56 protein-coding genes, 1 tRNA gene and 7 pseudogenes (1 of these 64 running past the window's edge) are annotated in these 55,559 nt (G+C 70.3%); 29 read left to right on the top strand and 35 right to left on the bottom strand.

What is annotated here, in order from left to right; genetic code table 11:
- The 14 genes from GGE06_RS37795 to GGE06_RS37730 form a co-directional block, all read right to left on the bottom strand.
- Positions 1–587, bottom strand: partial view of a putative baseplate assembly protein gene (locus GGE06_RS37795; RefSeq protein ID WP_184932932.1) — the 5' portion only. 2,008 nt of this gene lie to the left of the window's left edge; only the first 587 of its 2,595 coding nucleotides appear in the window; the start codon lies at positions 585–587; the stop codon falls past the left edge of the window.
- Complete coding sequence (locus tag GGE06_RS37790) at positions 584–3,328, bottom strand: putative baseplate assembly protein (protein WP_116164937.1); 2,745 nt, start codon at positions 3,326–3,328, stop codon at positions 584–586. Before GGE06_RS37790 ends, GGE06_RS37795 begins: the two co-directional genes overlap by 4 nt.
- Complete coding sequence (locus tag GGE06_RS37785; protein WP_116164939.1) at positions 3,325–3,690, bottom strand: GPW/gp25 family protein; 366 nt, start codon at positions 3,688–3,690, stop codon at positions 3,325–3,327. Before GGE06_RS37785 ends, GGE06_RS37790 begins: the two co-directional genes overlap by 4 nt.
- 10 nt (positions 3,691–3,700) lie before the next feature.
- Positions 3,701–4,018 carry a hypothetical protein gene (locus GGE06_RS37780; RefSeq protein WP_116164941.1) on the bottom strand — a complete coding sequence of 106 codons (318 nt, stop codon included), beginning with the start codon at positions 4,016–4,018 and terminating at the stop codon, positions 3,701–3,703.
- Positions 4,019–4,021: 3 nt separating this feature from the next.
- Entirely contained in the window at positions 4,022–4,549 is a 528-nt protein-coding gene (locus tag GGE06_RS37775) for a phage baseplate assembly protein V (protein WP_116164943.1), read from the bottom strand.
- The gene (locus GGE06_RS37770; protein ID WP_116164945.1) at positions 4,546–5,673 is read right to left on the bottom strand and encodes a hypothetical protein; all 1,128 of its coding nucleotides are present in this window, start codon (positions 5,671–5,673) and stop codon (positions 4,546–4,548) included. The genes GGE06_RS37775 and GGE06_RS37770 overlap by 4 nt, the downstream gene beginning before the upstream one ends.
- Positions 5,666–6,046, bottom strand: a complete 381-nt coding sequence (locus GGE06_RS37765; protein ID WP_116164947.1) for a LysM domain-containing protein — start codon at positions 6,044–6,046, stop codon at positions 5,666–5,668. Before GGE06_RS37765 ends, GGE06_RS37770 begins: the two co-directional genes overlap by 8 nt.
- A 1-nt stretch (position 6,047) precedes the next feature.
- Positions 6,048–6,683, bottom strand: coding sequence for a hypothetical protein (locus GGE06_RS37760; RefSeq protein ID WP_116164949.1), 636 nt, complete (start codon positions 6,681–6,683; stop codon positions 6,048–6,050).
- Entirely contained in the window at positions 6,680–6,943 is a 264-nt protein-coding gene (locus GGE06_RS37755) for a hypothetical protein (RefSeq protein WP_184932931.1), read from the bottom strand. The genes GGE06_RS37760 and GGE06_RS37755 overlap by 4 nt, the downstream gene beginning before the upstream one ends.
- A complete protein-coding gene (locus GGE06_RS37750; RefSeq protein WP_184932930.1) occupies positions 6,940–7,422 on the bottom strand; it encodes a hypothetical protein in 483 nt (160 codons plus the stop codon). The genes GGE06_RS37755 and GGE06_RS37750 overlap by 4 nt, the downstream gene beginning before the upstream one ends.
- A 368-nt stretch (positions 7,423–7,790) precedes the next feature.
- Complete coding sequence (locus GGE06_RS37745; RefSeq protein WP_184932929.1) at positions 7,791–8,549, bottom strand: hypothetical protein; 759 nt, start codon at positions 8,547–8,549, stop codon at positions 7,791–7,793.
- A 17-nt stretch (positions 8,550–8,566) separates the two neighbouring features.
- A complete protein-coding gene (locus tag GGE06_RS37740; protein WP_116164957.1) occupies positions 8,567–9,088 on the bottom strand; it encodes a phage tail protein in 522 nt (173 codons plus the stop codon).
- A gap of 11 nt (positions 9,089–9,099) precedes the next feature.
- A complete protein-coding gene (locus GGE06_RS37735; RefSeq protein WP_116164959.1) occupies positions 9,100–10,647 on the bottom strand; it encodes a phage tail sheath family protein in 1,548 nt (515 codons plus the stop codon).
- Positions 10,648–10,698: 51 nt separating this feature from the next.
- Entirely contained in the window at positions 10,699–11,472 is a 774-nt protein-coding gene (locus GGE06_RS37730) for an AfsR/SARP family transcriptional regulator (protein ID WP_184932928.1), read from the bottom strand.
- A gap of 235 nt (positions 11,473–11,707) precedes the next feature.
- Between GGE06_RS37730 and GGE06_RS43095 the strand changes: the two are divergent.
- The 4 genes and pseudogenes from GGE06_RS43095 to GGE06_RS44150 form a co-directional block, all read left to right on the top strand.
- Positions 11,708–11,973, top strand: a pseudogene (locus GGE06_RS43095) (arginine deiminase family protein); the annotation flags it as partial.
- 145 nt (positions 11,974–12,118) lie between these two features.
- Positions 12,119–12,538, top strand: a complete 420-nt coding sequence (locus tag GGE06_RS37720) for a DUF7144 family membrane protein (protein ID WP_246532999.1) — start codon at positions 12,119–12,121, stop codon at positions 12,536–12,538.
- A gap of 311 nt (positions 12,539–12,849) precedes the next feature.
- Positions 12,850–13,260, top strand: a complete 411-nt coding sequence (locus tag GGE06_RS44155) for a transposase (RefSeq protein WP_376773639.1) — start codon at positions 12,850–12,852, stop codon at positions 13,258–13,260.
- Positions 13,261–13,278: 18 nt separating this feature from the next.
- Positions 13,279–13,665: pseudogene (locus GGE06_RS44150) on the top strand (IS5 family transposase); the annotation flags it as partial.
- Between the two features lie 586 nt (positions 13,666–14,251).
- Here GGE06_RS44150 and GGE06_RS44270 read toward each other — a convergent pair.
- From GGE06_RS44270 to GGE06_RS37695, 3 genes are all read right to left on the bottom strand, one after another.
- A protein-coding gene (locus GGE06_RS44270; protein WP_446696917.1) for an IS630 family transposase occupies positions 14,252–15,324 on the bottom strand; the annotation gives its coding sequence in 2 pieces (ribosomal slippage) (positions 14,252–14,875 and positions 14,878–15,324; 1,071 coding nt in all).
- A gap of 323 nt (positions 15,325–15,647) precedes the next feature.
- A complete protein-coding gene (locus GGE06_RS37700; RefSeq protein ID WP_116164966.1) occupies positions 15,648–16,433 on the bottom strand; it encodes a hypothetical protein in 786 nt (261 codons plus the stop codon).
- 74 nt (positions 16,434–16,507) lie between these two features.
- The gene (locus GGE06_RS37695) at positions 16,508–17,785 is read right to left on the bottom strand and encodes an eCIS core domain-containing protein (RefSeq protein WP_116164968.1); all 1,278 of its coding nucleotides are present in this window, start codon (positions 17,783–17,785) and stop codon (positions 16,508–16,510) included.
- An 803-nt stretch (positions 17,786–18,588) separates the two neighbouring features.
- Between GGE06_RS37695 and GGE06_RS42165 the strand changes: the two genes are divergently transcribed.
- Positions 18,589–18,756: a DUF732 domain-containing protein gene (locus GGE06_RS42165; protein WP_220378569.1), complete on the top strand. Its 168-nt coding sequence runs from the start codon at positions 18,589–18,591 to the stop codon at positions 18,754–18,756.
- Between the two features lie 10 nt (positions 18,757–18,766).
- Here GGE06_RS42165 and GGE06_RS37690 read toward each other — a convergent pair whose 3' ends face one another.
- Positions 18,767–18,970: a hypothetical protein gene (locus GGE06_RS37690; protein WP_116164970.1), complete on the bottom strand. Its 204-nt coding sequence runs from the start codon at positions 18,968–18,970 to the stop codon at positions 18,767–18,769.
- Positions 18,971–19,204: 234 nt separating this feature from the next.
- Positions 19,205–19,510, bottom strand: coding sequence for a hypothetical protein (locus tag GGE06_RS37685; protein WP_116164972.1), 306 nt, complete (start codon positions 19,508–19,510; stop codon positions 19,205–19,207).
- 312 nt (positions 19,511–19,822) lie between these two features.
- Here GGE06_RS37685 and GGE06_RS37680 point away from each other — a divergent pair, with 312 nt between their 5' ends.
- Positions 19,823–21,922, top strand: coding sequence for a SpoIIE family protein phosphatase (locus GGE06_RS37680; protein ID WP_184932926.1), 2,100 nt, complete (start codon positions 19,823–19,825; stop codon positions 21,920–21,922).
- Between the two features lie 230 nt (positions 21,923–22,152).
- Here GGE06_RS37680 and GGE06_RS37675 read toward each other — a convergent pair whose 3' ends face one another.
- Positions 22,153–22,338: a hypothetical protein gene (locus GGE06_RS37675; protein ID WP_184932925.1), complete on the bottom strand. Its 186-nt coding sequence runs from the start codon at positions 22,336–22,338 to the stop codon at positions 22,153–22,155.
- Positions 22,339–22,724: 386 nt separating this feature from the next.
- On the opposite strand from GGE06_RS37675, the gene GGE06_RS37670 reads away from it, so the two are divergent.
- From GGE06_RS37670 to GGE06_RS37655, 4 genes and pseudogenes are all read left to right on the top strand, one after another.
- Positions 22,725–23,420 carry a hypothetical protein gene (locus tag GGE06_RS37670; RefSeq protein ID WP_184932924.1) on the top strand — a complete coding sequence of 232 codons (696 nt, stop codon included), beginning with the start codon at positions 22,725–22,727 and terminating at the stop codon, positions 23,418–23,420.
- Positions 23,421–23,461: 41 nt separating this feature from the next.
- Complete coding sequence (locus GGE06_RS37665) at positions 23,462–23,695, top strand: hypothetical protein (protein ID WP_184932923.1); 234 nt, start codon at positions 23,462–23,464, stop codon at positions 23,693–23,695.
- Positions 23,696–23,715: 20 nt separating this feature from the next.
- Entirely contained in the window at positions 23,716–24,009 is a 294-nt protein-coding gene (locus GGE06_RS37660; protein WP_184932922.1) for a hypothetical protein, read from the top strand.
- Between the two features lie 90 nt (positions 24,010–24,099).
- Positions 24,100–25,126: pseudogene (locus tag GGE06_RS37655) on the top strand (IS630 family transposase).
- A gap of 941 nt (positions 25,127–26,067) precedes the next feature.
- Here GGE06_RS37655 and GGE06_RS37650 read toward each other — a convergent pair.
- Positions 26,068–26,139, bottom strand: a tRNA-Ala gene (locus tag GGE06_RS37650).
- 111 nt (positions 26,140–26,250) lie between these two features.
- On the opposite strand from GGE06_RS37650, the gene GGE06_RS37645 reads away from it, so the two are divergent.
- On the top strand, positions 26,251–26,409 hold the full coding sequence (locus GGE06_RS37645) for a hypothetical protein (RefSeq protein WP_181924814.1): 159 nt from the start codon (positions 26,251–26,253) through the stop codon (positions 26,407–26,409).
- Between the two features lie 133 nt (positions 26,410–26,542).
- Here GGE06_RS37645 and GGE06_RS37640 read toward each other — a convergent pair whose 3' ends face one another.
- The 5 genes from GGE06_RS37640 to GGE06_RS42145 form a co-directional block, all read right to left on the bottom strand.
- On the bottom strand, positions 26,543–28,393 hold the full coding sequence (locus tag GGE06_RS37640; RefSeq protein WP_116164988.1) for an IPT/TIG domain-containing protein: 1,851 nt from the start codon (positions 28,391–28,393) through the stop codon (positions 26,543–26,545).
- Positions 28,394–28,663: 270 nt separating this feature from the next.
- Entirely contained in the window at positions 28,664–29,203 is a 540-nt protein-coding gene (locus GGE06_RS42160; protein ID WP_221518974.1) for a DUF7617 domain-containing protein, read from the bottom strand.
- Between the two features lie 78 nt (positions 29,204–29,281).
- Positions 29,282–29,836, bottom strand: a complete 555-nt coding sequence (locus GGE06_RS42155; protein ID WP_221518973.1) for a hypothetical protein — start codon at positions 29,834–29,836, stop codon at positions 29,282–29,284.
- 59 nt (positions 29,837–29,895) lie between these two features.
- The gene (locus GGE06_RS42150) at positions 29,896–30,462 is read right to left on the bottom strand and encodes a hypothetical protein (protein ID WP_221518972.1); all 567 of its coding nucleotides are present in this window, start codon (positions 30,460–30,462) and stop codon (positions 29,896–29,898) included.
- Between the two features lie 493 nt (positions 30,463–30,955).
- Positions 30,956–31,183: a hypothetical protein gene (locus tag GGE06_RS42145; protein ID WP_220378574.1), complete on the bottom strand. Its 228-nt coding sequence runs from the start codon at positions 31,181–31,183 to the stop codon at positions 30,956–30,958.
- A gap of 501 nt (positions 31,184–31,684) precedes the next feature.
- Between GGE06_RS42145 and GGE06_RS37630 the strand changes: the two genes are divergently transcribed.
- From GGE06_RS37630 to GGE06_RS37620, 3 genes are all read left to right on the top strand, one after another.
- The gene (locus GGE06_RS37630; protein WP_116165814.1) at positions 31,685–32,092 is read left to right on the top strand and encodes a VOC family protein; all 408 of its coding nucleotides are present in this window, start codon (positions 31,685–31,687) and stop codon (positions 32,090–32,092) included.
- A 908-nt stretch (positions 32,093–33,000) separates the two neighbouring features.
- Positions 33,001–33,201: a hypothetical protein gene (locus GGE06_RS37625; RefSeq protein ID WP_116164990.1), complete on the top strand. Its 201-nt coding sequence runs from the start codon at positions 33,001–33,003 to the stop codon at positions 33,199–33,201.
- 104 nt (positions 33,202–33,305) lie between these two features.
- The gene (locus GGE06_RS37620) at positions 33,306–33,851 is read left to right on the top strand and encodes an MOSC domain-containing protein (RefSeq protein ID WP_184932976.1); all 546 of its coding nucleotides are present in this window, start codon (positions 33,306–33,308) and stop codon (positions 33,849–33,851) included.
- Between the two features lie 193 nt (positions 33,852–34,044).
- Here GGE06_RS37620 and GGE06_RS37615 read toward each other — a convergent pair whose 3' ends face one another.
- The 3 genes from GGE06_RS37615 to GGE06_RS37605 form a co-directional block, all read right to left on the bottom strand.
- The gene (locus GGE06_RS37615) at positions 34,045–34,533 is read right to left on the bottom strand and encodes a hypothetical protein (protein WP_184932921.1); all 489 of its coding nucleotides are present in this window, start codon (positions 34,531–34,533) and stop codon (positions 34,045–34,047) included.
- Between the two features lie 239 nt (positions 34,534–34,772).
- The gene (locus GGE06_RS37610) at positions 34,773–35,462 is read right to left on the bottom strand and encodes an alpha/beta fold hydrolase (protein ID WP_184932920.1); all 690 of its coding nucleotides are present in this window, start codon (positions 35,460–35,462) and stop codon (positions 34,773–34,775) included.
- A gap of 640 nt (positions 35,463–36,102) precedes the next feature.
- A complete protein-coding gene (locus tag GGE06_RS37605; RefSeq protein ID WP_116164993.1) occupies positions 36,103–36,501 on the bottom strand; it encodes a YybH family protein in 399 nt (132 codons plus the stop codon).
- 558 nt (positions 36,502–37,059) lie between these two features.
- On the opposite strand from GGE06_RS37605, the gene GGE06_RS37600 reads away from it, so the two are divergent.
- Together GGE06_RS37600 and GGE06_RS37595 are read left to right on the top strand one after the other, a co-directional pair.
- Positions 37,060–37,332 (top strand): hypothetical protein, encoded by a 273-nt coding sequence (locus GGE06_RS37600; protein WP_184932919.1) that lies wholly within the window; start codon positions 37,060–37,062, stop codon positions 37,330–37,332.
- A gap of 280 nt (positions 37,333–37,612) precedes the next feature.
- Entirely contained in the window at positions 37,613–37,834 is a 222-nt protein-coding gene (locus GGE06_RS37595; RefSeq protein ID WP_116164997.1) for a hypothetical protein, read from the top strand.
- Positions 37,835–37,954: 120 nt separating this feature from the next.
- Here GGE06_RS37595 and GGE06_RS37590 read toward each other — a convergent pair whose 3' ends face one another.
- Positions 37,955–38,305, bottom strand: a complete 351-nt coding sequence (locus tag GGE06_RS37590; RefSeq protein ID WP_184932918.1) for a DUF6003 family protein — start codon at positions 38,303–38,305, stop codon at positions 37,955–37,957.
- Between the two features lie 557 nt (positions 38,306–38,862).
- Here GGE06_RS37590 and GGE06_RS37585 point away from each other — a divergent pair.
- The gene (locus GGE06_RS37585) at positions 38,863–39,624 is read left to right on the top strand and encodes an isocitrate lyase/PEP mutase family protein (RefSeq protein WP_116165001.1); all 762 of its coding nucleotides are present in this window, start codon (positions 38,863–38,865) and stop codon (positions 39,622–39,624) included.
- Between the two features lie 219 nt (positions 39,625–39,843).
- Positions 39,844–39,954: pseudogene (locus tag GGE06_RS43085) on the top strand (ATP-binding protein); the annotation flags it as partial.
- A 222-nt stretch (positions 39,955–40,176) separates the two neighbouring features.
- Here the strand turns inward: GGE06_RS43085 and GGE06_RS43080 are convergent.
- Positions 40,177–40,896 (bottom strand): annotated as a pseudogene (locus GGE06_RS43080) (IS110 family transposase); the annotation flags it as partial.
- A gap of 287 nt (positions 40,897–41,183) precedes the next feature.
- Here GGE06_RS43080 and GGE06_RS37570 point away from each other — a divergent pair.
- Positions 41,184–41,459, top strand: a complete 276-nt coding sequence (locus tag GGE06_RS37570) for a hypothetical protein (protein ID WP_184932984.1) — start codon at positions 41,184–41,186, stop codon at positions 41,457–41,459.
- A gap of 71 nt (positions 41,460–41,530) precedes the next feature.
- Here GGE06_RS37570 and GGE06_RS37565 read toward each other — a convergent pair.
- Positions 41,531–42,739 (bottom strand): annotated as a pseudogene (locus tag GGE06_RS37565) (IS110 family RNA-guided transposase); the annotation flags it as partial.
- A gap of 557 nt (positions 42,740–43,296) precedes the next feature.
- On the opposite strand from GGE06_RS37565, the gene GGE06_RS37560 reads away from it, so the two are divergent.
- Positions 43,297–43,632 carry a hypothetical protein gene (locus GGE06_RS37560; RefSeq protein WP_184932916.1) on the top strand — a complete coding sequence of 112 codons (336 nt, stop codon included), beginning with the start codon at positions 43,297–43,299 and terminating at the stop codon, positions 43,630–43,632.
- Positions 43,539–43,925: pseudogene (locus tag GGE06_RS44145) on the top strand (phosphatase PAP2 family protein); the annotation flags it as partial. The gene GGE06_RS37560 and the pseudogene GGE06_RS44145, both read left to right, overlap by 94 nt.
- A gap of 374 nt (positions 43,926–44,299) precedes the next feature.
- Here the strand turns inward: GGE06_RS44145 and arr are convergent.
- Positions 44,300–44,728 (bottom strand): NAD(+)--rifampin ADP-ribosyltransferase, encoded by a 429-nt coding sequence (gene arr, locus GGE06_RS37555; protein ID WP_116165007.1) that lies wholly within the window; start codon positions 44,726–44,728, stop codon positions 44,300–44,302.
- A gap of 420 nt (positions 44,729–45,148) precedes the next feature.
- Between arr and GGE06_RS37550 the strand changes: the two genes are divergently transcribed.
- The 4 genes from GGE06_RS37550 to GGE06_RS37535 all read left to right on the top strand — a co-directional run bounded on the left by GGE06_RS37550 (position 45,149) and on the right by GGE06_RS37535 (position 48,529).
- Positions 45,149–45,850, top strand: coding sequence for a bleomycin resistance protein (locus GGE06_RS37550; protein WP_184932915.1), 702 nt, complete (start codon positions 45,149–45,151; stop codon positions 45,848–45,850).
- A gap of 143 nt (positions 45,851–45,993) precedes the next feature.
- Positions 45,994–47,400, top strand: a complete 1,407-nt coding sequence (locus GGE06_RS37545) for a mycothione reductase (RefSeq protein ID WP_184932914.1) — start codon at positions 45,994–45,996, stop codon at positions 47,398–47,400.
- A gap of 319 nt (positions 47,401–47,719) precedes the next feature.
- Entirely contained in the window at positions 47,720–48,112 is a 393-nt protein-coding gene (locus tag GGE06_RS37540) for an esterase-like activity of phytase family protein (RefSeq protein ID WP_116165015.1), read from the top strand.
- Positions 48,113–48,250: 138 nt separating this feature from the next.
- A complete protein-coding gene (locus GGE06_RS37535) occupies positions 48,251–48,529 on the top strand; it encodes a DUF1214 domain-containing protein (RefSeq protein WP_312883445.1) in 279 nt (92 codons plus the stop codon).
- 259 nt (positions 48,530–48,788) lie between these two features.
- On the opposite strand, the gene GGE06_RS37530 is transcribed toward GGE06_RS37535, so the two are convergent.
- Positions 48,789–49,790, bottom strand: a complete 1,002-nt coding sequence (locus GGE06_RS37530; protein WP_184932913.1) for a TIGR00341 family protein — start codon at positions 49,788–49,790, stop codon at positions 48,789–48,791.
- A gap of 949 nt (positions 49,791–50,739) precedes the next feature.
- Positions 50,740–52,407 (bottom strand): carboxylesterase/lipase family protein, encoded by a 1,668-nt coding sequence (locus GGE06_RS37525; RefSeq protein ID WP_246532996.1) that lies wholly within the window; start codon positions 52,405–52,407, stop codon positions 50,740–50,742.
- A 129-nt stretch (positions 52,408–52,536) separates the two neighbouring features.
- Between GGE06_RS37525 and GGE06_RS37520 the strand changes: the two genes are divergently transcribed.
- The 4 genes from GGE06_RS37520 (at position 52,537) to GGE06_RS37505 (ending at position 55,436) form a co-directional block, all read left to right on the top strand.
- On the top strand, positions 52,537–53,460 hold the full coding sequence (locus GGE06_RS37520; RefSeq protein ID WP_181924815.1) for a helix-turn-helix domain-containing protein: 924 nt from the start codon (positions 52,537–52,539) through the stop codon (positions 53,458–53,460).
- Between the two features lie 58 nt (positions 53,461–53,518).
- Positions 53,519–54,454: a transposase family protein gene (locus GGE06_RS37515; RefSeq protein WP_184932911.1), complete on the top strand. Its 936-nt coding sequence runs from the start codon at positions 53,519–53,521 to the stop codon at positions 54,452–54,454.
- Positions 54,455–54,644: 190 nt separating this feature from the next.
- Complete coding sequence (locus GGE06_RS37510) at positions 54,645–55,088, top strand: VOC family protein (RefSeq protein WP_116165023.1); 444 nt, start codon at positions 54,645–54,647, stop codon at positions 55,086–55,088.
- A gap of 9 nt (positions 55,089–55,097) precedes the next feature.
- Entirely contained in the window at positions 55,098–55,436 is a 339-nt protein-coding gene (locus GGE06_RS37505) for a YciI family protein (protein WP_184932910.1), read from the top strand.
- Positions 55,437–55,559: the final 123 nt, after the last annotated feature.

Raw genomic sequence — 55,559 nt, 5'->3', positions numbered from 1 at the left:
TTCCACTCGGCGCGCGCGGGGAGCTCCTCCACCGTCTCGAACAGCTGGGGGAGCTCGCCGGGCCCCGGCACGCTCTGGACCCTGATCCCGCTGGGCAGTTCGACGGCCGTGGGCGGCGCAGGGGGGAGCAGGCCGGGGTCCGGGGGAAGCCCGGTCGGCTGCCCGGCCTGCGGAGGCTTCTCCAGGGAGAAGGCGAGATGGGTCTCGGCCGCCACGCCGGGCGAGAGGCGGTACGCCACGAGCCGGCCGAGCTCCTGGAGCGAGACGCGTTCGGTGGCGGTGCGCAGGTACGACTCGTGGGCGAGACGCTCGTTGTAGAAGGTCAGGACGTCGCAGACGACCGCCCAGGCGTCGATGAGCGCGATCGTCGGATCGCCGGGGTCGCGGGTGAGCAGCCGGGACAGCCGGGGGCGGCGCGCGTCCGAGAGGGCGGTGACCATGCTCGACCGGAAGTCGCCGTGCACACCGCTCCGGTAGGCGATCTCCGTCAGCCCGGGCCGGTTGCCGAGGGTGCCGGGGGTGCGCGCGGAGGTGCCCGAGCAGCAGCCGCAGCTCCCTTCGGTTCCGGTGGGGATCGTCCCGGTCATCGTCCGCCTCCCAGGGTGAGGTCGAGCATGCCGCGCTCGGGGAAGTTCGGGTCGTTGTCCAGACGGGCGATCTCCAGGCGCCCCATCTCCAGGACGCCGCTCTCCAGGCCGTTGGTCTCCGGGAGGCGCTGCCGCTGGAAGGTGTGGACGTCCACCGACTCCACACCGGGCACGGCGTGCACCTCGGCGAGGACCGTGGACAGGTGCACGGGCCGGCCGAAGGTGAGGCGGTCCGGGTGGAACAGGCCGCGCCCGCCGCCCGGCAGCGTGGAGTCGCCGAGCCGGGCGAGCACGGCCGCCGCGACGTCGGACCGCAGATGGGTGCGCTCCACGCACACCCGAAGCCCGATCTCCAGCGGTACGAACACGGGACCGTCCACCTCCAGGTCGTAGCCGGCCGGCCGGTACCTTTCGAGCCGGGCGCGCAGGTCCCGCTCGTAGTCCGCGTCCACGGGCTTGCCGCCGCGCCGGTCGGCGGTGACGAACACGGTGTGCCAGGAGCCCGTCCACCGGAAGGTCGCCGCCGCGCGCTGCACGGCGCCGACGCGTTCGGTGACCTCGGCCCAGTCGGCCTCGGTGACCGCGCGCTCCTGGACGGCGAAGGCCTGCGGCGCGTCGCGGCGGATCTCCCCGGCGGACTCGGGATCGGTCCCGCCGGCGGCGGGCAGCGGATTGGACACGGATTCGACGCCGTCGTCGGCCGTCACCGCGTGGGTGATCGACTCCGCGCCCACGTTGCCCGCGCGGCCGTTGCCCACGCGATACCGGGCGAAGAACCGCGTGCCCTCCTTGGGGCGCATCCCGTGTTCGTCGTCCCCGAAGCGCAGCCGTACGGTGCCGTCGTGCTCGGCCTCGACGGTGAAGTCGACGGCCGCCGCCGCGCTGTCCAGCAGGTCGGGCCGGACCTGCCAGTCCCGGTGGTCGCCGCCCAGATCGCCGACGAGGTCGATGGCCGGCCGTGCCGTGCGGGGCTCGGCGGCGGGGACGGCGGACGCGGACCGGGCCTGCTCCGACACGAGCAGCTCGTCCCCGGCGAGGGCGACGCGCAGGACGGTCGTACCGTCGCTGATCGACCAGAGGGGGGCGGCGCCGCGGACGGTGACCGTCCTGCCCGCCGGCTGCCGTCCGTGGGAAACCAGCAGCGTCTGCAGTTCCTGCTCGTACGTGAGATCGGTCAGCTCGGCGAGGAGGGCCGGGGTGGCGGCCTGCCGGAACAGGGTCGGGGCCGGATGGGCGTTGGCGTGCGTCAACGGGCCCCTGGCGAGCGTGGGGCGGTAGCGGGCCGGTACCGCGCCCGGCGGCATGGCGCCAGCCTGGCCCGGCCGGGGCACCCGCACCAGACGGGGCGCCGGAACCTCGCCGAGCGGTTCGCCGGTCCCGCCCGGGCCGGAGACGCTCTGCCCGTGGTCGGCGAGGACGATGTTCCCCCAGGCACGCGCGGTCTCCAGGGCTCCCTCGACGACGCCGAGGCAGAGCGGGAACGGCAGGGCGTCCTCCTCGTGCCAGGCGATCTCGGTCACCGGCAGCGGACCGGAGGTCGGCGGATTCTCGAAGAGACCGCCCGCCGGGTCCTCCGAGCTCCGGACGTCGACGAGGCGGACGGCCCACCGCCGGGTCGGGTCGGCGTCGACGGCCCGACGGGTGGTCGGCGACACGGTCTCGGCGAGCACCAGGACGTCTCCGGCCCTCAGCTGCGGATGGTCGCCTCGCAGCGTCGCGGACGTCGCTCCCGTGGGCAGGCAGCAGCCCTGGTCGCCCCAGGTGTGGAAGCGCATCGCGGCCAGATCGGAGTGCAGGAGGGCCGCTTCGACGGTCTCGAACACAACGGGCCGGGCGGCGAGGGCTGCCCGGAGTTCCGGCGAGCCGGGCCCCACCCGCGCCGGCACGTCCCGCACCGTCGTGAGGAGCGGGGTGCCGGCGGGCAGCTCCACCGCCGTGCCGGCCTTGACGCCGATCCGCACCCAGACGCGGGCGTTGCATCCCTCGTGGACGCGGTAGTCCACGAGCCGGGCGTGCCGGCGCATCGAGATCCGGCTCCGGGCGGTCCCGAGGTAGGCCTCGGTCGCGATGGCGTCCTGGCGGTAGGACAGCTCGTCGGCCGCATAGGCGAGCAGCTCCACGAGGGCGGTCCCGACGTCCGCCGGGTTGCGCTCGGTCCACTCGGGTGCGAGCAGCGAGATGCGGTCCAGCATCAGCCGCCGGAAGCCCTGGTAGTCCTTGGCGAGGTAGTCGATCGCGGGGGTGGCGGGCGGCTCGGGCACGCACGTGTCGGCCGGGGCGCAGTCGAAGTCGCTCGGGCATTCGACCTTGAACGCGAACTCGGCCCCGGCGAGCTGTGGGTCGAAGCCGGCCGGCGGGAGGTCCGATGCCGGGTCGGCGACGAGCCGCAGTCGGTAGGTCGAGAAGTCCCCGCGCTCCGCGGTGCGGACGACGAGGACGTGGTCGGGTTCGTCGATGCCGACGACCAGTTCGGGCGGCGTGTCGGGGTGGTTGCCCGCCGCGGCCCAGTCGACGGTCACGGTCGGGACGCGCTCGCCGCCGTCGATGACGACGTTGTTCCGGTCGAGTCCGGCGGGCACGGGCCGCACGAGGCGGACGTACAGGACCCGTTGGCGCAGCTCCTGGTGGGGCGCGGCGGTGTCGAGCACCTCGATGTACTCGATGGCGTTGAGGCTGCTGAGGGCCCCGGCCTGCTGGAGGGCGAGCAGGCGGTGCGGCTTGGCACACGGGAAGCGGGTCACTGGCGGCCGTCCGGGATGTGGAAGGTGGCGACGGCGGGGGTGCGGGTGCGCAGGACGACGTACGAGACGGTGATCAGCAGGGCGGAGTCGACGGCCTCCACCTCGACCCGGTCGGCGGTCAGGACGTGGCCCAGGTGCCGCTCCAGGGCGCTCTGCACGAGGTACTGGGTGGTGGCAGCCGCTTCGGGGCCGCCCGGTTCGAAGACCAGTTGCAGCAGACCCGCCCCGAAGTCGGGCCGCATGACCCGCTCTCCGGGTGAGGTGAGCAGCAGTTGCTCGATCATGTCGCGCACGTGGTCGTCCGGACCGGTGGTCGCCGTGCGTCCGCTGCCGCCGATGTCGTAGGGGTGATCGATGGTCATGCCGGCTCCCTCATGAGGCGATCGCCCGGGTCTGGGCGGCCAGCGGGGTGAGTGGGGTCCCGGTGGGGGTGCACATCGAGGTGCCGGACTGCAGCGCGACGGGTGTGCCTCCCGCGAGGACGCGTACGGCTCCGGCGAGCCACTGGGCGGTGACGCACGGCGGGGTGGGGGTGCCGGTCAGCCCGCACCCGGCCACCACGTAGGGGGTGGCGAGGGTGACGACGGGCTGCCCGGAGACCGTCACCCGGGGGAAGGGCGTGGTGGGCGTGGCCTGTCCGGCATGGGTGCACAGGACGGTGGCGCCGAGGTGGAGGATCGGTCCGGGCATCGGTCACACCACCGTCAGGGCGCCGAGGTTGATGTCGGTGGTCGGTCCGGTCATGGAGATCGTCGCGCCCTTGCCGTTGCTGATGACGATGCCGACGTCGCTGACCGAGATCATGGCCCCGGTCGCGGTGGTGATCAGGATCCCGCCGGTCGGTCCGGGCGCGTCGCTGATCACCAGACCGTTCTTGAGGGTGGTCTGCAGGGTGATGCCGGCGACGCCGGGCGGCACCGCGTGGGACAGCAGGGGGACTTCGGCCGGGCTTCCCCAGTAGCCGCCGACCCAGACGGGGTGGTCGGCGTCACCGTGCTCGTACTCGATCCAGACCCCGGAGCCGATGGGCGGCACGGTGAAGACGCCGGTGTTGATCCCGGCGAGGGGAAGGCAGGGCATGGCCCAGGAGGAGACGCTCGGGGACACGTCGGGGACGAGGGCCTGGATACGGCCCATCTGGAGGGGGTCGACGTTGTTGGCGACGGTGCCGCGGTACTTGCCGAGGTAGCCGGTGACGGCGGAGGTCTGGGTCTGGGTCATACGGGCACCGCCGGGACGGTCGAGACGACGCCGTTGCGGGCGAGCGAGAAGGTCTGGGTGTAGGAGCCGCGCCGGATGTCGTGCGTGACGCGGGTGACGTAGTAGAGGCCGTCGAAGGCGGTTCCCGCCCCGCGCACCCCGACCAGCCTGCGGGGGCGCAGGACGTGGCCGTACTTCGCGACGTCGAGGGTGCCGGTGCCGAACACGGCGTCGGAGTGCTGGGCGGCGTACGCGACGCCCTTCATCACGGCGGCGAGCGGGCTGAGGTTCGCGGTGTCCGTCATGCGGTGCAGCTTCGGCGGGATCGGGGGGACGAGGCCGAGCGGAGGCCGGATGGGGGCGATGTCGGGGACGGGCAGGTTGAGCGGGGCCTTGGTCGTGCGTTCCTGGATCGCGACGATGGGGATCTCCCTCTTCTCCTTGTCGAAGGTGAAGTTGAGGGTGGCGACGTTGTCGTGGGCTGCGTCGAGGCCGACGTTGAGCGCGGGCTGCGGCGCTCCGAGCCGGATCTCCGGTCCCCAGTACGCCTTGCTCACCCCCGGCACCGGTCCGGGCTCGATGTAGAAGACGTGGCCGACCTCGTTGGCGAGGGCCGTGAGGTACTCGTAGTCGGTGCCCTGGTGGACGGGGATGCGGTCCACCGGGATCGGCACGTCCTCCAGGAGGCTCGGGATCACGAGGGGGGCGCAGCCCAGGGCCGCGTACTTCGCGAGGACCGTCAGGGCGCGCACCGCCGGCGACATCGCCGGGTAGGGCAGGCCGTCGAAGGGCACCAGGTTCATGACGTAGCTGAGGTCCTTGCCCTTGACGTGGAGCACCGACGTGGGCCCGGCCGCCGTCATGTCCTGGTGGGTCACCACGCCGTCGACGAGGACCTCGGTGACACCGCGCACGGTGACCGCGACGACGCACCGGAACACCGGCACGGTGACCGGGAAGAACGCCTGGACAGGGGAGTCCTTGGGGATCGAGAAGGTCAGCTCGAACCCGCTCTGCGCGTCCCCGGTGCCGCTCTCGACCTTGAGACCGGTGAGCGCGTCGAGTACGAAGCGGGGCGCGGGCACCGGGACGGCCGGGCCGAGGAACAGCTGCAGCCGGACGGGCCCCGGGGGCAGGTCACGCATCGGCGGCTCCCGGCACGCCCTCGGCCAGGGTGACGCGCAGCCGGCGCCCCGGCGGCAGCGTCATCCGGGCCGGGTCGATGACGCCGTTGGCATCGGCGAGCCGCCACCACAGCTCCGGGTCGCCGAGGAGACCGGAGGCGAGCAGGTCCCGTCGGTCGCCCGCCGTCGTCGCGTACTCGTGGAGCAGTGCGAAGCGCTCAGGGGACGGACACAACCGGCGGCGGAAGTACGGGACGGGCGGCGCGGGTTCCTCGCCGGGGTCGGGCGGACGGACGTGAGCGGTGACGCCGACGTCGGCGTAGCGGCTGGTCGGCGGCAGCGACACGGTGGGGACGGCACCGGCCGCGAGGAGTGCCTGGAGCGGGTCGGGCATCTCAGATCGCCTCCAGGCCGAGGGCGGACAGGGCGGCCGATCCGGCGCGGGCGGCCAGCGCCTCCTTGTTGCGGAGGTGGCCCATGAACAGCGCTCCGCCGCGGTGGGCGAAGCCGAGGTCGTCGACGGAGAGCACGCGCATGCCGAGGGTGACCTTGGCGCGGATCGGGTTGAGCGCCGTGTCGAAGGCCTCCTCGGCGATCGACAGCTCGGTCACGCGGACCGGTACGACGCGCTGCTTGCTCCAGACGAACAGCGTCAGTGGCGTCTCCATGGGCAGGACCTCCAGCATGCCCCTGGAGGCCAGGGCGTCGTTGTCCACGAGTGTGGTGGCCCTCGGGTTGACCAGCAGTTCCAGGGCGGCGAGCTGGGGATGGATGCCGAACTCGACCGTGGCCGGGTTCTCGGCGGGGAACTCGAGCCGGTCCGTGGCGTCGATCTCCGCCTCCAGACGCAGCGTCTCGACGGCGACGCCCTTCAGCCGCAGGGCCTGGCCGGCGTCTCCGCCCGCGGCCTGCACGGCGACCGTGCGGGTGAGGGCGTCCGGGTTGTACTGGAGGGCGATCGTCCGCAGGGCGCGGCCGGTGGTCGCGTCCACCTCGACGAGGCCCCCCTTGACGACTCGGGGCGAGATCATCGTTCACCTCCCAGGGCCGTCCAGATCGCGGTCGCCGCCTGGGCCCCGAGCGCGGCGGCGCTGTTCGCGGGGGTACGGGCGGGCCGGGGGCGCACGACGGGCACGGTGCGCCCGGTGAGCGCCGCGGGGTCGGCGGCGGCCGCGAGGGCGCCGAGCGCCCGCTCCAGGCCGGACACCACGGAGCCGGCCTGGGCCGATGTCAGGCCGCGCAGCACGACCTCGTCGACGACGATCCGCACCCGCGGTGGCAGGGCGCTCATCGCGCCTCCCCGGTGCCGCGGAGGAAGTCGCCGAGAGACAGCGTGGCGGATCCCGACCCGCCTGGGAGGGCACTGTCCGCCTCCGGCCGGGCGGTCGTGTGCGTGGCGGGAGGGACCGCACGGATCTCGACCCTGCCGATGGTGATCGTGACGGCGGGGGCCGGATCGGCGACGGCGGCGACAGCCGGGTGGGCGGCGGTACGGGGAGCCACGGCCGGCGGCACCGGAACAGGGACCGGCAGGGGACGGACGACGGGAATCCCGAGCGCCTCCGCATGCCTCGCCGGGCGCGCGGAGTCGTCGATGGGGGCCACGGGTCGGAGGCGCGGTCGGCGCGGCACCGGCTCCTGCTGCGGCTCGTCGTGCGGCTCCGGGCCGCCGGTGCCGTCGTCAGCGGCGGAGGGCCGCGCGGCCGGGGGGACGACCGGAGTGGGGATGGTCGCGGGCGCGACGGGGACCGGCGTGGCGGCCGGCCTCACGTGCGGCACGGTGCCACCCGCCTCGACACGGCGCTCGACGCCAGGGGCGGCTTCCCGCCGAACGGCGTACGTGCCAGGGTCAGGTGGGGGAGGGGCCCCGGGAGCGGGGAGGACGACGGGGAGCGGGACGGGAGGCGCGGACACGACGCCAGGCCGGTCGCCGGCCGTGAGAGGGCCCCGGGCGGACGCCTCGTTGTCGTGTGAGGCCGCGGCCACCTCCCGTACCTCCTCCGCAGCGGTTCCCTCACCGCGTGCGACGGGTTCCCGGGGCGGTCGCTCGGCGACGCCGCGAGGCGGCAGGAGCGGCACGGTGGCGGGCCGGTGATGCCGTCCGGTGGCCCGGGAGGCGAGCCGGCGCAGCAGATCGGTCATGGCAGTTCCCCTGTGACGATGCGGAGATAGCTCGCCCGTCGTCGCTCGCTCAGCGCGAGCACCTCGGGCTCGGACCAGCCGTAGGAGCGGGCCAGCGCGTCGACGTCGAGCAGCAGCTGTCGGCCGCGGGACTCGAGCTCGGCCCAGACGAACGCGGCCACGTCGAAGTCGGCGGTGAACGCGTGCGCGCAGTCGGGACACGTGAGATCGACCAGCACGTCGGCGAGCGGGTCCGCGGCAGACATCGCCCCGGACAGCGCTTCGCTCACCGCCTCGGGCAGATCGACGGACGCAGGATCCACGGTGCGCTCCTCATGGCGCAGGCTCAGCAGGCACCGTTCGAGCAGCAGCCGTGCGCCGAGGTCCGGGTCGTCCGCCCCCGGCCGCTCGGCCACCGCCTCGAGATCCCGGTACGTGAGGCACCGCCAGACCAGCTCGTAGCCACCGTGCAGCAGGGGCGGCGGAGCGTCGACGATCTTGTCCTCGAGGGCGAGCAGAGCGTCGGCCGAAGCCTGGAACTCCACCGTCCCGCGGCACCCCGGACAGACCACCGTGCCCGCCAGACGCGGACCGGCCAGTGCGGTCCGCAGGCGCAGCAGCAGCGCGATGACGCGGCCGATGGGCCGCTCGGCCGGAGGGACGGAACCGGTGCCCTCGTCGACCGCGGCGGCCAGGTCGAGGGCACGCGCCTGGGGGGACGCGTCCCGGCACTCGTCCCACAGCCGCAGCAGCTCTCCCGCCGGAAGTGCGTGCATGTCCTCCCCCTCCTGCCCTACGGCTCGACGAACGACGGCTCTTGCGGCTCGACCACGTCCACGTCGCGCTCCCAGCCCTCGTGTTCGAGCTTCAGGGTCTGGATGGCCACGGCGTTGGCGTTGGAGTCGAGTTCGGGGAGGGACTGGAACTCGGAGACCCAGGCGCGGAAGACCTTGTACGCGAGGACGAGCTGGCCCGCCTCGTTGTACAGCTCGATGATCAGGTCCTTGCGGAAGTCCTTGAGGGAGACCTCGGCGCCGAGTCCGGATCCGAAGTTCCAGACCTTGTTGGCCCACCGCTCGAACTCGACGTCGTGGGTGACGCCACGGGTGAGGGTGATGGCCTCGTACTTGGTCCGGCCCGGCGACTTGCGCGCGGTGGAGGGGTCGGCGCCGTCGCGGTGCTCGACGACCTCGGTGGTGCGCTTGAGGGCGCTCACCTTGCTCACGCCGGCTACGTAGCGGCCGTCCCACTTCACACGGAACTTGAAGTTCTTGTACGGATCGAAGCGCTGGGCGTTGACGCTGAACTGTGCCATGGGTTCGGCTCCTAGGCGGGGATCTGGCCGGCGATCTGCTGCAGCCGGAGGACGACGAACTCGGCGGGCTTGAGCGGGGCGAAGCCGACGAGGATGTTGACGACGCCGAGGTCGATGTCGTTCTGGGTGGTGGTCGTCGCGTCGCACTTGACGAAGTACGCCTCGCGTGGGGTCCTGCCCTGGAAGGCGCCCTGCCGGAAGAGGTTGTTGAGGAACGCGCCGATGTTCAGGCGGAGCTGGGCCCACAACGGCTCGTCGTTCGGTTCGAAGACGGCCCACTGGATGCCGCGGTACAGGCTCTCCTCGATGAAGAGGGCGGTGCGCCGCACCGGCAGGTACTTCCATTCCGAGGCGTTCCGGTCGGAGCCGTTGCGGGTGCGGGCTCCCCAGACGACGTGTCCGGTCCCGGGTGCCAGGCGGAGGCAGTTCACGGCCAGGGGATTGAGCTGCCCGATCTCCCCGTCGGTCAGCGGCAGGGCCAGCTCGGTGACCGCGGACAGCGTGGCGTCGAGCCCTGCCGGGGCTTTCCATACGCCTCGTTCGGCGTCGGTCCGGGCGATCGCGCCGGCGATGGCTCCGGAGGGAGCGAAGGTCATCACCTGGCCGTCCCGCAGGGGATCGGGCTGCTTGACCCGGGGGAAGTAGACGGCGGCGTTCTTGCTGCTGGTGAACGCGGACGCGCCGGTGGAGGAGGCGACCTGCCCCACCGTCGCCCATCCCTGGGGCGGGTCGAGCACGACGACCGCACGCCGCGGCTGGGCGTAGGCGATGGCGGCGGTGACGACCGCGGGGTCCACGTCACGGTCGCCCAGTTCACCGGTTCCCGAGTAGGGCGGGATGACGAGCAGGTTGAACAGGTCGGCGTACTCCAGTGCGTAGATGCCCTTCTTGTCCGTCTGGAAGTTGGTGCCTGTGGCGATGTCCGCGGCCCCGATCGCCCCGCCGTCCTTCCCTCCGGTGGCGGTGGCCTCCACGGGGGAGGCGCCCTGCGGTTGGGTCGGGAGCGGCAACTCCACCCTGACGAGCTGCGATTCGGCCGCGAGTACGATGTCCACCCGGCGGGCGGCGGCGGGCGCGATGGAGACGTTGCGGAAGACCTCCTTGAACCCGGTCGCCGTGTCGAGGGCGGTCAGGTTGAAGAGTGCCGGGTCCTTGGTGCCGTCGTCGTTCAGCCGGACGTCGTCGTCCAGGGTGACCTTCAGCTTCGCGCCCCAGGCACCGGGTGAGGCCGCGTTGAGCTTGAGTCTCTTCTGGCCGGTCCCGAGACTGATGGCGGCGGTGTCGTTGGACTCGGGGGAGTGGACCCGTACGACGAGGGCGACACCTCCGCCCTGCTGGAAGAAGTCCCGCACGGAGTAGCCCAGATGGCTCTCCGACCAGAGGCCGCCGAAGGCGCGCTCGAAGTCGGCGAAGGACGTCAGCGTGACGGGTTTGTGGAGGGGGCCGCGCAGGGCACGGCCGACGAAGGCCGTGATCGAGGTGGGGACACCGGTGATCGTGCGCACGCCGCTGGGCAGCTCTTCCACGTACACGCCGGGGTAGGACAATTGCACCGCCATCGGTTTTCCCTCCGCCAGGTCATCTGTTGCCCATGACTTATCCGGTGCGTGTCACCACGGCGTCACCGATCGATCACCGGTGGGGCCGCGCGGCGGGACGACCTGGCCCCGGGCCAGCGCCGTGAGCTGCGCGGAGGGCTGCAGGCCCAGTTCCGCGTCGAGGAGTCTGCGGAACCACTCGTAGTGCCGCACCGCGTCGACGGCGTTCCCCTCGGACAGGTGCACGGCGATGACCGCGCTGCTGGCGCTCTCCCGCAGCGGCTCCAGGCGGACGGCCTCGAAGGCGAGCTCCAGGGCCCCCGCGTACCTGCCGTGCACGGCCATGCGACGGGCCGCCGCCTCCAGCGCGTGCAGCCGGAGCTGCAGGGTGTGCTCCTGCTCGAGCAGCACCCAATCGTCGTACCATCCCGGCAGCAGCTCCCCGCCCCGGAGCAACCAGGCGTAGCCGTCGTCGTCCACCGGGGGCGGCTGGGCGTCCATGGACGGTCGCAGTATCCGTCGGACGCGGGCGGTGAACTCCCGGTTGTCGACGACCGCGTCGGGCGCGAGGGAGACGTGCGTCCCCCGCGTGACCACCAGGCCGGGCGCCGCCCGGTTCACCCGCCACACGGCGGTCCGCAGGCTGGCCTGCGACTTCTCCTCGGAGGCTTCGGGCCACAGCGCGCCCGCGGCCACCGTCCGGCCGGCGCCGATCCGCAGCGCGAGATAGGCGACGAGCCGCTGCCCGCTCGGCGGCACGGCGACGGCCCGGCCGGCGCAGCGCACGGCGAACGCGTCGAGGAGCCGGATGGCGAAGGGGGAGGCGACGTCGCTCGGTACAGACATGGGGTACCTCACACAGAGTGACGAGCGGGGGATTCGATCGCAGACGGTAGCCGAGCCGGTGGGACGGGTCCTCCACGGCAACCCGGCTACGGCCTCTCGCCGTGGGACGTGCAGGCCATGGGCCCAGGGCCGGGCGTCCGAAGTCAGCCGGTCAGGTATCGACGTACCGGGTGAAGGTCTTCCGGGGGATCAGGTTGACGACGGGTCACCGACGCGGGCCGAGTGCCATGGCCCGGGCGGCAACGTGTACGCCTTCGACCACCGGCAAGGGGGACAGCGGCGACAACGCCATCGGCGTGGAGCCCGGTGTCGCCTTCACTCACGACCGCAGCACGCAGACCAATACCCTGCTTCGCAAGGCGGGCGTCGAGGTCGTCGAGGTCGTCGGCGCCGAACTCGGCCGAGGCCGCGGCGGGCGGCCGCTGCGTAACCTGCCCTCTCAGCCGCGAACCCGTTGCCTACCGACCCGGCTCCGCACCAACCGGCCCCGCCCCGCCGTAGGACCGTCCCGGGGCAGGGGCTTCACTCGGATGGCCTCTTGCGGTCGCGGTGCGAACAAGGCGAGGCGAGACTGTGGCTGTCAGAGGCGGCTGCCCCCACCCCATGGTGCGTGGGGGTTTCCGCGCTGTTCAGGAAGGTGGAGACCATGGCGGAGATGTCCGGTGGGGCACGGAAGGGCACGACGCAGCCCCACGACAGCCAGTGGATGATCGGCCCGCACCTCTTCGCGGGTGTGGCTCTGGAGTTGAGCGGGACGCTCAGCATTCTCATGGGCGCCGCCAGCATCGCACAGGACGCCATCTTCAGGGCACCCGGGTACGCCTACCGTTTCAACGTGACAGCCTGGGGCTGGATGCACGTGGTCATCGGGCTCGCGCTGATCGCTGCGGGTCTGGGGGTGCTGCTCGGCCAGAGCTGGGCCAAAGGCGCCGGTGTGGCGGTGGGCGCGGTGAGCCTCGTCACTCAGTTCATGTTCATTCCGTACTACCCGATGTGGTCGATCATCGTGATGGTCCTCGACCTCGTCGCCATCTGGGCACTGGCCAGATTCAGTGCGACGACGTAGAGCTTCCTAGCCAGGTGTTTCCGGCTCAGAACCCGGCCATGGACGTGTCGAGCACTCCGCCCAGCGCACCGTGGGCACTGCAGCGAACCGAGTGCCTTGCCCTGCGACGGAGCCCGCCCCCCGATGAACGACAACGCGAAGAGCCCACCGAGGAGCATCGCCACGAGCGGGTTGTAGACGAAGTGCGCGAAGCATGCGACGCCCGTCCAAGCGAGGATCGACAGCTCGGAGCAGTACGGGATCCCTAACCGATCGTTTCAGAATGAGTTCGGCGTGAGGGCTTGGCGACCGGGGCTGGTGGCGGCAGAGTGATGCGGGTGTCGGATGATCTTGTGCCTGATGACCTGTGGGAACGCATCGCTCCACTGCTGCCACCCCGCCCGCCGCGGCGGCATCGGTATCCGGGGCGTCTGCCGGCGGACGACCGCGCGGCCCTTCGGGGCATCGTTTACGTGCTGCGCAAGAACGTGAGCCGGAGAGACGTGCCCGCCGAGCGGACCGGCTGCAGCGGAGTGACGGCCTGGCGGCGCCTGCGGGACTGGACCGAGGCCGGCCTCCGGCCCCGCCTGCACGAGGTCCTCCTGGCCGAACTGCGCAAGGCAGGTCTGCTGGACATGGACGACGCCGCGATCGACGCCTCGCACGTCCGGGCCCTGCAAGGGGGGATCACACCGGACCTTCGCCGGTCGACCGCGCGCGGCCGGGCAGCAAGCACCACCTGATCGTCGACCGGCACGGCACCCCCCCTCGCCATCACCCTGACCGGCGGAAACAGGCACGATGTCACCCAGCTGACGCCGCTGCTGGACGCGATCCCCCGCATCCGAGGACTTCGCGGACGGCCGCGGCACCGGCCGGGCCGACTGTTCGCCGACCGCGGCTACGACTACGACAAGCACCGGCGCATCCTGCGGGCCCGCGGCATCACACCCAAGATCGCCCGCCGAGGCGCCCCGCACGGCTCCGGCCTCGGCAAGACCAGGTGGGTCGTGGAGCGGACCTTCGCCTGGCTCCACCCGTTCAAACGCCTCCGCATCCGCTACGAGATACGCGCCGACCTCCACCTCGGTCTGCTCCCACTCGCCTGCAGCATCATCTGCTTGCGACGACTCCGAACCTCATTCTGAAACGATCAGTAAGTGGCCCGGCGGCGGTGCGTTGTACGACCCGCGCCCGGGCGAGCCGCGCAAGCCGCCGGGCCCGGGAGTCGCCTGCCGCTTCTACTACACCGGCGACGCCTCCTGACCGACGCTTCCCGATCGCCAGGTGCCGGCCGTGAGCGGTCGGTGCGGCTCCGGTCGCACCCACTCCCGATACGGCGCGTCTCGTTGCCCGTTGCCAGTTCACCCATTGCAACGGGCAACACCTTCCATAGGCCCCCAGCCCTGGGGAGGATGAAGACACGCAGACCGCACTCCTGGATGGGGCCGGTCCCGTCGCCGCTGTCATCCGCTCGATCGGCTTCCGTCACGACGGCGCCCACGCCTTTGTCTCGGACCGCCGTCGAACTGCGCGCCCTGGCCGTCGAGATGCCGGTGGGCCGTCTGATCTGGCTCACGACTGCGTGCCAGGCAGGTACAGGAGTGTGTGGCGGTTGCCGAGTCGGTCGGGCACCTGGTCTGGAAGGCGTGGGGTGGCCGGTACGGCATCGAGCTCGAGCACCACCACATCGACCACCCCGTCCTGACTGCCTTCCCCTGCCTACTGAGGTTTTCAGGGTGGAGTCGGTGGATTGAGGGCCAGGCCGGTGGCAGTGAGGCAGCCGTCGATCAGGCGGGGCCGGAGCTGGATCCTGCGTAACTCCCGGCGGAGTATGCGGTCGAGGTCGTCGGGTGTGTCGAAGGCGGTGTTGGCCATCGCTCTGCGCACGAGCGACCAGACGGCCTCGATGGGGTTCAGGTCGGGCGCGTAGGGCGGGAGGCGGACGGTGGTGAGCCGGCCGTGCTCGGCCTCGTACTGTTTCAGCCCGGCGGCCAGGTGGGTGTTGAGGTTGTCCCAGACCACCACGATCGGACCGCCGAGCTGGATGTGCGCGCGGACCAGCAGGTCGCGGTAGTCCTTCCAGGAGAAGCTCCTGCGGGCACCCTTGAGAAGAAGATGCGTGCGGGGCCGGTGGATGAGACGGCTCTTCTCGCCGGGTTTGTAGCAGCACAGGGCGGCGATGGAGGTCCGGCGGCGGGAGCGGCCGCGCACACGGATGACGGGGGCGTGTCCGCGTCGGCCCCAGGTGCGGGCCACCGGCGGGGTCATGGAGAATCCGGCTTCGTCCTCGAAGACGACCCAGGCCCCGGACTTGGCCGCGAGCCTTTTACCCGCGGCCACACCTCCTTCTTCCACAGCTCCACCGCGTGCTCGTCACGCTCCAGTGCCCGTCGGGCGGGCGTCTGCCAGGACCAGCCGTGCCGTTTCAGCAGCCGCCACACCGTCGCCACCGACACACTCACCCGCAGCCGCCGGCGAATCACGACCTGGACCCGGGCCAGAGTCCAGCGCTCGTCGTCGAAGCCGTGCGCCGACGGCCCTTTCCCGAGCTCTTCCTCGAGCACGGCGAACTGGGCGCCGGTGATGGTCGGGGAGTTCGCCGGACCGGCGGAGCGCAAGGCCTCCGTGCCTCCCTCGCGCCAGGCACGGCGCCACCGTTCCACCGACCGCACGCTCACCCGCAGTTCTTTCGCGATCACCGCGGTCTTCTCACCTGCCGCGAACCGCACGCCGGCCTGGAGCCGGATCCCCTCACGAAATGCCCGACGCTCAGCAGTCAGGCCCCCACCCTCCGGATATCTCACCTCACCGGCATACCGCAGGGATCATGAACCGTCACCACCCGACGACAACCTGAAAACCTCAGTAACCCGCCCGGCGTACCAAGAGGAGGCGGCCATCCGGATCTCCAGGGCGGCCGCCTCTTCACCTGCCTGGCCCCTACTCTGTCGGGATCAGCGTGGAGCGCGGAGAGCACTGGCCCTTCTCGACCTGGCGCAGCTCCCCAGTCGGCCTCGGGGTGCGTGTCGACGAGCGCGTCGATGTCAGCGGTGCGATAGAGCGGGACGTCGACCGCCCAGGCCGGCGAGGTGCCGAACTGCACCTCGATCCACTTCGCTCTTCGGTATCAATGGGCGTTCAACACATGGTGGGCTGTTCGTGTTCCGCCGGATCGAGCTGCACGATCCGACCGGTGGGAAGGGCGTCGGCGAGTTCGCGTGCTTCCTGGGCACTGCGGGCCAGGAGCAGCTCTTTCGCGACGTCGGGGCAGGAAGCGATCAGGTCGGGACAGGGTCACACGACGCAGTAACAGCGTCCGTCGCCTGCCCTGCACGTAGATAGGGACGTCACGAGCGTACGGCGTACACATCGCCGGCTTTTCCGGAATTTCCACTCGCAGCCCCGAGGCCCGCCTCGCGTACTCGGCGACGGCGGCGAACAGCTCCGAGATCTGCTCCGATGACAGCCTGCCCCACCACGCCCTCGCCGTTGCCAGGTCCTGACGCTCCTTCTCCTCGCGCTCAGCCTGCTCGCGCGCCAGACGCGCTTCGCGCTCCAACCGCTCCTGCTCCCGGAGTGTGCCCTCCTCCGCCCACCGGCGCCGCATCTGTTCCATGTAGGCGCGGTGTTCCTCCTCCCGTTCCAGCCGCAGGCGCTCAGCCTCCTCGGCCTTCCGGGCCCGTTCCTGCTCCTCCAGCTTTTTCCGGCGCCGCTTCGCAGCCTCCTCCCGCTCTTGATTCCGGGCCGCCCGCTCGGCCCGCTCGGCTTCCCGCCGCTGCCGCATCACCTCGTGCTTGTCCTGATCGACGATCGACTTCCGCGAGGTCCACCACTGATTCCGCTTGAACTGCCGCTGCTCGCCCTTCACAACCCGGTACACCCGCCGGTACCGGGGCAGTACCTCGGCGGGCATGACCTGCTCCTCCAAAGCCTCGAACCACCCGGCCGCCCGAATCGAGCCAGCAATCTCCAGCCTTCCGGTTCGCGCTACTCCCCGTTGATGAGCCGGTTCTTGATCTGGAGCAGATTGTCGAGCGCGGTGAAGATGTGTCCGAAGGCTGTGTTCATGTCCTGCATTGCGGGAGTGAACCAGGCATCAACGGAATTCTCCCCGTGTCGCGTCCTGAGGTACGTGAGCGCGACACGGTCGACGATCGTGTTGGCGAGAGCGGTGCGAAGGTCGGTCACGGACCTGAGACCGAGGTTCTCCTGGAAGATGTTGTCAGGGTGACAGCTGTTCGCCAGAGCCAGGATTTCCTGCTTGTACCGGCCGAAGAGTTCGGCGTTGTCGTCATCGCCGTTTCCTGAGGGCACGGTCCCGTAGAGCGCGTGGCGTCGGCGGGTGTTCAGAGTGGCGATCAGGTCAGGGGTGAGCTGATTCGCCGCGGTTGCCGCTGCCTGCACCCGGAGGCGCATGAACGTCACCGTCGCGTCGTCCTGGTTCATCCCGTCGCCCTGTGTCGGGTTGAGCCGTCGAGCGAGTGCCCCGCCATTCGTCCTGCAAGCGGCTTTGAACTCGGTGGCCAGGGTCGAGACGTCATTGAAAACGTGTTCCCCCTGCGCGTGATCGACTCCGGCCGTGCTGTTGTTCTGCCCGATCACCCGCTGGACCTCGACCTCCCCGGACCCGGTCCGTCGCCCCCGGTCGTCGGCGAGGGCGCGGGCGACCACCGTAGGGGCCGGACCGCTCATCACGCGGGTGGCGTTGGCCTCCGCCTCGCGCTCGTAGCGGTCGGAGGGGTCGGAGACCTTGAGCCCGGCGCCGTTGTCGGTACCGGCGACCGGGCCCTGGCGCTGCTGGATGATGTGGGTCAGCTCGTGGGCGAGGGTGTGTTTGTCGCCGCCGCCGGCGCCGATGACGACATGGTTGCCGGAGGTGTAGGCGCGGGCACCGACCTCGGCCGCGGAGGCCTTGGCCGCGCTGTCGTCGTGGACCCGGACGTCAGAGAAGTCCGCGCCCAGCCGGGACTCCATGTCGGTGCGGATGGCGTCGTCGAGGGGGCGGCCGGAGGTGCGCAGCACGCCGTGGACGGCGGACCGCTGCACCGCGGCCCGCTCGCCTGTCTGGTGGCCGCAGCCGGCCGAGTGCTGGTGCTGCTCCTGCGCCCAGGCATGCCCGGCCTGGCGCAGGAGCTGGATCAGGGCCGTGTTCCCGGCGGTGCGCTGGATGTCCAGCGAGTCGGACGGGGCAAACGGGACTCGCGCCGCGGCCTGCTGGTGGGTGCGGTCAGGATCCGGGGACTGGCGGTCGGCTTGGCGGGCCATGGAGGTGGTGCCTTTCCGTGGGGAAGGTCAGATTTCACCCCACGACACAGCCTCGGACCGGCCGGAGGAATGCCTTGACGGACAGGAGAGGGGGCAGCGCTCACTGCCCGAGCGCCCCAGACCGGGCCGGGCCGACGGGGCGGGGTCGACCGCGCCCGGAGCGGACGCACGCCCACCGGAGCCGCCGCGCCTGCCACCGTCAGCCGGCGGTGACGCGCAGAAAGCTGTCGGCCTCCGGTGCTGTCCTGCCGGTACCGGACTACTCCCAGGCGGTGAGTGGGAAAGTCTCGCCGGAGGAAGACACCGCAGTGGCCATACGCTTCATCGGCAGCCCGTTCGCCGGATTCAAGCCGAAGACCACCGAACCTCGTGGGCCGGAGGTTGGTTCACGATCGGCGACGCCGACTGGACCCTGTACGTCGCCACGCACCGCGACCCGGCGGCCGGCATTGTCTGGGCAGAGGTCCGGGCCACCGCCCTGCGCCGCCGGTATCCGCCCCGTACAGAGAAGGCCCGGCTTCTGCTGACCCGACGACAACGGAGCCGGACAGGACGAGGCCCTCAGGCGGGTACCTGAGGGCCCCTTCCTATGGTGCTACTGAAGCCACTCCTGCGGCATGAGCTTGACAGCCACACCCAGTGCCCCTGGGGTCTCCCGATCCTACGAGTGACCAGAAACAACCCACCAACAACGTAAGGAACTTGATCGGGTGATGTCGGAGCTTTTCGCCTGACAGCGACACCATGGCTTCGGTAGCTGTTGGGCGTGAGATACGCGCAAGGCGGTGGGTTGACCGATCCTGGTGAAGCGTGGCCACCTGGTCTGTCGCGACAACCTGGGGATGCTGCAGACCGACCCCGGTATAGCAGCTGCTGAACTCGTGGAGGAGGATCACTCGCTGACCCAGGCTGAGGCCGAGACCGTGCAACAAGCCGCGATCAAGGTCTACTGCCCGGACATGGCTCCGTAGGACGTTACCGCTACGACCGCCCTTCCTGGCCGCCCTGCTTACCGTCCGCCACCTCGGCGCCGGGGCCTTCGCCCGGGAGATCGTGCGCTCCGTGGGGCATGTGGTCGGCCGGGGGCGGCTGGGAGGTGGAACCTGTCAGTGCCGCTGGGGCGTATGTGGCCGTGCCCAGGGCGAAGGCGCCGGTGAACAGGGCGGTCGCGATGAGCTTCTTCATGTTTTCTGCTTTCGCGCTGAGGAGGGCGGGCCATAGTGGCGTTCGGGGTGGCGGCTGCCGCGCCCAAGTGCGTGCCGGGCAGCGACAGCCGCCGGTGTACCCGTTCCCCCAGCCACGGAGGGGATCGGGGTCCCGCTTCGGTGAGCCATGCCGAAGCGGGAGTCACAGATACGTTCCTGCATGATCAACGCTCACGCGCAACAGCTGCGACGTGCTGTCCTGCGGGGCGCGTGGTCACGGGAGGAACGTTTCTGCGCGTCGCGGCTCGCCAGCGATGGAGGAAAAAGGCGGGCTGGTGAATGGTTTCTTCTCGCGTTCTGTGCTCTCGGCCGGCCTGCGGGTGTCGGCCCACAGGAGACCCAGCCCGAGCGGGTCGCGGATCTCGTCGAACCTGTCCGACTGCGGAACACGTCCTCCCTCCGGCAGGGCGCTCATTACCGGTGCGGACGAGGCTTTCCGCTCGATGTCACCCAGCCGACGGCGAAAATCGCCCTGCAGCTCGTCCATCGTGTCAAAGAAGCTCTCCAGCAGGGAGCGCATTCCATTCCTCCTGTAGCCGCGGCGGCCGCAGATGTTTACCGTTCCGTTGCGGCGGGGCGGTCCTGGGCTGTTCGGGGCGGCGTAATGATTCGGGTGAGCCGTAGTCGGTTGTGATCAGTTTCGGAATTCCAGACTCCCCAACGACCTCACCCGCTATAGCGGAACGGGCCATTCGGGTGATCTTTCCAGACGGTGAAGCCGGCACGGGCCCGGTGTCGCGCCGGATTCCAGTCTTCGGCTCGTGGGTCTCCCGGCAGCGAGGGCACCATGGAGGGGCCAGTCCTCGGGTACCGCCATAGAGGGAGCCGGGTGATGAGACCGGAAGAATCCGATGGGACGGACCAGCAGGTCCGTGAGGCCGGGCCGCTGCCACCGGGCGGCCTCCTCGACCTGCTGAGCGTGTCCGCAGTCGTGCTGGACAGCGGCGGACGCATCGTGTTCTGGAGCCCGCAGGCCAACGACGTCTTCGGCTACACCGCCGAGGAGGCGCTGGGCCGCTACGCGGCCCGGCTGCTGGTCCACGAGGAGCACAGCGATGTGGTGACCCGGCTGTTCGCCGAGGTGATGCGCACCGGAGCGAGCTGGGCGGGGGCGTTCCCCATCCGGCACAAGGACGGCAGCACGCGGCTGGTGGAGTTCCGCAACATGCGGCTGACGGACGATCTCGGCGATGTCTACGCCCTGGGCATCGCCGCTGACCGGGTCACTTTGGAGGGGGTCGAGGCCCGGCTGGCGCTCTCGGACCGGCTGGTCTTCCAGGCGCCCATCGGCGTCGCGTTCCTCGACACCGACCTGCGCTACTCGATGGTCAATCCAGCCCTGGAGCGCATCAACGGCGTTCCCGCCGCCGATCACATCGGCCGTCGCCCCAGGGACATCCATCCGTTCGAGGGCATTGACACGGTCGAATCGGCGTTGCGGCAGGTCCTGCTCACCGGTACGCCGCTGATCGACCAGTACATCGTCGGCCGCACCCGGGCCGATCCGCATCATGATCGTGCCTGGTCGGTGTCGTACTACCGGCTGGAAGGAGCGGGCGGGCGGGTGCTCGGTGTGGCGAATTCGGTCGTCGACGTCACCGAGCGTCACCGGGCCACCCTGGAGGCGGACCGGGCCCGGCGCCGCCTGTCGCTGATCGCGGAAGCCTCCGCCCGGGTGGGAACCACCCTGGAGGTGGAACGGACCGCTCAGGAGCTGGCCGAGGTCGCCGTACCGGAGCTGGCCGACCTCGCGGCCGTCGACGTCCTCGACGCCGTCCTCGCCTTCCGCCGCACCACCGGCCCCCGTGACGGGCCGGAGCTGTTCAAGGCGCTCGCTGTCGCCTCCGCCTACCCCACCGAGGCCCTCACCGCGGCGGACACGGTCGGAAATCTCGCCGCCTACGGCGCCGACCGGCTCATCACCCAGTGCGTCCACACCGGCCAGCCCGTCGTCGTCGCCCGCACCGGACCCGAGGACCTGCTGCGCATCGCCCGCGACCCGGAAGCCGCCAACGCCTTCGCCCGCGCCGGGGTGCACTCCTACCTCGCGGTGCCGCTGATCGCCCACCATGAAGTCCTCGGCGCCTTCGACCTGATGCGCACCCGCAACCCCCTCCCCTTCGACGATGACGACGTGATCCTCGCCGGCGAACTGGCCGCCCGCGCCGCAGTCGCCATCGACAACGCCCGCTGGTACCAGAGCGTGCGCAACTCCGCCGAGACCCTGCAACGCAGCCTGCTGCCCGGCCGCCACCCGCACCTCGCCGGCCTGGACGTGGCGTCGCACTACCAGCCGGCACAGGCGTCCAGCGAAGTGGGAGGCGACTGGTACGACGTCATCCCCCTGAGCGGAGACCGTACGGCCCTGGTGGTCGGCGACGTGATGGGCAGCGGCATCGACGCGGCCGCCGCCATGGGACGGCTACGGACCGCCACCTGTGCCTACGCCGACCTCGACCTCGCCCCCCACGAGGTGCTGCGCCACCTAGACAAGATCACCAGCGGGCTCGAGCACTACATCGCCACCTGCCTCTACGCCGTCTACGACCCCCACCGGCGCCGGTGCGACATCGCCAACGCCGGCCACCTCCCGCCCGCCGTGGTCCGTGCGGGACGGCCCCCCGAACTCCTCGACCTGCCCACCGGCGCGCCCCTGGGAGTGGGCGGGGTGCCGTTCCTCACCACCGCCTTCGACCTGGGCCCCGGCGACCGGCTCGTGCTGTACACCGACGGCCTCGTCGAAACCCGCCACCACCCCATCGACGAACGCCTGGACACCCTGCTCAACAGCCTCGACGCACCACACCGCCCCCTGCAGGACCTCTGCCAGTGGCTCCTGCAAGCCCTGCGACACCCGGACGACCACGACGACGTCGCCCTCCTCATCGCCCAGGCCCGGCCCCTGACACCCACCGACCCCGACGGGACATGACGCGACAGGGCCCGGAACCGCACATGGCACACCCTGCTCCTGGCGCTCGCCCACCTCCTGGACGGCGAGGTTGATCCCGAGGCGTATGTTCAGCAGTCCGTCCAGCGCCGCCACCTGACCGCCGCCGTCCCCGGCGGGGCTGCGACCGGCCGGATCGTCCTTCCCGTGAGGGCCTCGCCCTCACGCCCAGCTGGACCGCCGGCGCCCCGGTCCACGCCGTACCGGAACAGTTACGGGGCGGGCAGGCGGCGGGCGAGGTCGGCGGCGAGCTGACCGGCCGCCGGGCCGCCTCCGCCGGGGCCAAACTGCTCCAGGAGTTGGAGCAGCTCGATCGTCTCGTGGGCCTCGGCTTGGGTGAGCAGAGCGAGGCGGGGCTCGTCCGGGTAGGTGGCCGGCCTGGTGGCGTCGTAGCCCATGCCAAGCTCAACTCCCTCATCTGCGCGGGAGAACGGTCGGACGCGGGCCCGAGCAGCAGGGTGAGGCAGGGTTCGTCGGGGTAGACGCCGATCACCGGCTCGGCGTCGACGTGGTGGTTCATGCCGTTCTCAACGTTGGTCGCTTGGGCGGATACGGGACAGCCCGCCCCGAGTGGCAGGCCGCCCACCGAGGTCTTCCAGGCGGTCGTTGAGGACGTTGTCGGTGTGCCCGATCCCAGACCGCCTACGAGTACAGCAGGAAGCTGACCGCGGCTGGCCAGGATCAGGCTCAAGGCCAGCCTGTCCGGCGTGACCAAGAGCACCACCTTCGAGTGAAGATCTGCTGCTGACCAGGACGTTCCAATAGAAGAAACGTTGTTTCGGGCATGGATCCACAGCAGTCCTGGAATTGCCACAAGGTTCTGGCGGAAGAATTCTGCTTTCATGATGAACGGGTCAGATTGGCGGAAGCGGCCCTACGTGAAGCACAGATCCACCGCAGCCGCTCGCTCGCGGCCTTCGCTGTCACAGTGGGCCGGGACAGGTCCGTTGCCGATCTGCTGGGCCTGGATGAACGTGAGGTCAGGACGGCCCGACGCGAGGTGGGCAAGCACAGGGCCCAGGCTGTTGCGGGCGCCCTGTTCAATGCCCCGACGGCTTCCGAAGAGGACTCTCAAGCCGAGTGGCCCAAAGACCTGGACGCCGCTCTCAGCAACGGCTGGACCCAAGGAGTGGATCTGCACGTGCTCGCAGCGCAGCTCGGCATCGATGTCGCCAGCGTCGTAGCCCGGCTGAAGGACTTGTCCACGCAAGGAACACTGCGCGGAAACAGCGGCACCGCAACAAAGGGCCGCCACCGTAAACAAGGCGACGGTGTCGACTCGTGCACAGCTGGGGCCGTTGCTCACCCGCAGCCCCGAGAGCGGCCGGCGGGGACGCGGCCGGCCGACCAGGAGATGGCGGAGAGCTGGGCCGCGTGGGAATCACAGCTCACCCCTGAGTCAAACAGCGCCACTGCGCAGGGGATCAGTGGTGTCGTCCTGGAGGGTGTGGTTTACCCGCCGTCCCGATACTCCTACTGAGGAGTGCTGCAGGCGATGTCCAGGCCGCTCCGGCCCGCGCCGTGGTCGCGTTCGGCACGGCGATCGGTCTGATGATGACCGAGCGCGGCCTGGTCGCCCCGGCCGTCGGCGGCAGCATCCTGGCCCAGGGGGAGACCATCCTCACCACGGCCGCGCCCGAACTCGTCGGGCACGTGAAGGCCGTGGCATTCGACGAGGAGTCCGGTCGCCTGGACGTCGCCTCCCCCGATGCCCCGCGTACGGCACGAAGGTCCGCTGGATCACATCGAAGCTGATCACGGCGGCCAACGAGACGGTGCCCGACGCGAACATCAGGGTCGTCCACGTCCTGGCGCCCACTGCTCGCGTTACCACGGTAACGTCACCAGCCGCCGCCGCCGACGACCCGGCCCCGCAGCAGGCCGTTCCGGCCGGGCCGGTGAAAACGAGGGAGACCGCCTCGGCCGGCCACCACCGCGCCCTCGAAGCTCACCGCGGGGTCGCCCCGCTCCGCCAGGAGGCCCCGGCCTTGGCCGCCGCCGTCGTACGGCAGGAGCAGGCCCGTCGCGGGCTCGCCGAGCAGGTCTTCCCCGACGTCGAGCAGGGCTAGTGTCCTGAGTCGGAGATTCGTCGTTGGTCTGGTGTGAGTCGTCCTGGACCGAAGATCCCGCCGGTGGTGTTGTCCGATGCCGAGCGGGTGATGTTGCAGTCGTGGGTGCGTCGTCGTTCGAGTGCCCAGTCGTTGGCGTTGCGGTCGCGGATCGTCCTGGAGAGCGCGGACGGTCACGCGATCGCGGAGGTCGCCCGGCGTCTGGGCATCACCACGGACACCGTCCGTGCCTGGCGACGGCGCTTCCTGGAACGCCGGCTGGACGGGCTGTGCGACGAACCGCGGCCCGGTGTTCCCCGGAAGATCACCGACGCGGACGTCGAGCGGGTCATCGTCAAGACGCTGGAGGAGACGCCGAAGGACGCGACCCACTGGTCGACACGGTCGATGGCCGCGGCGACCGGGATGTCGCAGTCGGCGATCTCCCGGATCTGGCGGGCGTTCGCCCTCCAGCCGCACCGGGCGGAGACGTCTCTGCTGTCCAAGGACCCGCTGTTCATCGACAAGGTCCGTGACGTGGTCGGCCTGTATCTCGATCCGCCGGAGCGTGCCCTGGTGCTGTGCGTGGACGAGAAGTCGCAGATCCAGGCCCTGGACCGGTCCCAGCCGGTGCTGCCCGGGGTGCCCGAACGCCGCAGTCACGACTACGCGCGCTCGGGCACCACCACCCGCTTCGCGGCACTGGACACCGCGACCGGCAAGGTCATCGGATCGCTCCACCGCCGCCACCGCGCGGTGGAGTTCAAGAAGTTCCTGGCCAAGCTCGACAAGGAGGTGCCGGCCGATCTCGAGGTTCACCTGATCCTGGACAACTACGTGACCCACAAGGTTCCGGCGGTCAAGAAGTGGCTGGCCACTCATCCGCGGTTCCACCTGCACTTCACCCCGACCGGTTCGTCGTGGCTGAACCTGGTCGAGCGGTGGTTCGCCGAACTCACCACGAAGAAGCTCCGCCGGGGCGTCCACCGGTCCGTCCAGGCCCTCGAACACGACATCCGCACCTGGCTCGCCGACTGGAACGACACCCCCCGGCCCTTCGTCTGGACGAAGGGCTGCCGACGAGATCGTCGACAAGGTCGCCGCTTACTGCCGACGAATCTCCGACTCCGGACACTAGGCCGGCGTCCGCGATCCGTACGACCAGCTTCCCGGTGAGCAGGATGCGGGTCAGCATGCCGGGGTGGTGAAGGCTGATGCCGCCGCTCTCGCGACGGTAGCGGAGGCCGGCTACCCCCGAGACGCGGTCCTGCGGGTGGTCGCTCTCCTCGCCGGTTAGTCGGGGAAGGAGGAACTCGGCCCAGTGGTGGACGATGTACGGCTTGTCGAGGAGCCGAAGGGTGAGCCGGTCTTCATCCGGACGCACCTGGACGATGCCCAGGGGGTGCGCGGAGAGGCTGCCGATCTTGCAGCAGGCGAGGAAGACCGGGGCCTCCAGCTGTCCCTGTTCCGGATGGCGAGCAGCGGGGCTGGCCAGCGTCCGTGAGGAGTGAGTGGAGGGCTTGGTGGGACTCGCCGGTGCTGCGGCGGCGGTCTTCGGTCAGGGCCAGGGCGGCCTGGGGCATCGGGGTCGCTGTTCCGCGCCGCACCGGCCCACGGCGGTGGACGCCTTGGTGCGGTGGGTCAGCAGGTGGCGTGCGGGGTGATGCTTCTGGCCGGTCCTCGGCGAAAGGGCGCGGGGGCGTCCTCCATCGCGCGGCCGGGCGTTCACGAGCCCGGCTACATCGAAGCCCGCGGCAGACGTCGGTGCAGGCACCACAGCAGCCGTGACCCCAACGGGTGACACTGCTTCGGGCAGCGCTGGCCCGGGCTGCGGGAACGGCCGCGAACCGGGCCTCGGCCTGGCCGTCCAACTCAGCTCTGCAGCAGGGATCGGCAGGCAAGAACGAGGTGCCGCCACCGTCCGCGGACAGTGGCTTCGCAGCCGTCCACGGCGGCGAGGCTCCTGGTTGGCTTTGTCCATGAGAACGGCGCTCCGGCACAACTTCTGTGACTGACCACTCTGAGTAACGGCTGGGGTGCTTCTGAATGTCGTGGGAAGCTACCGGAGAACAAGCAGGATGGGCCGACCGGATTCGAACCGGCGTCCTCCCACATGCGGTGAAGGCACGACAGCCACTGCGCTACGAGCCCCATCCCGCCAGGGATCATACGAGCCCCAGTGCTCCGTCGCCTCGAATATTCGAGGGCGGACGGATCACTCGGCGTGACGGCACCACAGAACTTGAGCCAGAACCCGCCTTCATGAGCGAAGCCAACCCCTTCTGGCTGCAGGACTTCGGGTACGTGATCGAGAGCCACGCCGCCGTCCGCCAGCTGGCGGACGGGCTCCTCGCCCCGCAGTGGAAGTACTCGCAGGCGACCGCCACGTACGACTACACGCGCGGCATCTGCCAGGGCTGACGCCCCGGATCAGGGATCGGCCGGAGGAAGTACGTCTTCATGGACGACGGCGAGCGTGCCTGTCTCCAAGGGCGGTTCCCCGAGCTGCACGTCGGGCGGCGCCGGGAACCCGGCGCCGCCCGACGTGGATCGGTCAACTGGCGCGGATGAGCCCGGCGGTGGCGGTGGCCGGTTCGAGGGCGGGGGTGCCGTTGTAGGTGGCGGTGTAGCCGAGGTGGAGGAGGACGGCGACGACGGGGCAGAGGCCGGCACAGGTCGCGACGCCTGCTGCGTTGGTGGTGGCGCTGCACACGGTGGTCGTTCCGACGGTGAACTTCACGGTGGCGCCGCTGATGGGTCTGCCGGTGGTGGTGTCGGTGAGGGTGGCCGACAGGTTGAGGTTGATGTTCAGCTGGCCGGGGGGCAGGGAGAACAGCAGGGGAGCGGCGGTCAGTCTCGTGGTGTCCCGGGTGTAGGTGTAGCGGTCGGCCGGGCTGGTGGTGCCGGCCCCGGCAGGGGTGGTGACGGTGACATCGGCCGGTCCGGCGGTGGTGGCGGCCGGGGAGGTCGCGGTGATCTCGGTGTCGCTGCGGACGGTGAACGAGGCGGCCGGGACGGCGCCGAAGGCGACGGCGGTCGCGCCGGTGAAGCCGGTGCCGGTGATGGTCACGGCGGTGCCGCCGGAGGCTGGACCCCTGGCGGGGGTGACGGCGGTGATCGTGGGCGCGTACCGCTGGTAGGTATAGGTCCCGGCGGTGACGGTCCGGCCCCTGGCGGTCAGCGAGACGCCGACGGTACCGGCCGTGTGGGCGGGAGCGGTCGCGGTGACCGTGGTGTCGTCGACCACGGTGACGCCGCTGGCGGGGGTGCCGTCGAACGTGACGGCGGTGGTGCCGGTCAGGCGGCTGCCGGTCAGGGTGACGGTGGTGCCGCCCGAGCTCGGGCCGCGGTCGGGGGCGATGGCGGTGACGGAGGGCGGGACGGCCCTGCTCATCGCCAGGCCCCTGGGGCGGGAACCGGTGGGGACGGTGGCGGTGACCGTGAGGGTCGCGGTGTCGATCACCGACATGGTGTTGACGAAGGTGTTGGTGGCGTAGACACGGGTGCCGTCGGGGTCGGCCAGCACGCCGCTGGTCCCCGCGCCGGTCGGGACCGTGGCGACGACGGTGTGGGTCGCCGTGTCCACGACGGAGACGGAGTTGCCTCCCCGGTTGGCGACGTAGACGAGTCCTCCGTCCGGTGCGACCGCCACGCTCTGCGGCAGGCTGCCGACGGGAACGGTCGCCCTGACGGTGGCGGTGGCGGTGTCGATCACCGAGAGGCGGTTCTCGTTGTAGTCGGCGACATAGACGTGAGCGCCGTCGGGGCTGACCGCCAGCCCGGCCGCGTTCCCCACGGGGACGGTGGCGCTGACGGTGTTGGTCGCGGTGTCGATCACCGACACCGTGCTGCTGGAGAAGTTCCCGACGTAGAGCCTGCCGCCGTCCGGGGACAGGTCCAGACCGTCCGGGGAACTGCCGGCCGCGATGGTGGTGGTGACCACGAGGGAGGAGGTGTCGATCACGTCGACCCCGCTGGGGCTGTCGGTGTGTACCACGTACGCCCGCGCCCCGTCCGGAGAGATGACCACCGACTGGGGCGTTCGCCCCACTGCGACGGTGGCGGCGACGGAGTTGGTCGCGGTGTCGATGACGGAGACCGAGTCGCCGGCGCTGTTCGCCACCCATGCCTGGGAGCCGTCCGGCGTGAGCGTCACGCCCGTGGGTGCGCTGCCTACGTCGATGGTGGCCGTCGTCGATCCGGTCGTCGGGTCGACGACGCTCACCGACCCCGCACCGGCGTTGGTGATGTAGACCAGCTGCCCCGGTCCGGCCGCGTGCGCCGGCCCGGCGGGGAGCACCGCGCCGGCAGAGCCGAGCAGCGCGGCCAGCGCCGCGACTGTCCCGCGCCATAAGCGGCGCGGTGCCCTGCCGCGTCTGTGGGGCCGGTCGATCGTGAATGCCATGGGCTGTGCCTCTCGGAGAGAACTGACCGGAATTCTTTGCCGGACTCGTCAACTCATGCTATTCACAAGTGATCTGATGAACATTCACATGTTGTATACCGTCCAGATCCGCCCGCTGATTGATCTCTTTTGATCGCTACGTGTCGCGCGGATCGCGGAGATCGACACCGGCCGGTACTGCCCCTGGCGCCTCGACCGGCAGTGGCCGTGCGGCCACGCCCTCCCAAGGGCGTGGCCGCACGGGGCGGGACCGGGTTCGGGAACTCGGGTTCAGGACTCCTTCGTGAGGATGCAGAGCAGGGAGCAGGCGATGGCCGAGGACGGCGCGCTGGTGGTCGGGGGAGTGCCGGGGGGTTCGTTGAGTCCGGAGAAGGTGGCTGACGCCGTGTTCTTGAGAGGCAGGGCCAGCAGGAACGAGTCGCAGTAGACCTGTCGGCTGGCGCCGACCGCGAGGTCGAAGGTTCCCGCCGCCGCCTGGCAGCCGTGGGTGGTGGGGTCGTTGACCGTCACTCCGGTCGCTTCGACGGGGCCGGTGTTGGTCACGGTGATCCGCCAGTAGGCGGTGCCGAGCAGTTGCAGCAGGCCCACGGGGCTCTTCTTGGCCCAGGGCCCCGCGCCGCCCGGTCCGCACGCGTGCGGGTTCGAGACGGTGCAGATCTCCTTGTTGACCGTCACCTCGGGCTTGCAGTGCGCGCCGGGTGCGACGGCGAGCTCGACGGTGTTGGAGGTCAGGGAGCCGGACCCGTCGGTCGCGGTCGCGGTGTCGGAGACCTGGGTGACCGCGCAGTCCGCCTCGACGACCGTACGCACGCAGACCTGGGGGGGCGTCCCCCTCGTAACTCGCCACCAGAACCGGGTGGTTGGTGGCGGAGAAGTCAGCCGTGCTGTTCAGGACGAGCTGGACGGTGACGGTGATGGACGGATGGTCGGCGGCGGCGATGCCGCTGAGGTCGACGGTGCCGGCGGGTGTGAGGGCGGGCGCGGCGAGGACGGTTCCGTCGGGGTCGGTGACCGCGACGGTCGACGCGGCGAGGTCGACGCGGCGAGGTCGATGGCTTCGAGTCGCGCCTCGGTGTATCCCTGGACGTGGCCGGAGGAGCCGTCGCAGTAGAAGTCGGACGGCTTCAGGGTGACGGCCGCACCGCTGTGCACGCGCGGCGTGGCTCCCGTACCGGGATCGACGGAGAAGAGGATGCCCGCGTCGCCGAGGGCGATCAGGCAGCGGGTGGTGGCGTCGTAGGTGTAGCCGTAGTCACGGGTCGCGCCGCCGCCCACGCCCGGATGGGTGGCGGTGGCCGGGAACCCGGCGCACGGCTGGGCCGTGGTCCAGCTGTAGCACAGGGTCGCGCCGGGGACGGGCCCGCCCCAGACGGGGAAGTAGCTGCGGGTGTCGGTGGCGGTGGTGACGACCTCGGGGTTGAAGACGAGGACGCCGTTGCCCACCGTGCCGAGCCCGGTGGCCGATGCGGCGAGCGGTGAGCCGTCGACCCCCTAGCACGTGGTCAGCGGCGATCCGCCGTTGGTGGTCGCGGTGCACACGCCGTTGGCCGCGCCGGAAGCGGTGTAGGAGGTGAACGCGTTGTACGAGTAGTGGGCGGCGCTGGGGCCGGCCGGGTGCGTCGTGTCCCACCCGGCACAGACCGTGGCCGTGGCCGGGTCGAAGCAGCCCAGGGCGGGCGCTGCCGCGAGGTGGAGCCGCTGGTCTGGGGCGATGAGGAGACGAAGACCTTGCCGCCGGCCGTGGTCATGCCGCCGAGGTAGAGCGAGCCGGTCGCACCGGGAAGGTCGTGGTTGGGCCGCACGACGGGCGCGTAGGGCTGTCCGGCGCAGGGCGTGCGGTCGGTGATCTCCAGGCAGAGCACCTGGCCGGTGCTGGCGGCGCCGTACAGCTTGCCGTCCTCGGCGACGAGACCGGCCATGCCGTTGGCGCTGGACGGGGTGCCGCCGGTGGCCCGCAGGGCAAAGAAGCCGCAGTTGGCGCGGGCGCCGAGGTCCAGACAGCCGACGCCGAGGGCGGCCGCGGTCACCGCCGGGTAGTAGAGCACGCCGGGCCGGCCAGGGTCGAGCACGTACTGGGGTGTCAGGGTGCTGCTGATGTTGCCGGTGCTGCCGGAGCCGAGGGGCCCGGGGGGTGTTGAGGGGGCGAGGCCACGGGCCGCCCGCACAGGGCTGGCCGGTCGACAGGTTGCTGCACACGGCCTGCGGCGCGGCGGGACCGGTGTGGTGGTACATGTTCCACGCCTCGACATCGCCGCTGTCGGTGCGGTGCAGCACCGGGGTGAAGCCGTCGCCGCCGGTGGACTGGGCGGTGGGGCGCACCGGCGGCAGGAGGTCGTTGGCGTGCGCGGTTCCGCCGGGGCGGGCCGCGGGATGGCTCGCGCGCACGGCGCGGGTCGCGGTGCCCGGGTCGCTGCCGGTGAAGGTCGTACCGTCGGAGGACCAGGCCGCGGTCCAACCCGGCGGCACCTTCAGCGAGCCGGGGACGTACGTCTGGGCGGTTCCGGCGCCGGCGATGGGGTCGGTGATGACGGCGGGAGCCGGGGCCCCGGGAGCGTCGTTGGATTAACTGACCGTCCAGTTGACGGTCGAGCCGTGGTCCACCGGGACCCGGCCGGGGTCGGTCACGTTCTGCGCGGTCTTCACCAGGGTCGACGTGCCGGCGGCCCCTGCGTGCGCCGGTTCAGAGGCCGTCGACGTGGCGGTGAAGCCTCCCGTGGCGGTCAGCGCGAGAGCGGTCAGCACGGCGGCCGCCGCGGTGCGCAGCGGCCGCCGGGATCGGTATGCGGGCACGGGACGGGACATAGGTTTCCCATTCTGTGTCGTGGAGCGCGTACCAACGGGCGTGCATGGTCAGGTGTACGCAGACGCATACCGTAAAGGTGTGGTTCCACCCCCTCACCGGTTTCGGTGAAGGCGGACACGCTACGACGGGAAGTGGGCGTCAAATGCCCGGAGTAAGAAGCTCGTTGCGTGTTTGGCTTCTCGAACCTTCATGATCGGGTGCTGATCATGTCCGGTGACCGCTCGAGGGCGACGAGCGCTGTGTGCGCGGAAGCGCCGTACGACCGTACATGCGGCCCGTCGCCGAGCGCAGCATCGTGACTCACCCCGACACGGCGTCGAAGTAGCCCATGACGCAGACACCTACCTCGGCGACGAGCGGGCAGCGGACGCGTCACGCCACCTCACCGTGGACCTGTCACCTCGGAGGCGCCAGGCCAGGTCGCGCAAGAACAGCGTTCCACCGAACATGCCCTGTCTGAAAGGCACTTGAGCGGGCACACGCTCACCATGACCGCTACCAAGACCGCAGTCCTCGTGCTCGACAGCACCGATCCCGAACCTCTGGCCCGCTTCTACGCCGAGCTGCTCGGTGCCACCGTCGAGCCGAGCTCCGGCCCCCCTGACCTGCTGCTGATCTCCGGGGCGGACGGAGTCGTCCTGGGTGTCCACCACGACTCCGGTCACGTCCTGCCCAGCTGGCCCCGGCCCGACGACTCCCAGCAGTCCCACGTGTGGATCGTGGTGGCTCCGGAGGCCCTCGACGAGGCCGAACGCGACGCGATCTCGCTGGGAGCCCGGCCTCTGGACGCCGAAAGGAACGGGACCAGGACGGACCGCCGCACCGATGCGCGCCGGTTCATGGATCCGGCCGGGCACACCTTCGTACTGGCCCCCGCAGGCGGCCTCCCCACGTGACATCGGGCACCGTTTCCAAGCTCCGTGATCGCGGGACCGGCGGCTCTGCAAGGCGACAGGGCCGTGACCGGTCACCTCGCCGTCCGTCACGAGTAGCCGTGGACGACAGCGTGTACCTCGGCACCGGCGAGGGCCGGGCGCGGGGGCCGTCATACTCCAGGCCTCAGCGGGAACCGGCGGCGAGGCGGCCGTGCTCATCCAGACGCAAGTCCGCCCCTGCCGTCGCGGCGTGGGCGGCTGGACGGAGCACGGTTCCCCTCGCTCGATGGTCCGCCGGACGACCTTGAACGCCTGGCGCACACCGCCGAGCAGGTCGACCTCGGCCTCGTTCAAGAGACGCTCGGCAGCCAGCTTGGTCATGAGCGCGTCGATCGCCCCTTCGGCGTCGGTCGGGCGTTCGAGACAGCTCCAGCCGCTGTGCTCGGGTGTGGTGACGGGCGTGTGATGGCTTGTCAGGGCGTTCCACGTCTTCCAGATCGCGACGAACTCACCGTACAGCCGCTGAAAGTCCAGGGCGGCGGAGAGCCCCCTCTCGTGCTGCTTCTTGACCTGGTCCCAGCGGTCGGTGACCCTTGTCGCGACCAGCCGGCTTCCACCGAGGGTGGCTGCCACGGTGAGGAGGGGAGCACCTATCGACTCGATGATCGACATGCTTCTCCTGACACGGGCCGTCGGGAGCACTCCTTGAATCGTGCCGAGCCACGAAGGGAAACGGGGAGGACGGCCGACGACCACGCTCTGTCGAGCCGCGCACCGACCGTTGACGCCGCCCTGAATTGTCAGAACCCTGCCGATCGGTGTCCCTCCGCGCGGGACGTGGTGTCAGCGGCCGCTGACGTACTGGGCTGCCCAGCCCGATGACGGAGCCGCACCCATGACTGACAAGACGCCCGCCCAGCTTGCCAACGATGCTGCCGCAGGCGCTGGAGCAGGCCAGCGACCTTGTCTCCGACCTCGTAGAGGCCGGCAGACTGCGCAGCGAAAAGGACCAGCTCGAGTACGATGTGCGCGAGACGCTCCTCGGCTTGGAAACGGCCCGTATCGACGCGGAGAAGCTGTACATCGGCCTGAACCAGGCGGCCTCCGGTGCGGGTCGGGTGCGGACCTGACGCATCCGACCGAGGAGTCCGCTCACTGAATGCCTTCCTCGCAAGGCTGGTTGCACCACCTCTCTGATCGACCGGCCGCAGAACGACAACAGGTGGAGGGCGTGATGCGTGGGCAGGTCGCCGCAGTGAGCCGTAACGAGGCGTACTCGTTCAGCAAGCCCAATCGTGACTCCATCACGCTGCTCACGGGGCTTGGCGTGGAAGGAGACGTTCACGCAGGTGAGACGATCCGCCACCAGTTCCGCATGACCTACGAGCCGGATCTGCCCAACCTGCGCCAGGTCCACCTGATGCACGAGGAACTCTTCGGTGAACTCGCGCTCAAGGGCTTCAAGGTCTCTGCGGGCCAGCTCGGCGAGAACATCACCACGCGCGGGGTGGACCTGTTGGGCCTGCCCACCGGTGCTCTGCCGCATTTCGGCGAGCAGGCGGTGCTCGAAGTGACAGGACTGCGGAACCCGTGCTCGAAGATCAACGACTTTCGCAAGGGGTTGCTCGGGCAGGTCTTCGACACGGACCCCTTGTCCGGCGAGTTCGTCTTCAAGTGTGGCGTCATGGCTGTGGTTCGCCGTGGAGGGACTGTCCGTCCCGACGATTCCATCCGGGTCGAGTCCCCGTCCTTTCCTCACCACCCGCTGGAACGGGTCTAGGTTCTTGTTCCGTGCTCATCTGCGTGCCCAGATGAGGATGGTGGCAAAGTGGAGTGCGGTCCGGTGGACGATTTCGAGCTCCGGAGGCGTGCTGGTGGGCCCGGGCGACGGTGGAGGCCGCCGACAGGGTTCGGTCGATGTCGTCGTCGGCGTCCGCCGCTGCCAGGACTACGAGTGGCTGTCCCCCCGGCCGTCATACGGCGGGTTCCACGTTCCATGCCTCCGGCAGCTCGCTGCCGCAGAAGACGCGGACGAAGTCGTCCTCGCGCACGATGTCGTGCTCCTGGCAGTCGGGGCACCGCCGGAACACTACCTCATGGGTGAAGCCGGAGGGTCGCCCGAGCCCTACATCGGCCAGAGCCCGAGCGACTTCCGGCCAGGAGGTGACGTCCGGGCAGTACCTGGTGGACTGGTTGCTGACCTCAGTCACGGCCCACCGGTCCGCCTCGCGCACGAAGCCGATCTCGCCGACACTCAGAACCATGGCTCCGCTGGCACAGGCCACGTGCTCGCTTCGCCGCGGCGCCAGCTGGAGCACGCCGCCCGTGCCGGCCACGAAGGTGAACGGCTCTGCCCGCTCCGCCGCCGACCGCTCAGTGATCCAATCGCTGAACTCAGCGGCCGAGCTGATCGGGGACCCGACACTGTCAGGCCGGACCACAGCCTTCAGCTCTTCCGACACGCTCTAGGGGCCCTTCCGCGCCCAGCGGCGTCGGCGAGACAGGCGATCGGGGCCTGCGCCGCCGGCGGAATGGGGGGCCACAGACGGCGCACCAGCCACCCTTTGCCGCAGCCGCCCACGAGTGGGGGTCCGCAGACGGCGGCGCGGCTGCTCGCCTGCCCGAAGCTTCACGGGCCACGCCTCACGCGTTCGGAGCTGCGGCGCGCGAGATCGGCTTCAGCTTCAGCTGTCGACGGGCGTCAGGGTCCGGTGCACCGTGGCAGCACATCGACGCTGTCCGTCGGTGCTTCAGGGAAGGGAGTGAGTCCGAGGAGAGCCGTCACCGCTTGCGCCGTACATCGATGCCACTGGCGAGCGTCACGCAGCATGGTGTGGCCGCCGCTGGGCATCGCGATGCCTACGACGTGGGCCCCTGCGGTGCGGGCGCGGGCGAGGAAGGCCCAGGTGTCCGCGGCAGAGGTGACGCGGTCGGCCTCGTCATGGAGCGCGACGACCGTACGGCCGAGCAGATGCGCTGTGGGCTCGCCCGGCGGACACCAGGGGGCGAGTGCGACGACTCCCACGACATCAGCGCCGGCCGCAGCGCGCAGGGCGGCACGACCGCCGAGAGAGTGGCCGACCAGGACGACGGGCACGGGGTGGGCGAGCGCGCGCAGCTCGTCCAGGGCTCGGCCGGCGTCGGTGACGGGATGAGCGTCGGCGCCGTTCCAGCCGCGGTGCCGGTAGCGGACGTGGGCGACGAGGACTCCGTCGTGTGCCGTGGCGCCCGCTGTCGCGGAGGCGAAGGGCCGCATCCGCCACGCGGGAAGGTTCACCCGGGAAAGCGGCCGTACATCGTCCGCGCGGCCGCCGTGAAGGACGAGGACCGCGGCCCTTGCCCGAGAAGGCGGCGTTCCGGTGGAGAGGGGGATGAGAGCCGATCGTGGCATGCGATGCGCCTTCGCTGCTGGCTTGGTCACTCGCTACCGCCCGGCCGCGAAGCGTTCCGGGCGGGGCTGCCGGAGGGAAGACGCCGCTACCGACGGTGAGCAGCAGGGTCATCAGGGTCGGGGAGAGGAGTAGAGCGAGTGACCCTGCCGTGCGGAGCAGCCGTGCAGCCGCAGACTCCACCCGTCAAGCCTGCCCCCGAAGTGCTTGAGGTGTCGAGCCCCCCGCACCTCGTAGGTGCTGAGCAGGGACGGCATGGAGCGTCTTGGCTGTCCCTCCGTCGCGCTACGGGATCATCAGTGCGCCGCGCTGCGTCAGCCAGGACGGTGCCGTGCGGCGCCCTTCTGCCGGACCCACCTGGGCCAGGTGCCGCAACCCTCCGACCGGCCGGACAGGGTCTCGGAACGCGCTGGTCGAGTGCACCGAGGCGTGCTCCTCCCGGACGGGTGGCCGTCAGGCAGGGCGGCCGGGACCGAGGCACTGCATCTCGCGGTAGCCCCCGCCGAAGAGCCCCGCCGGCGAGCGGTCCTTCATGCTGAGCGCGTGCACCGTCAGATACTCGGCCGCGCGCGATGCGGTTCGGGCCGTCGGAGACCGAACGCCTCGATTGGCCCACCGGTCTGTCGGGTGCGTCCAGACCCGTCAGTCCGTCACGGTGTCGCCGTGGCGGTGGGCGACGCGCCAGACGCCGTCTTCCCTGCGGTACACCTGGGTGGCGCGCAGGGTGTACGTGCGCGGCTGCCCGTCCACGGACGTGGAGGTGTGTTCCAGACCGACGGTGTAGGCCATGTCGCCGCTCACGTCGTAGGCCTGCAGTTCGAAGGCGTACGAGGTGCAGTCGGAGAAGGCCTTCGCGAGGCTCGTGAAGAGGGCGTCGAGCTCCTCGCGGCCCACGGCGCTGCGCCACGCACCCAGGACGCTCACCGGTTCGGTGCGGGACCAGAGCGCACGTCGGGGAGCGGGGTCGCCGTTGTGCAGTGCGGCCTCGGCCTCGTACAACGTGGTCCTGACCCAGACCAGGAAGTCGTCACGATCGGACATGCCTCCATCATCGCGCGGCGCCGTGTTCTCGGCCGCCAGCGCCGGCGTGAGATCTGCCGGGACGGAAGGCTGGGCGCCGTGAACGCGGCCGACCAGAGGGCGCCGTCCGCACCAGCCCGCCGTCGTGTCGTCTTCGGCTCGTCCGGGCTGCCGCCGGCCGAAACAGCAGACTTCCCCGGCCGGGAAACCCTCGGTTCTCCGGCCGATCCAGGTCGTGCCCGGGCAGGGCCCGGTCAGCAGGGCTGCCGGGCTTCGCCTGCGGCCGTCGTCAATCCCTGACCAGCCGTGCTTCCCGACCCAGGACTGCGTCCACCGACCGCTGGACCGCGAAGGAACCCGATGTCTCGGACATCGTCTGCGTCGCCGCCGAATCCCGGTTTCCCGCTGCCCCTGTGACCCGCCGCATCGGCCGGCTCCCACTCAAGTCGCGGGCGGAATGATGGTCACCTCGTCCATCCGGCAGGTTCGACGCCGCTTCACTTGCCCGGCGGAGACGATCCCTCAGGAGGAGGCGCGACGGGGCCGTTGGCCACGGAGCTTCCAGGCAAGACGGAGCCCGTGAGAGGCATCGACTCCGTCATAAGAATCGTGGCCCACGTGCTCGCGGGCATCCTGGGCGTCTGGATCCTCATGGACCTGCTCGACGCCAACCGGGGCAACATCGTCGTCGGTTGGTTCCACTCCGCCGCCGACTGGCTCGCCGGCTGGTCGATCGGGCTCTTCGACGTGGCCGGGAGTACCCTCCAGGTGATCCTCGACTACGGCATCGCCGCAGTCGTCTACGTGGTGATCGCGAACATCGTCGCCAGCCGGGCGTTCACCCGGGCGTAGAGGGTGCGAAAAGCCCCGGGCCCGCACTTCGCCGGTCGGGAGCTGGACTACGCCGTAGTGGACGCGATCGTCCTCAGGTCGCGAGTACGTCATCACGAGGGGACGCCGCATTCCGGCAGGGGCCAAGCACCGCGCAGGGCGGACCAGCAGCCCTGTTCGGTTCTCCGGCACGAGAACATCGCTCCCACCAGTCGTCTGGCGGCATGGCTGGATCCCTGACGCAAAGGGCTTGACGCGGCTTGCCCGGAGCGGTGCCATGGGGCGGGGGGAGGGGGCGTCCATGGCCGACGTGCACAACGACGACGAGAACCGGAATGCCGAGGAGGACAGTGCCCGGCCGGAACGACCGCAAGGCCCACACGAGCCGTCCGCCGCGGACCATTTCTGGGTGGCCGTTCTCGTGGTGATCATTGTGGTGCTCATCCTGGTCGGCATCCTGTCGAACATCGACATGAACGACAGCGGTTCCTCGACCCAGGACTGGAATACCGTCTGGCACTGAGCTTCTCCGGCGTTCCGGCGGTGTGAACCCCCCCGGAAGCGATGCCCTGCCGCCACTCTCTCCTGACGGCGTGCTCATGCCGACGCACCGACGCCGAGCGGGTGCCCACCTGCGACGGCATCAGCGTTGCGTACAACCTGCGTTGGTGACCGCCGTGCTCCACACCTCCGCCGACGCGGCTTCGGTCGGTCTCCATGTCGGGACCGACCGCGGCGCGCATGCCTGCTCCACGCGCACCGTCTCGTCCGGGCTCAGCGGGATCGGCAGCTGCTCGGCACCCTCGGGGATGAACTCCGCGGCATCGAAGGGCAGGATCCTGACCTCCTCCGAAGACGCGGAGACGCCGTGGGCCTGGAGCCGGCCGTGCACGGCCGGAGTCTCGGAGCACTCCAGATCGCCGACTGCGGCCAGAGCCGCACCGAGTCGCGGGTGTCGTTCGTGCAGGAGGAACAGAAACGCGTCATCGGCCATCGCGGGGAACTCGCCTTCACTCGTGGAGGGCTGGCCCCTGATGCCAACGCCGCCCGTGCGCGGCCGGGACCACGGTTGGGACCATGGCCATCGGCAGCGGGCAGTCAGACATTTGGCAAGAGGAGTTGGAGGAGTTGAAGGCAGGACGGGCCGACCGACCGCGATCGGCGTGATGCGGAGCGGGTCACCGCCTGTCGCCACGTCAGCTCTGGTCGGGGCCTTCGGGGCGCGCACCGAACCCGGCACCGACCCCGGCCCAGCACCGATCGGTGCCGGCGCCGACCGGCCCGGTGTCCGCAAGGCCGATGGGGATCGCCGCTCCAGGGGCCCGGCCCCTTCGGACTCCCACAGGGAGCCCGGTGGCTCCGCGGCAGGCCACCGCCGCACGCGCGCCCCGGAGAGGCCGGGGGCGTGGACAGGAACCTCCCGTTTCCGTACGGCGGAGTTGACGCGTGCGCGGCCACCACCCACTCGCCAGAGGGCCATGCCGGGACTCTCCACACACGCCAGTGCCCCGTCGGCGCCGTTTTGTGGCGATATGGGGATAGCGTCCTCTTATGGACTTTCGTACGACCGTGGAACGTGCCCAACTCCTCAAGAAGTTGCACGCCGAACACAAGCCGCTCGTGCTGCCGACCGTGTGGGACGTCTGGTCCGCGCGTACGGCAGTCGCCGCCGGGTTCCCGGCGCTGACCGTGGGCAGCCATCCGCTCGCCGACTCGCGCGGGGCCGACGATCACGAAGGGCAGACCTTCGAGGAAGTGCTCGCCGCTGTCCGCGGCATCACCGACTCGGTCGACGTTCCCGTGTCCGTGGACCTGGAGGCGGGCTACGGACAGCGGCCCGCGGATCTCGTCGCCGGACTCACCGAGGCCGGCGGCGTCGGCCTCAACCTGGAGGACACCGTCCACTCGGACGGCGGACGCATGCGCAGCACGCAGGAGCACGCCGACTTCATCGCCGGACTGCGCGCGGCGGCCGACGACGCGGGAATCCCGGTCTGGGTCAACGGACGGACCGACCTGTTCCAGAACGCCGGCAAGGCCGCCGACGTGCTGGACGAGGCGATCGAGCGGCTCAAGGCGATGGAGCAGGCAGGCGCCGACAGCGTCTACCCGGTGAGCATCCAGGACGACGACGACCTGCTCACCGCCGTGATCGCGGCCGTGGCCATTCCGGTGAACACCACAGCCCACCCGGTCAGGCACGATCTTGAACGCTTCCGCCGCCTCGGCGTCGGACGGATCACCTACGGCCCCCTGCTGCAGTTCGCCATGACGGACGCGATGAAGGAGATGCTCGCGCCCTGGGCCCCCTGACGGCCGCGTCGCCGCCTCGCACGTGCACACGCGACGGATCCCGGTCGGCATGCGCAGGGAGCCGGGACACGCCGGTCAGTGACTGATTGCCTGGCTGGGGCCGGGACGGGGGTTCGTGACGGACGCCGGCGGCGCTCGACGCGAGCCCCTTCCTCCATGCGCTCCCGCCCCGTTCCCGCCACAGAGCGGTGCGGGAGGCGTTCAGGCGGCGAGGGCACGGGAAGGGCCGGGCAGCACGGGCTGGAGATCGTCATGGCCGTCGCCCAGAGCGTCGAAGCGCGGCGCGAACCGGGCGGCAAGAGCATCACCGTGCGCCTGCCGCTCGAGTAGGCGGGCGTCTCCTCAGTCGGCGAGAGGCATCCCGCTGCCCGTCGCCCGTAGCCCGTTTCCGTGGCGTCCTGAGGTGTCAGACGGCGCCCTCACGAGTACGCGGCGGTCAACCGTCCCGCCGTCCCGCGCTGCCGTCGCGGCGGCTGGTCCGCCGCACGGTGGGCGCGAGCGTCGCCCCGGCCCGAGAACACGGGCGAGGCGCTCCAGAAAGAGGCCCGGCCGATCGCGGGCGAGGGTGGCGATCATGGCTGCGATTGTCTTCTCTCCGGCAACGCTGATGTGCTGCCGTTCGGCGGCCTCCACAGCGGTGCGGGCCAGGGCTCCGCACTAGCGGAGCTTTCTGTTCCGCAGCCACTGTTCGAGGCGGCTGGCGCCGAGGCGGCAGATGGCCGCCGGTGTCTGGTAGCCGGTGAGGAGAGCCAAGGGGCCGTGGTTGCCCAGGTCGAGGGCGCGCTCGAACGCGGGGAAGATGCCGGTCAGGAGGCCGCGGAGGCGGTTGACGGCTCAAGTGTGGTCGCAGACCAGGTCGGCACGGCGGCCGGTGAGGAGACGGAGCTCGATGATGGCTTCGTCGCCGGGCCTGATCGGCTGTAGATCGCGGCGCATGCGGGCCTGGCCGGCGATGACGTGTGCGTCGCGGGCATCGGTCTTGCCCTCGCCACGCTAGCCGGCCGTGGCCCGGTTCACGGTCCGGCCGGGGATGTAGAGCACCTGCTGGTCGTGATTGAGCAGGAGAGCGATGACCAGGGCGGCCCCGCCGTCGGCGAGGTCGATGGCCCAGATCACCTCGTCGCCCAGGGCGAGAACATCGGTGATCAGCTGCAAGAGATCGGGCTCGTCGTTGGCCACCCGCCTGGATAGCAGCTTGGTGCCGTCCCCGTCGATGACGAAGCAGTGGTGGTGGCCCTTGCCGGCATCGATGCCGGCCCAGATGCGGTTCAATCGTGATCCCGGATGAGTCGTACGGATTCTCTCGTGCAGACGACCTCACCGGCGTTGTCCTACTCAGCGATCTACTCGCACCTCTCAATGAGCGGCCCCGGCCGTCGGTGGGGTTCCGGGCGGCCAAGCCTGTTCAGCCATGAGCGGCGACACCTCAGTAGCCCCTCCCAGAACCCCCAGGCGACAAGACCCTACGAACGGCCCGATCAACCCGCCTAGAAGGTAGGACACCTCACGTCTCTAACGCGTCACGTTGTCGGGTTGGGCTCTTCGAACACGGCACGGTCGTGGAGCTGGTGGTGCCACTCGTTGGCGTCTGGGGCTGGCTTGGTCTTGAGGACCGGGTTGGGGCCGGTCTCGATGAGGTGCAGGAGTGTCCAGGCGACCCCGTAGCAGTCGTCGGGAGCGAAGCAGGCAACGAGGGCAGCCGCTTCCTCTCCTATCACCGGCTTGCTGATCGCTTCGAGCTGGGTGACACGCCGATCTATCTCTTCCTCCTCAGCGTCCAGTCGGGCAGCGGGCCGGCGGCGACGAAGGTCAGGACCTCTGGTCTCATGCCCTGATCATCGGCGCTCCCGCCTGGCCCGGACAAGTTTCCTGGCAGGTCAGGCCGCGTTCTCAACGAGTACTGGCCCGGTGGGAAGGCCTCCTGCTCGTCGAACAGCTTGTGATGCTGGAGGCAGTGGTGGAGCTGGCCGATCATCCGGTTGAAGAGGTTGCGCAGGGCAGAGGCATGCCAGTCTCCATGGTCGTCACGGCGCCTTCGGTAGTGCGCTTTGGCGCCGGGCGAGGAAGTGAGAGCGGCGAATGCCTAGAGGTATCCGGCGTGGTTGAGACGGTCGTTCTTGACCCACCTGCGGGTGATCGCGGACTTCTTCCCGGAGGCCCGGGTGATGGGCGAGGAACCGGCGTAAGCCTTCAGGCCGCGGGCGTCGGCGAACCGTTGCCGGTCATTGCCGATCTCGGCCAGGACCCGGGCGCCGAGCTGGCTGCCGAGTCCGGGGAAGCTGAGGATGACCTCGGCGTCCTCGTGCTGGGAAAAGGCCTCCTCGACCGACTGGGCGAGGCTGTCGACAGCGGTGCATGCAGCTTCCAGCTGGAGGAGAAGGGCAAGCATCTGCTTGCCTAGGGCGTCTTCGACCAGCGGTGGCTGGCGGGCCCAGTCGGCGCGGATGGCCTCTCGAAGCCGCTCTGTGTCCGCCTCGATGCCGCGCTTGCGGCCCGCCCGCTTGAGGACGGCGGTGATCTGTGTTCTAGTCAGCCGGCCCGCTTCGGCAGAGGTCGGGGCGGTCTTGAGGAGTTCGCGGATCTCGGGCCGGCACAGGCCGTTCTGCCAGTTGGCGGCAGCGGCCAGGGCGGCGGGATAGTACTCGCGGAGCAGAGAGTGGAGCTGGTTGGACGTCTACTGCCGGTTCCAGGTGGCGTCCTGCCGGGCTCGTGCCAGGACGGCAACGGCGCGGGCCAGATCGGAGTCGTTTGGAAGGGGCCGGTGGGCATGCATGTCCGTGCGGAGGGTGTTGGCCAGGACCAAGGCGTCGCCGGGGTCGGACTTCTTGCGGGAGACAGCGTGCCGGTCGCGATAGCGAGCGGCGGCCATGGGGTTGATCGCGAAGACCTGGCGCTTCCCGGTCCGAAGGACCGTAACGAGCAGGCCGCGGGAGGTCTCGATCGCCACAGGAATCGGGGATTCCTCTGTATCGCCGTGCTCGGCGAGCAGAGCGATCAGGATCTTGTAGGCTGACATGTCATCGGTGATGTGCCGTTTGGCCACGAGCTGCCCGCTGTCATCGACAAGGGCGACGTTGTGGGTCTTCTCCGCCCAGTCGGTTCCGCAGTAGATCAAGATGTTCCCTCCCCAGGTGGGTGTATGCGCTGGTCACGAGCGCATGAGGGCCACGCAGCGACCTAATTCCAGGCCTCGGCCGCAAAGGCCGGGCCGCCACCTCACTAGCCGTTCGTGGCACCAGCGCACCCCACGGGCCTCGGTCTATGCGGGAGCTCGGACGGCTCGGGCGTATCAAGAGGTCACCGTGGAGCGGGCTCGCACCACCACTCCAACGAGTGATCAAGGCGATCGGTGGTAACAGCTACGGGAAACCGGACGCTGCCGCTCTATGTGCAGGCATCGGCTGCCTGGGGCACCCAAGGCATCCATCCGGAACTCACGAACTGCCACCACCGGGGCGTGGCCGTTCGCTTGATCTACCCAAAGACCTCACGGGCCAGGGCCGGAGCAGGCGTAACGGACCTCATCACTCGAGCACCGCCCTGAAGCCACTCGGCACCACTGCGGTCCTCAAGAAGGAATTAGGGGCACCCCCCACACACGGTCCGCAGCTCGGTGACGGCCGCAACGCCCACCGGGCGTTTGACCGGCGCTCGGCAGGTAACACGGCACGAATGACGATCCCGCATGAGGCAGTCAGACCCGGCCGCCCGCTCCTGCTGCTGTCCGTCCAGGCAGCCGCCGTCGCCGCACTGGGGCTGCTGTTGACCGGCCCCCTGGCACACCGCTGGCTGCTGTCGGCGGAGGACGGCGTCAACCGAGCCCTCGCCGCCCATCGCACCCCTCTCGCCACCGCCCTCACCGACGGAGCGTCGCTCCTGGCCGGCACGGGGAGCGTGATCACACTCGCCGCCCTGTGCACGGCCGCCCTGCTCCTGGCGCCCCATGTGCCCCGGTGGCGGGAAGCGGCGTTCCTCGCGGTCGCGGTCGCGGTCGCGGTGGCAGCGTAGTCCGCCGTCTTCCTGCTCGTCACCCTCGTCGTGGAACGCGAGCGCCCCGACGTGCCCCACCTGGACCCGGCACCCCCACGGCCAGCTTTCCCTCCGGTCATGTCGGGGCCTCCGTCGCCCTCTTCGGAGGACTGGCCGTCCTCGCCTCCCGAGGCCTGCACGGCGTGTGGGGCCGCGTCGTGATGACCCTGCTCCTTGTGATCCCGCTGCTCGTGGCGGCCTCCCGCGTCTACCGTGGCATGCACCATCCCTCCGACGTGGTCGGAGGGATGGTGAACGGCGCGTGCACGCTGGCCCTCGTGAAGGCCGCCCTGCTGCCACACCCCCGGAAGGAGTCGGCGAAGCCCGTCCCCGTCCCGTCCCCCCACAGCATCCGGCGGGCTGTCGTGGTGCGCCACCCGCACGCGTGCGACGCCCCTCGCCTTCGAGGCCTGGCGCGGCGACACCGGCCGCCCCCTCACCACCCCGGCCGAGGGCATGGAGCCCGAGCTCGTGACAGACACCCCGGAGCCGGCGAGCCGGCCCGGCGGCCGATGACGCGGGATCGAACGCATCGGCCGGCCGAAGGCAGCCGGCCGGGCCGTTTCCTCGAGGCGCTCGGGAGGGTCGCCCACCGGAGCCGGTTCACCGGCGGTCCCGTGCGACCCCCCTGCGGCGCCGACGTGCGTCAGTCCAGGATCGTGGCGGCGCCGCGGCGTCGAAGGCCGGCCAACCCCTCTTGCATGGCCTTGATCTGTTCGGGGGAGTGTCCGACCCAGCCCTTGAGCTCCGAAACGATCCGCACGGGATCGCTCGTGCGGTAGGAGCGGGTCGGGTTGCCGGGGAACTTCTTGTCGGTGACGTTGGGGTCGTCTTCCACGAGACCGGTCGGCTCCACGACGTAGATCCGTCCCGCGCCGTCACCGGCGGCGAGCTCGGCACCCCAGACGGCGGCGTCCAGGGTCTCGGAGAAGTACACGTTCCGGGACACGCGACCCTCCTCGTAGTTGGACGCGTATCCGGGAACCAGCAGATCCCCCGGAGCGAGGTCCGCCTTCGTCCCGTGCAGGTACGTTCCCGCCTCGTACACCTGGAAGGGAACAGGGGCACTGCTCATCGGATACTCCTTCGACCTGGGCGCTGGTCCCACAGGCAACCACAACAGCCGCCCCTGCGTGACCATGTCGGCCGGTCGCCGATACGGAAACCGGCCGACCGCCCTCGCCGCCCGCAGCCGGCTACGGACACCCGGCCGGTCGCCATGTCGGCAACCGGCCCGTTCAGGCGGCCTCATCCATCGTGTGCTCCTCCACGGAGCGGGAGTCGGTGAGGCTCAGCGCTCCGCCGGCGGCAAGCAGGCCGACGGCGACGGCAAGAAGGGCGTAGGTGATGCGCTCGCCGTGCTGCCGCAGGCAGCCTTCTGCCGAGGCTGCTTCTGCCGACGGAGGCGAAACGATCCCCCGGGCACCGAGGGCCGGTACGCGCGTCGCTGACGTACCCCTCGGTCTTCTATTCAAGTTTGACTAGAGTGCTCGGTATGAGCGAGAAGACGATGCCGATCCTGCCGTGTCGGACCATCCAGCCCGTTCTCGACTTCTATACGACCCTCGGGTTCGAGGTGACCTTCCAGCAGAAGAGCCCCAGTCCGTACGCAGTCGTCCAATGCGGAGGCATACAGCTGCACTTCTTCGGGATGAAGCACTACGAGCCGACCGCGTCGTTCAGTACCTGCATCGTCCAGACCGACGACATCGACGGGCTGCACGAGACCTTTCGGACCCGACTGAAGGCGGCGTACGGGCGAGTACCGAACCGCGGGCTGCCGCGCATCGGACCGCTGAAGAACGCGTCACACGGTGTGCGGCAGTTCCTCATGACCGATCCAGGCGGCAACTGCATCCGCATCGGGCAGCAGATGAGCGACGACCAGCACCACCGCCCGGCCCCCAAAGGGACCTTCGCCCGGGCGGTGCACCACGCTTCCCTCCTTGCCGACTCCAAGGAGGACCTGACGGGCGCCGCGCAGATCATCGACCGGGCGCTGCGTCTACGGGACGAGCGGCCCACGCCCGTGGAACTGCTGCGTCTTCTCGTGCTGCGTGCCGACGTTGCCACTCGTCTCGGCGATGGAGACGCCGCGATGTCCGCGCTTGCCGCAGCCACCGCTGTCCACCTCACCGCGGAGGAAAAGGAGTCCGTACACGACGACCTCAAGCGTCTCACGCAGCTGCTGGACTGAGAGGTGGGAAATAACCACGGCGGCATCCGGCGCTGAGCGGGAGCCCTCGCGGCGGGAGGACCACGCCGCACACGCCATCATGGTCGGTACCGGCACGGACTTCCTGACAGCGCCGTCACGGCGACCCGATAAGGAGACCTTTCGTGGAGCAGCACTTCGATCTTGTCATCATCGGATCGGGTTCCGGGAACTCGATCGTCGATGAGCGTTTCGCGGATTGGAAGGTCGCCTTCGTCGAAAAGGGCATCGGCCCGCTGGACAGCTACGGCGGCACGTGCCTGAACGTCGGCTGCATCCCCACGAAGATGTTCGTCCACACCGCCGACACCGCCCGGGCGCCCGAGCACGGCGCGGCCCTGGGCGTCGACCTGGCTCTGCGTGGTGTGGACTGGCCCGTCGTACGGGACCGGGTCTTCGGCCGCATCGACCCGATCGCGCAAGGCGGCGAGCGCTACCGCGCGAGCGGACATGACAAAGTCACCCTCTACCGCGGTACCGCACGGTTCATCGGCGAGCGCCGTCTGACCGTCGCCACTGCCGAGGGGCCCATCACGCTCACGGCCGACCGCATCGTCGTCGCGACGGGCAGCCGTCCCGTCGTGCCCGACGTGCCCGGCCTCGACGAGTCGCTCGGCTTCCACACCAGCGACAGCGTCATGCGCCTGGAGGCGCTGCCGCGCCGCATGACGGTCCTCGGCTCGGGGTTCGTCGCCACCGAACTCGCCCACGTCTTCTCCTCCCTCGGCGTGGAGATCACCCTGATCGCCCGTGGCGACCTCCTGCTGCGGCACGAGGACGCCGACGTCGCACGCCGCTTCACCGAACTCGCCCAGGACCAGTGGGACGTCCGGCTCAACCGCAAACTGGTGGGCGCCGACCGGAGCCCGGACGGCACGCTGCGTCTCGACCTGGAAGGTCCCCAGGGAGCGGAGAGCGTCGACACCGACGAGCTGCTGGTGGCCGTCGGTCGTCGGCCCAACTCCGACCTCGTGGACGCCGCCGCCGGCGGGCTCGACCTCCACGCCGACGGCCGGATCACCGTGGACGCGCACCAGGCCACCTCGGTGCCCGGGGTGTGGGCACTCGGCGACGTCTCCTCGCCCTGGCAGCTCAAGCACGTCGCCAACCACGAGGCCCGAGTCGTCCAGCACAACCTGCTCCACCCCGACGCCCTCCGCGCCACCGACCACCGGCATGTCCCGCACGCCGTCTTCTCCTCGCCGAAGATCGCCGCGGTCGGCCTGACCGAGCAGGAGGCCCAGGCGTCCGGCCGCCCGTACGTGACGGCGATGCGCGAGTACAGCGGCATCGCGTACGGCTGGGCCATGGAGGACGCCACCGGCTTCGCCAAGGTCCTGGCCGATCCGGCCACCGGCGAGATCCTGGGCGCGCACATCATCGGCCCCGAGGCTCCGACGCTGATCCAGCCGCTCGTCCAGGCCATGGCCTTCGGTCTGGATGCCCGCGCCATGGCCACCGGCCAGTACTGGATCCACCCTGCCATGCCCGAACTCATCGAGAACGCCCTGCTCGCTCTTCCCCTCGACTGACCTGACCATCTGCCGACTCAGCGGCACGCCATTCCGCGAAGTGCCCCCGTCCCGGCGGGGGCACTTCAGCACATGAAAGGGAGTTGGCGGATTCGCTGCCAAGTCTCCGCTCTTCCTTCCTGTTTGTTTCGATTCGCCATATGGCTGTTCAGCAGTTGTTCGCACCCGACTGCCGAACCGTTCGAACCGCCGAATCAGAAGGAACAGGCCTCATGCGCCTTCGCACACTCCTGCCTGCCAAGGTGGCCACAGCCGTGCTCTCCATGCTGCCCGCCCCGACGGCTGCCGCCGTCCTGGGGACCACGCCTGCTCCCCGTGCATGTCCGTGGCCGGCTTCTCGGACGCGCTCGACAAGGCCGCCCTCGACGGGAAGCTGGTCGGCGGGATCTCCGGCCTCGCGCTAGACCGGGACGGCACGGTCGCCGCGGTGTCCGACAAGTCGGTGCTGTACCGGCTGAAGGTGGCGTCCGGCCGTACCCCCACCGCGACGGCCACGGCCCGGCTGCCGCTCGCCGACGGAACGGGCAAGGTGCTCGACTCCGAAGGCGTGGTCGTCGACCGGGACGGCAGCTATCTCGTCACCGACGAGACGGCGCCGGCCATCCGCCGCTACTCGCGCACCGGCCGGGTGGTGGCCGAGCTGCCGGTCCCGCCCGCGTTCCGGATCGCCCGCAGGGCCGGGCCACCGTCAACCAGACCTTCGAGTCCCTGACCCTGCTGCTGGCCGGCGACGGAAACGAGTTCCCGCAGCAGACGCCCTGTACCCGCACGCCACCACCGACGCCGACGGCCGGCCCCTCGACGGCGCCCACCCTGCGTACTCCACTTCGACACCGGAAACACCCCGCCGGTGGACGGCTTCTGGTCCCTCACGATGATGAACGAGCGCCAGTTCTTCGTCGACAACCCGCTGAACCGCTACGCGATCGGCGACCGCAGCAACATGTGTACCAACCCGGACGGCTCACTCGACATCTACGTCCAGCACGCCGATCCCGGCCCGGACCGCGAGGCCGACTGGCTCCCCGCACCCGCGGGCAACTTCAACGTCTTCCTGCGCCTCTACTGGCCCCACTCGCCCGCCCTCACCGGCGAATGGACCCCGCCGGCACTGCAACGCACCAGCTGATCCTCGGCCGGACCACGCCCCTCGCACACCGCAGACTCCTCAGCGAGGGCGGCGAAAGCCGGACATCGCGACGACTGCGGTGGCTCGTCCGCGAGGCCGATGTCGAGTCGAACGGCATACGCCCGAGCCGTCAGCCGGGTCCGGGAGTGCGACCGGGATGGCCCGGCGCGACGAGGTCGTGTGAACAGCCACGGCAGCGAGACCGTGGGGCACGGCGGGGCGGAAGATCACCGAAGGACTCGCACGCCCGGACAGTGGGTCAGTCTCCGACCCGTCCGGCCTGGACCTGGCGGCCTTCGTTGGTGACGACCACGACGGGCACTCCGTCGGGGATCTGCCCCTGGAGGTCGGCGAGGAGCGTCTCGACCGGGGGCAGGTCTCCCGGCGCGCGGACCTGGATGTAGAGGGTTCGTGACTGCGCGCTGACGTTGACGACGGACGCGCCGGGCGATGCTGCCAGCCACTGCGTGGCGCTGTTCGTGGCGCGTGTGGTCCACAGCTGCACCAGAATGGTGGCCGCGGTGTTCGCCACCAGCAGCACGCCGACCGCACCGAACAGCAGGCCGAGCGCCAGGTAGGTCCTGCGTACGCCGCCCGTCTCCTTTCGGCGGTCGGCCGTCGCGTAGCCCAGGCCTCCGAACACCACCATGCCGGCGAACACGAGGGCCAGCAGGTTCGACACGAACAGGACGAACGATCCCAGAGCCAGCCACCACGCGGCCTGCCCGAGGCAGACGCCGGTCACCACCAGCGGCGGCACCAGCGAGATGGCGATCGCCACTCCGGGCAGGACCGCGGCGACGTCCCGGCGGGAGAGTGCCAGAGCGCCTGCGAAACCGGTGGCGAGCGCGGCCACCAGGTCCATCAGGCCGGGCGAGGTGCGACTGGAGATCTGGCTGTTGGACAGCAGGTCGTAGGAGGCGGGCAGCACCAGAGAGAACAAGGCTCCGAGCACCACGACCAGCATCCCGCCGGCGGCGACGAACAGAGCCGCCGTCGACCGCCGGCGCTGCACGGCGCCGAGGGCGATTCCCATGATCGGCGTGGACAGCGGCGCGATGATCATCGCGCCGATCACCGTGGCCGTCGAATCCGTCAGCACTCCGCCGGCCGCGATGACAGCCGACAGGAACAGCATGGACCAGAACGCCGACTGCTTCGCACGGGTGTCCCCGGCCGACAGGTCTAGATCCCCCTCCAACTCCTCCAGAGTCCTTCGCTGGTGATCGGGGAGCGCGCGGTCGCGGAGGCTGCTGAGCACCCGTCGAGTGTCACGCCCTGCCGAGCAAGGGAGGCATGCGCCACCCGCGGCTGTCCCTCGAAGGGAGCACAGATCGCAGTGAGAGCTGTTGCGGCGGGGGAGTCCCCGTGGAGCTGGGACTGACACGAGTGACGGACGGCCATGTCATTCGCCCGCCGACCATCAGGCCAGCTCGGTCAGGCGTCCGTTTGCGCGGAGGTTCGGGGAGGGGGGTGGTCAGCTGCTGACCTCGGTGTTGCCGCGGTGATCACAGAGTGCTTGGAGAATGCGTGCTTGGTGTTCGTCCTGGGAGTCTTCGGGTTCTGGTGCAGGGGTGTTGAGGAGGGTGCCGAGACGGCCGTACAACGCTGTGAGGCCCATGAGCGCGTCAAGGCTCTGCAGAGTGTCGTGGTCGATGAGGGGGAAGGGCGCTCGGTCGGGCGGGAGGAGCAGGGCGAGGAGGTCGAACGGGGCCATGCGTCGTCGAGTTGCTGGTTGGTCCAGATCCGGGTGGCCTCGAACGCGGTGTGGCGCCATGCCCGGAGGAGGGTGATCTCCAGCTCGGTGAGTTCGCTGACAGGACGGTTTGCGGCAGGGCGATGTGCTGCCGTGCCCGAACGCGGGGACCTCGTCCACCCGCAGAAGGGGGCCTTCTCGACAACGTGCCGCACACCGTCCGTCAGCTGGAAGACGGTCCTGCACGGTCCTGCCCTCGAGGCTGGGCACCCGCACTTCGCGTACGGAGGGGAGGGCCACGGCTTCAGGGCCGAGCGTGAGCCCGTCCCGGCGAGCCGTGCGAGCGCCGCCCACCGTTGTGGTGACGGTCAGTACGGTGGCGCAGGCGAAGGCGACCACCGCGCCCGCGGCCAGGGCCTGGGGAGCGGCCCCGCTCCACGGGGTGCTGTCGCCCATGGGGACGTGGGCCACCACCGCGTCCAGACCTGCGGGCAATGCGGCCTGATGCCAAGCGCTACGAGGGGCTCAAGCCGGGTCCCACGGCCGTGTGCGCACCGTGCCAGAAGGCACAGTGGTGCGCGTCGTACGCGTCGGAGGCGTGGATCGCCCCGGGCCCGGGCGCCAGCGACAGTACGGGTCCCGTGGTGCGCAGGACCGGCCAGCGCGGAGCGCCGGGTGTGTTCGGGTTCCCGGTGTGGGCGAAAGACGCCCAGTAGTCGATCATGCGGTCGGACAAGGTGCCCTGCGCCTCAGTGAGGGGCTGCTGGGTGGGAACGGAGGAGAAGAGGTAAGGCAGTTCGAAGCCGTGCGCTGCTCCGTAGGGGAGGTCGGCATGCGTGGGGAGGCCGGTCAGGACAGGGGCGTCCGGGTCGTTGAACTCGTAGCCGTAGAGCGGGATCCGAGGTGCCTTCGTGGCGATCTCGCGGGCCGCTTGGAGCGTGGTGCATGCCAGGGAGCGGTCGGTCAGCGCCGCGGACCAGGCCAGCGCCGGGGTCGGGTAGCGCGCCGCCGGGTAGTGCGAGGCCACGGCGGCGCCGGCCGGGCCGAAGGTGTCGTCGAGACGGGCGTGGTAGTCCTCCTCGGTTCGGAGGGGGTACGCGGTGAGTGACTGGCCGACGAACATCCGCATCTCGTCGTGATTGGTGCCCTGGAGCAGCGGCACCCGGTGGAAGCGGCCGGAGGCGAGGGACTCGCCCGGTGCCGTGGGGAGCAGTGAGTTGCCGAAGGCGGGGCGGTTGAAGGACTGCATGAGTTGCGTAGTGGCGAGATGTTCCGTGCTCTGCTCGCGCAGGCAGGCCAGCACTCGGGCATCGTCGTTCGCCGCGCAGCCGAGTTGTCGCGCGGCCCGGGCGCCGCTGTCCTGGACGTCGTGTTCGGTGGCGAAGGGCTCGTACGCCGGTGTTCCGGGGCCGAGGGCACCGGGCGGGAACGACATGAGGCAGGAACCGCTCTGCAGCACCGCCCTTTGGAAGAGCCCGGCCGCGCGCGGGGAGGTGAGGTGCGCGCAGACGCTCAGGGCACCCGCGGATTCGCCGAACAGCGTGACGGCGCCGGGGTCGCCCCCGAAGCGCTCCGCGTTCGCCCGCACCCAGCGCAAGGCGGCCTGTTGGTCGGCGAGGCCGAACGGCGGAGCGGAGCCCAGGGCCCGATGACCGAAGTAACCGAAGACGCCGAGGCGGTAGTTGACCGTGACGACGAGGGTGTCACCGCGAACGGCCAGCCGCTCTGCTCCGTAGTCGCCGCCGGACCCGCCGAGGAACGCCCCACCGTGCAACCACACCAGTACCGGGCGCCGTTCGCCGGCGGGCGGGCGTGCCGACGGCACGGTGACGTTGAGGTAGAGGCAGTCCTCGGAACCGCTCACCCCTTCCATGCCGGGCATCGGCATCTGTACGCAGCGCGGGGCGGGGGCCGTGGCGTCCCTCACTCCCCGCCATGTCGGCGCCGGCGCGGGCTCCTGCCAGCGCAGGCGGCCCGTGGGCGGTGCAGCATAAGGGATGCCGTCGAAGGTGACGTACGAGCCGTGGGCGGCGCCGCGGATCAGGCCGTGATCGGTCCGTACGAGGGTCCCCGTACGAACTCCGTCGGCGCGCGGCGGTTCGGCGGCCGCGGTCGTGACGGACGCGACCGTGACGGCGAGCAGAACGGCCGCGCGCAGCAGGCGGACGCTGTGCGCGCGCAAGCCGACTCGCGTACGCGGGCGCGGTGGTGGGATCGAGGTCATGCGTGCTCCCCTGTCTCGATGGGCCGTCCGGAGGCGGCCGGTGCTCGGTACGCTAGAAGCTCCCGCGCACTGGAGGTTCAAGGGTCTGTGACGCACCGCACATGGAGCATCGGTGAACTCGCCGCCGGGACAGGGATCGCAGTGAAGACCCTGCGCTACTACTCCGACAGCGGTCTGCTGCCGGTCGCGGAGCGCAGCAGCGGGGGTCACCGGCGCTACGGCCCAGAGGCGTGGGAGCGAATCGGGCTGATCAGGCGCTTGCGGGCACTGGACACCCCGATCGCGGCTGTTGCGCGGGTGGCGAGCGGGGAGCAGGCTCTCAGCGATTTCGTAGCGGCCGAACTCGACGCCGTTCAGGAGCAGCTGACGCAGTTGCGATGGCGGCAGGCCACACTTCGCGCCCTCGACGACTGCGTGGACGGCGAGCGGCTGCGGCGCCTGGAGATCCTCGCCCGGGTGCAGCGGCTTCCGCAGGCGCGGCGGACCCTCACCGATCACTGGTACCGCGAGCTGCCCGCGGAGATGCCGAAGCGGCGGCTCGACCTCATGGTCGCCATGCTGTCGCCCGAGCCCTCGCACGATCCCTCGCCCGCCGCGGCACTGGCCTACGCAGAGCTCCACGTGCTGGTTTCCACGCCCGGTTTCACGCGCTGGACGAGGGATCACTCGGAGGAGATGCGGGACGCCCCCGCCTTCTACGGCGAGATAGACGAGGCGGCCGCTCTGACGGCCGCTGCTGTGAGGGCCGGGCTCCCGCCGGGCCCCGGGGAGGCGGTCGACGCGTTCGTGTCCGCCCACGCGCGAGCTCGGAGGGAGTCGGACACCCCGGCCTTCCGTCGCTTCCTGCACGCGCTGGTCTCCAGGTCGTCGGGCTTCGACCCGCGTCTGCGCCGCTACTGGGGTCTGCTGGACACCGTCACCGGCGGGCGCTCCCTGAACATGACTGCGGCCCACGCGTGGCTGACCGACGGACTGAGCCTCTCGATCACCGACTCCGCGCCTCGCGCCTAACGAGCTCGTGCACGGTAAGCGGTGAGACGTCGAGCCCCGGATGGTCGACCATGGTCGGGTGGTGGGGACCGTGATTCGCGCAGTGATCGTCGGCAATCGCCGGATCACGGGGCTGTCGGACGGTGCGATCGCTGAACTCATGGCGGAGGTGGGCCCGTTATGGCATGAGCGTCATCAGGCAAGGCTGGTCTCTCGGCCGCGGAAGCGGGCTGTGGGCGCCGGCGCGAAGTACCGGCTGGTGTTCGTCGACCGGCTCCTGGCCACGCTCATCCATCTCCGTCACGGAGTCACCCATGACCTGCTGGCCTGCTGGTTCGGCATGGACCGTTCCACCATCACCCGGGCCATCGGCGAGGTGCGGCCGTTGCTCGCCGAGCGGGGGTGCACGATCAGCCCCGGCGTCCGGCTGCGAACGCTGGCCGAAGTCATCGACCACCTCGGCGCCAGTGGGCAGACCGGCATCATCGACGGCACCGAGATCCAGGTTCGCCGCCCGGCCGCCGGCCGCAAGGACCGGGACGCCTTCATCTCCGGGAAGAACAAGCAGAACGCCGTCAAGACCATGGTCCTGACCGACCAGAACGGGCGGGTGCTGTTCTGTAGTCCGGCCAGGCCAGGCAGCTGCGCGGACATCACCCATGCTCGCCAGTTGGGCCTGGTCAAGCTCCTGGCGGACGGCCCAGCGGTGGAAATCCTCGCCGACGCCGGCTACCAGGGCCTCGGTGCCCAGACCGGCGGGCGCGTGGTGACGCCACCGCACCGCAAGTTCAAGAAGAACGCACCGGACTGGTACGAGGAGATGTACGAACGGCAGCGCAAGGCTCATTCCTCCCGCCGTATCCGGGTCGAGCACGGCATCGCCCACCTCAAGAACTGGCGGGCCCTGGCCCGCCACCTCGGCCGCCGCGAGCACATGAGCGATACGGTCCAGGCCGTCGCCGGCCTGCTCTCCCACCAGCAGACCGTGGACCTGGAACCTCGACGACAAGGGTGAGCACCGGTGCAACCGAAGCCCTTGACGTCTCACCGCTTACCGTGCACGAGCTCGTAAGGGCTGTCCCGCGATTCCTGGTGGATCCGCGCGCGGCGTCAGATGCGTGCATCGCAAGAGCGGGTGGGGTTCCCTTGAAGAACCTGAGAGGCTACCTTCCTCAGCCTCTCCTCAAGAATCCTCCAGGGGTCCGATGACATTCGTAAGGCGCTTCGACCACGTCGGGATCACCGTCGCTGACCTCGACGCCGTGACGGCGTTCTTCGTCAGCCTCGGTCTGGAGGCCGATCGGAAGTCGGTCATCGAAGGCGAGTTCCTGGACACGGTGATCGGCATGACCGACGCCCGCACCGAGATCGTCATGCTGCGAATGCCCGGCGGAGGTACGACGCTGGAGCTCTCGAGCTTCACGCGGCCGGCCCACCTCCCGGGTTCGCCTGCCGCGTCGGCCAACGAGCTGGGCCTGCGCAACGTCGCATTCGAAGTGCACGACCTCCAAGCTGCGGTCGACCGTGCCGCGGACGACGGCTACGGCCTTGTGGGAGGCATCGGCGAATACGAGGGCGTGTGGCGGATGGCCTATGTCCGCGGGCCCGAAGGCATCATCGTCTCGTTGGCCGAGAGGATCGAGAAGTAAGGAGACATCATGAGCACGACCGTGACCGACGAACAGATTCGGGCTCTGGCCGCGACCGCGAAGCCCTACAGCCTGGCGCTCCTTGAGTGGGGGCCGGAGCGGACCATGGACGGCGCGGGCGCAATCGAACTCGAACACCAGCGACGCATGGTGTCGCTGCGCGCTGAGGGGGTGATCGCTGTCCTGTGCCCGGTCGCCTCCGCCACTGTGGCCGGCATCGCGATCATGACCGTGCCGGCCGAGGAAGCCGCGGAAATCATGGCGGGGGACCCCTGTGTGCGAGCCGGGATGATGCGCTGCGAGGTTCACGCGTGCCACGGCTTCCCCGGAGACACCCTCCCCGCATGAACGTCACCGAATCGTGCAGACCAGTGAGTGGGTCTGCCGCACGATCGGGTGACATCTGAAGTGGCTTGCCCTGTGGGGCAGGTGGGAAGGATGTCGCTGTGCCGAAGCCTTATCCGGAAGAGT

The organism is Streptomyces nymphaeiformis, from assembly GCF_014203895.1.
GTDB lineage: Bacteria > Actinomycetota > Actinomycetes > Streptomycetales > Streptomycetaceae > Streptomyces > Streptomyces nymphaeiformis.
This window is presented reverse-complemented; position numbering and strand designations above follow the sequence as displayed.

Coding starts and splice junctions, on each gene's coding strand:
- GGE06_RS37510 (WP_116165023.1), top strand. CDS start 54,645: ATGACATTCGTAAGGCGCTTCGACCACGTCGGGATCACCGTCGCTGAC.
- GGE06_RS37770 (WP_116164945.1), bottom strand. CDS start 5,673: ATGCGTGACCTGCCCCCGGGGCCCGTCCGGCTGCAGCTGTTCCTCGGC.
- GGE06_RS37620 (WP_184932976.1), top strand. CDS start 33,306: ATGCGTGGGCAGGTCGCCGCAGTGAGCCGTAACGAGGCGTACTCGTTC.
- GGE06_RS37700 (WP_116164966.1), bottom strand. CDS start 16,433: ATGCCCGCCGAGGTACTGCCCCGGTACCGGCGGGTGTACCGGGTTGTG.
- GGE06_RS37695 (WP_116164968.1), bottom strand. CDS start 17,785: ATGGCCCGCCAAGCCGACCGCCAGTCCCCGGATCCTGACCGCACCCAC.
- GGE06_RS37685 (WP_116164972.1), bottom strand. CDS start 19,510: ATGCGCTCCCTGCTGGAGAGCTTCTTTGACACGATGGACGAGCTGCAG.
- GGE06_RS37755 (WP_184932931.1), bottom strand. CDS start 6,943: ATGAGCGCCCTGCCACCGCGGGTGCGGATCGTCGTCGACGAGGTCGTG.
- GGE06_RS37760 (WP_116164949.1), bottom strand. CDS start 6,683: ATGATCTCGCCCCGAGTCGTCAAGGGGGGCCTCGTCGAGGTGGACGCG.
- GGE06_RS37590 (WP_184932918.1), bottom strand. CDS start 38,305: ATGGCCGATGACGCGTTTCTGTTCCTCCTGCACGAACGACACCCGCGA.
- GGE06_RS37505 (WP_184932910.1), top strand. CDS start 55,098: ATGAGCACGACCGTGACCGACGAACAGATTCGGGCTCTGGCCGCGACC.
- GGE06_RS37560 (WP_184932916.1), top strand. CDS start 43,297: ATGACGATCCCGCATGAGGCAGTCAGACCCGGCCGCCCGCTCCTGCTG.
- GGE06_RS37735 (WP_116164959.1), bottom strand. CDS start 10,647: ATGGCGGTGCAATTGTCCTACCCCGGCGTGTACGTGGAAGAGCTGCCC.
- arr (WP_116165007.1), bottom strand. CDS start 44,728: ATGAGCAGTGCCCCTGTTCCCTTCCAGGTGTACGAGGCGGGAACGTAC.
- GGE06_RS37670 (WP_184932924.1), top strand. CDS start 22,725: ATGGATCCACAGCAGTCCTGGAATTGCCACAAGGTTCTGGCGGAAGAA.
- GGE06_RS37605 (WP_116164993.1), bottom strand. CDS start 36,501: ATGTCCGATCGTGACGACTTCCTGGTCTGGGTCAGGACCACGTTGTAC.
- GGE06_RS37680 (WP_184932926.1), top strand. CDS start 19,823: ATGAGACCGGAAGAATCCGATGGGACGGACCAGCAGGTCCGTGAGGCC.
- GGE06_RS37630 (WP_116165814.1), top strand. CDS start 31,685: ATGACCGCTACCAAGACCGCAGTCCTCGTGCTCGACAGCACCGATCCC.
- GGE06_RS37675 (WP_184932925.1), bottom strand. CDS start 22,338: ATGGGCTACGACGCCACCAGGCCGGCCACCTACCCGGACGAGCCCCGC.
- GGE06_RS37550 (WP_184932915.1), top strand. CDS start 45,149: ATGAGCGAGAAGACGATGCCGATCCTGCCGTGTCGGACCATCCAGCCC.
- GGE06_RS37765 (WP_116164947.1), bottom strand. CDS start 6,046: ATGCCCGACCCGCTCCAGGCACTCCTCGCGGCCGGTGCCGTCCCCACC.
- GGE06_RS37595 (WP_116164997.1), top strand. CDS start 37,613: ATGGCCGACGTGCACAACGACGACGAGAACCGGAATGCCGAGGAGGAC.
- GGE06_RS37690 (WP_116164970.1), bottom strand. CDS start 18,970: ATGAAGAAGCTCATCGCGACCGCCCTGTTCACCGGCGCCTTCGCCCTG.
- GGE06_RS37740 (WP_116164957.1), bottom strand. CDS start 9,088: ATGGCACAGTTCAGCGTCAACGCCCAGCGCTTCGATCCGTACAAGAAC.
- GGE06_RS37540 (WP_116165015.1), top strand. CDS start 47,720: ATGTCCGTGGCCGGCTTCTCGGACGCGCTCGACAAGGCCGCCCTCGAC.
- GGE06_RS37610 (WP_184932920.1), bottom strand. CDS start 35,462: ATGCCACGATCGGCTCTCATCCCCCTCTCCACCGGAACGCCGCCTTCT.
- GGE06_RS37645 (WP_181924814.1), top strand. CDS start 26,251: ATGAGCGAAGCCAACCCCTTCTGGCTGCAGGACTTCGGGTACGTGATC.
- GGE06_RS44155 (WP_376773639.1), top strand. CDS start 12,850: ATGCGGGTGTCGGATGATCTTGTGCCTGATGACCTGTGGGAACGCATC.
- GGE06_RS37640 (WP_116164988.1), bottom strand. CDS start 28,393: ATGGCATTCACGATCGACCGGCCCCACAGACGCGGCAGGGCACCGCGC.
- GGE06_RS37625 (WP_116164990.1), top strand. CDS start 33,001: ATGCTGCCGCAGGCGCTGGAGCAGGCCAGCGACCTTGTCTCCGACCTC.
- GGE06_RS37585 (WP_116165001.1), top strand. CDS start 38,863: ATGGACTTTCGTACGACCGTGGAACGTGCCCAACTCCTCAAGAAGTTG.
- GGE06_RS37780 (WP_116164941.1), bottom strand. CDS start 4,018: ATGCCCGGACCGATCCTCCACCTCGGCGCCACCGTCCTGTGCACCCAT.
- GGE06_RS37730 (WP_184932928.1), bottom strand. CDS start 11,472: ATGTCTGTACCGAGCGACGTCGCCTCCCCCTTCGCCATCCGGCTCCTC.
- GGE06_RS37785 (WP_116164939.1), bottom strand. CDS start 3,690: ATGACCATCGATCACCCCTACGACATCGGCGGCAGCGGACGCACGGCG.
- GGE06_RS37745 (WP_184932929.1), bottom strand. CDS start 8,549: ATGCACGCACTTCCGGCGGGAGAGCTGCTGCGGCTGTGGGACGAGTGC.
- GGE06_RS37775 (WP_116164943.1), bottom strand. CDS start 4,549: ATGACCCAGACCCAGACCTCCGCCGTCACCGGCTACCTCGGCAAGTAC.
- GGE06_RS37720 (WP_246532999.1), top strand. CDS start 12,119: ATGGCGGAGATGTCCGGTGGGGCACGGAAGGGCACGACGCAGCCCCAC.